The 56487-nt window shown below is 67.8% G+C and carries 54 protein-coding genes (2 of these 54 running past the window's edge); 39 read left to right on the top strand and 15 right to left on the bottom strand.

What is annotated here, in order from left to right; all coding sequences use genetic code 11:
• Window positions 1-769: the 5' portion of an SGNH/GDSL hydrolase family protein gene (locus tag H4W26_RS05720; RefSeq protein WP_225939863.1), read on the bottom strand. 74 nt of this gene lie to the left of the window's left edge; the window shows 769 of its 843 coding nt (coding positions 1-769); its start codon is at window positions 767-769; its stop codon lies off the left edge, out of view.
• 180 nt (window positions 770-949) lie between these two features.
• Between H4W26_RS05720 and H4W26_RS05715 the strand changes: the two genes are divergently transcribed.
• Complete coding sequence (locus H4W26_RS05715) at window positions 950-1609, top strand: alpha/beta hydrolase (protein WP_192591145.1); 660 nt, start codon at window positions 950-952, stop codon at window positions 1607-1609.
• Here the strand turns inward: H4W26_RS05715 and H4W26_RS05710 are convergent.
• From H4W26_RS05710 to H4W26_RS05690, 5 genes are all read right to left on the bottom strand, one after another.
• Entirely contained in the window at window positions 1596-2705 is a 1110-nt protein-coding gene (locus H4W26_RS05710; protein WP_192591144.1) for a glycosyltransferase, read from the bottom strand. The genes H4W26_RS05715 and H4W26_RS05710 overlap by 14 nt on opposite strands.
• 8 nt (window positions 2706-2713) lie before the next feature.
• The gene (locus H4W26_RS05705) at window positions 2714-3646 is read right to left on the bottom strand and encodes a glycosyltransferase family 2 protein (protein ID WP_192591143.1); all 933 of its coding nucleotides are present in this window, start codon (window positions 3644-3646) and stop codon (window positions 2714-2716) included.
• Window positions 3643-4737, bottom strand: coding sequence for a glycosyl transferase (locus H4W26_RS05700; RefSeq protein WP_192591142.1), 1095 nt, complete (start codon window positions 4735-4737; stop codon window positions 3643-3645). The genes H4W26_RS05705 and H4W26_RS05700 overlap by 4 nt, the downstream gene beginning before the upstream one ends.
• Window positions 4734-5819 carry a glycosyltransferase family 4 protein gene (locus tag H4W26_RS05695; RefSeq protein ID WP_192591141.1) on the bottom strand — a complete coding sequence of 362 codons (1086 nt, stop codon included), beginning with the start codon at window positions 5817-5819 and terminating at the stop codon, window positions 4734-4736. Before H4W26_RS05695 ends, H4W26_RS05700 begins: the two co-directional genes overlap by 4 nt.
• 145 nt (window positions 5820-5964) lie before the next feature.
• On the bottom strand, window positions 5965-6216 hold the full coding sequence (locus tag H4W26_RS05690; RefSeq protein ID WP_192591140.1) for an RNA-binding S4 domain-containing protein: 252 nt from the start codon (window positions 6214-6216) through the stop codon (window positions 5965-5967).
• 168 nt (window positions 6217-6384) lie between these two features.
• Here H4W26_RS05690 and H4W26_RS05685 point away from each other — a divergent pair, with 168 nt between their 5' ends.
• Window positions 6385-7371 carry a DMT family transporter gene (locus H4W26_RS05685; RefSeq protein WP_192591139.1) on the top strand — a complete coding sequence of 329 codons (987 nt, stop codon included), beginning with the start codon at window positions 6385-6387 and terminating at the stop codon, window positions 7369-7371.
• Window positions 7372-7451: 80 nt separating this feature from the next.
• On the opposite strand, the gene H4W26_RS05680 is transcribed toward H4W26_RS05685, so the two are convergent.
• Entirely contained in the window at window positions 7452-8420 is a 969-nt protein-coding gene (locus tag H4W26_RS05680; protein WP_192591138.1) for a LacI family DNA-binding transcriptional regulator, read from the bottom strand.
• A gap of 133 nt (window positions 8421-8553) precedes the next feature.
• Between H4W26_RS05680 and H4W26_RS05675 the strand changes: the two genes are divergently transcribed.
• The 9 genes from H4W26_RS05675 to H4W26_RS05635 all read left to right on the top strand — a co-directional run bounded on the left by H4W26_RS05675 (window position 8554) and on the right by H4W26_RS05635 (window position 18769).
• Complete coding sequence (locus H4W26_RS05675) at window positions 8554-9378, top strand: ABC transporter permease (protein ID WP_192591137.1); 825 nt, start codon at window positions 8554-8556, stop codon at window positions 9376-9378.
• Window positions 9375-10172 (top strand): ABC transporter permease, encoded by a 798-nt coding sequence (locus H4W26_RS05670; RefSeq protein ID WP_318779780.1) that lies wholly within the window; start codon window positions 9375-9377, stop codon window positions 10170-10172. Before H4W26_RS05675 ends, H4W26_RS05670 begins: the two co-directional genes overlap by 4 nt.
• A complete protein-coding gene (locus tag H4W26_RS05665) occupies window positions 10169-11224 on the top strand; it encodes an ABC transporter ATP-binding protein (protein ID WP_192591136.1) in 1056 nt (351 codons plus the stop codon). The genes H4W26_RS05670 and H4W26_RS05665 overlap by 4 nt, the downstream gene beginning before the upstream one ends.
• Before the next feature lie 78 nt (window positions 11225-11302).
• Window positions 11303-12400: an extracellular solute-binding protein gene (locus H4W26_RS05660; RefSeq protein ID WP_192591135.1), complete on the top strand. Its 1098-nt coding sequence runs from the start codon at window positions 11303-11305 to the stop codon at window positions 12398-12400.
• A 92-nt stretch (window positions 12401-12492) separates the two neighbouring features.
• Complete coding sequence (locus H4W26_RS05655; RefSeq protein ID WP_318779779.1) at window positions 12493-13542, top strand: adenosine deaminase family protein; 1050 nt, start codon at window positions 12493-12495, stop codon at window positions 13540-13542.
• A gap of 186 nt (window positions 13543-13728) precedes the next feature.
• Entirely contained in the window at window positions 13729-15111 is a 1383-nt protein-coding gene (locus H4W26_RS05650) for a glycine--tRNA ligase (RefSeq protein ID WP_192591134.1), read from the top strand.
• A gap of 142 nt (window positions 15112-15253) precedes the next feature.
• Window positions 15254-16219 (top strand): GNAT family N-acetyltransferase, encoded by a 966-nt coding sequence (locus H4W26_RS05645; RefSeq protein ID WP_192591133.1) that lies wholly within the window; start codon window positions 15254-15256, stop codon window positions 16217-16219.
• 11 nt (window positions 16220-16230) lie between these two features.
• Window positions 16231-17436, top strand: a complete 1206-nt coding sequence (dusB, locus tag H4W26_RS05640) for a tRNA dihydrouridine synthase DusB (protein WP_192591132.1) — start codon at window positions 16231-16233, stop codon at window positions 17434-17436.
• Between the two features lie 10 nt (window positions 17437-17446).
• Window positions 17447-18769, top strand: coding sequence for a deoxyguanosinetriphosphate triphosphohydrolase (locus H4W26_RS05635; RefSeq protein ID WP_192591131.1), 1323 nt, complete (start codon window positions 17447-17449; stop codon window positions 18767-18769).
• A 101-nt stretch (window positions 18770-18870) separates the two neighbouring features.
• On the opposite strand, the gene H4W26_RS05630 is transcribed toward H4W26_RS05635, so the two are convergent.
• A complete protein-coding gene (locus H4W26_RS05630) occupies window positions 18871-19368 on the bottom strand; it encodes an aminoacyl-tRNA deacylase (protein WP_192591130.1) in 498 nt (165 codons plus the stop codon).
• 111 nt (window positions 19369-19479) lie between these two features.
• Between H4W26_RS05630 and dnaG the strand changes: the two genes are divergently transcribed.
• From dnaG to H4W26_RS05605, 5 genes are all read left to right on the top strand, one after another.
• Window positions 19480-21390: a DNA primase gene (dnaG, locus tag H4W26_RS05625; protein WP_192591129.1), complete on the top strand. Its 1911-nt coding sequence runs from the start codon at window positions 19480-19482 to the stop codon at window positions 21388-21390.
• A 195-nt stretch (window positions 21391-21585) separates the two neighbouring features.
• Window positions 21586-24285, top strand: coding sequence for a phosphoenolpyruvate carboxylase (locus H4W26_RS05620; RefSeq protein WP_192591128.1), 2700 nt, complete (start codon window positions 21586-21588; stop codon window positions 24283-24285).
• 113 nt (window positions 24286-24398) lie between these two features.
• Window positions 24399-26579 carry a prolyl oligopeptidase family serine peptidase gene (locus H4W26_RS05615; RefSeq protein WP_192591127.1) on the top strand — a complete coding sequence of 727 codons (2181 nt, stop codon included), beginning with the start codon at window positions 24399-24401 and terminating at the stop codon, window positions 26577-26579.
• 112 nt (window positions 26580-26691) lie between these two features.
• Window positions 26692-27681 (top strand): ATP-binding cassette domain-containing protein, encoded by a 990-nt coding sequence (locus tag H4W26_RS05610; RefSeq protein WP_192591126.1) that lies wholly within the window; start codon window positions 26692-26694, stop codon window positions 27679-27681.
• The gene (locus H4W26_RS05605; protein WP_192591125.1) at window positions 27678-28508 is read left to right on the top strand and encodes an ABC transporter permease; all 831 of its coding nucleotides are present in this window, start codon (window positions 27678-27680) and stop codon (window positions 28506-28508) included. Before H4W26_RS05610 ends, H4W26_RS05605 begins: the two co-directional genes overlap by 4 nt.
• A gap of 72 nt (window positions 28509-28580) precedes the next feature.
• Here H4W26_RS05605 and H4W26_RS05600 read toward each other — a convergent pair whose 3' ends face one another.
• The gene (locus tag H4W26_RS05600) at window positions 28581-28970 is read right to left on the bottom strand and encodes a DUF4870 domain-containing protein (protein ID WP_192591124.1); all 390 of its coding nucleotides are present in this window, start codon (window positions 28968-28970) and stop codon (window positions 28581-28583) included.
• A gap of 112 nt (window positions 28971-29082) precedes the next feature.
• Here H4W26_RS05600 and H4W26_RS05595 point away from each other — a divergent pair, with 112 nt between their 5' ends.
• The 3 genes from H4W26_RS05595 to H4W26_RS05585 all read left to right on the top strand — a co-directional run bounded on the left by H4W26_RS05595 (window position 29083) and on the right by H4W26_RS05585 (window position 30545).
• On the top strand, window positions 29083-29883 hold the full coding sequence (locus tag H4W26_RS05595; RefSeq protein WP_192591123.1) for an SIR2 family NAD-dependent protein deacylase: 801 nt from the start codon (window positions 29083-29085) through the stop codon (window positions 29881-29883).
• A gap of 4 nt (window positions 29884-29887) precedes the next feature.
• Window positions 29888-30274 (top strand): DivIVA domain-containing protein, encoded by a 387-nt coding sequence (locus H4W26_RS05590; RefSeq protein ID WP_192591122.1) that lies wholly within the window; start codon window positions 29888-29890, stop codon window positions 30272-30274.
• A gap of 100 nt (window positions 30275-30374) precedes the next feature.
• Entirely contained in the window at window positions 30375-30545 is a 171-nt protein-coding gene (locus tag H4W26_RS05585) for a DUF3117 domain-containing protein (RefSeq protein ID WP_084479395.1), read from the top strand.
• A 60-nt stretch (window positions 30546-30605) separates the two neighbouring features.
• Here the strand turns inward: H4W26_RS05585 and H4W26_RS05580 are convergent, their stop codons facing one another.
• On the bottom strand, window positions 30606-31256 hold the full coding sequence (locus tag H4W26_RS05580) for an O-methyltransferase (RefSeq protein ID WP_192591121.1): 651 nt from the start codon (window positions 31254-31256) through the stop codon (window positions 30606-30608).
• Between the two features lie 159 nt (window positions 31257-31415).
• On the opposite strand from H4W26_RS05580, the gene H4W26_RS05575 reads away from it, so the two are divergent.
• Together H4W26_RS05575 and H4W26_RS05570 are read left to right on the top strand one after the other, a co-directional pair.
• Window positions 31416-32309, top strand: a complete 894-nt coding sequence (locus tag H4W26_RS05575) for a hypothetical protein (protein ID WP_192591120.1) — start codon at window positions 31416-31418, stop codon at window positions 32307-32309.
• 26 nt (window positions 32310-32335) lie between these two features.
• The gene (locus tag H4W26_RS05570) at window positions 32336-32872 is read left to right on the top strand and encodes a Sec-independent protein translocase family protein (protein ID WP_192591119.1); all 537 of its coding nucleotides are present in this window, start codon (window positions 32336-32338) and stop codon (window positions 32870-32872) included.
• A 123-nt stretch (window positions 32873-32995) separates the two neighbouring features.
• Here H4W26_RS05570 and H4W26_RS05565 read toward each other — a convergent pair whose 3' ends face one another.
• Window positions 32996-34129: an Mrp/NBP35 family ATP-binding protein gene (locus H4W26_RS05565; RefSeq protein WP_192591118.1), complete on the bottom strand. Its 1134-nt coding sequence runs from the start codon at window positions 34127-34129 to the stop codon at window positions 32996-32998.
• 158 nt (window positions 34130-34287) lie between these two features.
• Here H4W26_RS05565 and H4W26_RS05560 point away from each other — a divergent pair, with 158 nt between their 5' ends.
• Window positions 34288-35187, top strand: a complete 900-nt coding sequence (locus H4W26_RS05560) for a general stress protein (RefSeq protein ID WP_192591117.1) — start codon at window positions 34288-34290, stop codon at window positions 35185-35187.
• A 136-nt stretch (window positions 35188-35323) separates the two neighbouring features.
• Here the strand turns inward: H4W26_RS05560 and H4W26_RS05555 are convergent, their stop codons facing one another.
• Together H4W26_RS05555 and H4W26_RS05550 are read right to left on the bottom strand one after the other, a co-directional pair.
• A complete protein-coding gene (locus H4W26_RS05555) occupies window positions 35324-35599 on the bottom strand; it encodes a GlsB/YeaQ/YmgE family stress response membrane protein (protein ID WP_192591116.1) in 276 nt (91 codons plus the stop codon).
• Window positions 35600-35747: 148 nt separating this feature from the next.
• On the bottom strand, window positions 35748-37328 hold the full coding sequence (locus H4W26_RS05550; protein ID WP_192591115.1) for an aminopeptidase P family protein: 1581 nt from the start codon (window positions 37326-37328) through the stop codon (window positions 35748-35750).
• A gap of 63 nt (window positions 37329-37391) precedes the next feature.
• Here H4W26_RS05550 and H4W26_RS05545 point away from each other — a divergent pair, with 63 nt between their 5' ends.
• The 9 genes from H4W26_RS05545 to H4W26_RS05505 all read left to right on the top strand — a co-directional run bounded on the left by H4W26_RS05545 (window position 37392) and on the right by H4W26_RS05505 (window position 45290).
• Complete coding sequence (locus H4W26_RS05545) at window positions 37392-38240, top strand: PHP domain-containing protein (protein WP_192591114.1); 849 nt, start codon at window positions 37392-37394, stop codon at window positions 38238-38240.
• 42 nt (window positions 38241-38282) lie between these two features.
• Window positions 38283-38933: a TetR/AcrR family transcriptional regulator gene (locus H4W26_RS05540; RefSeq protein WP_192591113.1), complete on the top strand. Its 651-nt coding sequence runs from the start codon at window positions 38283-38285 to the stop codon at window positions 38931-38933.
• 107 nt (window positions 38934-39040) lie between these two features.
• Window positions 39041-39274, top strand: coding sequence for a DUF3107 domain-containing protein (locus H4W26_RS05535; protein WP_192591112.1), 234 nt, complete (start codon window positions 39041-39043; stop codon window positions 39272-39274).
• Window positions 39275-39285: 11 nt separating this feature from the next.
• A complete protein-coding gene (locus tag H4W26_RS05530; RefSeq protein ID WP_192591111.1) occupies window positions 39286-41028 on the top strand; it encodes a DEAD/DEAH box helicase in 1743 nt (580 codons plus the stop codon).
• An 11-nt stretch (window positions 41029-41039) separates the two neighbouring features.
• Window positions 41040-41945, top strand: coding sequence for a DNA-methyltransferase (locus tag H4W26_RS05525; RefSeq protein WP_318779778.1), 906 nt, complete (start codon window positions 41040-41042; stop codon window positions 41943-41945).
• Window positions 41942-42781 carry an ABC transporter ATP-binding protein gene (locus H4W26_RS05520; protein ID WP_192591110.1) on the top strand — a complete coding sequence of 280 codons (840 nt, stop codon included), beginning with the start codon at window positions 41942-41944 and terminating at the stop codon, window positions 42779-42781. The genes H4W26_RS05525 and H4W26_RS05520 overlap by 4 nt, the downstream gene beginning before the upstream one ends.
• Window positions 42778-43464 (top strand): ABC transporter permease, encoded by a 687-nt coding sequence (locus H4W26_RS05515; RefSeq protein ID WP_192591109.1) that lies wholly within the window; start codon window positions 42778-42780, stop codon window positions 43462-43464. Before H4W26_RS05520 ends, H4W26_RS05515 begins: the two co-directional genes overlap by 4 nt.
• Entirely contained in the window at window positions 43461-44186 is a 726-nt protein-coding gene (locus tag H4W26_RS05510) for an ABC transporter permease (RefSeq protein WP_192591108.1), read from the top strand. Before H4W26_RS05515 ends, H4W26_RS05510 begins: the two co-directional genes overlap by 4 nt.
• A 195-nt stretch (window positions 44187-44381) precedes the next feature.
• A complete protein-coding gene (locus tag H4W26_RS05505) occupies window positions 44382-45290 on the top strand; it encodes an ABC transporter substrate-binding protein (protein WP_192591107.1) in 909 nt (302 codons plus the stop codon).
• Between the two features lie 183 nt (window positions 45291-45473).
• Here H4W26_RS05505 and H4W26_RS05500 read toward each other — a convergent pair whose 3' ends face one another.
• A complete protein-coding gene (locus H4W26_RS05500) occupies window positions 45474-46937 on the bottom strand; it encodes a glutamyl-tRNA reductase (RefSeq protein WP_192591106.1) in 1464 nt (487 codons plus the stop codon).
• Window positions 46938-46996: 59 nt separating this feature from the next.
• Here H4W26_RS05500 and hemE point away from each other — a divergent pair, with 59 nt between their 5' ends.
• The 5 genes from hemE (at window position 46997) to hemC (ending at window position 52928) form a co-directional block, all read left to right on the top strand.
• On the top strand, window positions 46997-48217 hold the full coding sequence (gene hemE / locus H4W26_RS05495) for a uroporphyrinogen decarboxylase (protein WP_192591105.1): 1221 nt from the start codon (window positions 46997-46999) through the stop codon (window positions 48215-48217).
• Window positions 48218-48228: 11 nt separating this feature from the next.
• Complete coding sequence (gene hemG / locus H4W26_RS05490) at window positions 48229-49734, top strand: protoporphyrinogen oxidase (RefSeq protein ID WP_192591104.1); 1506 nt, start codon at window positions 48229-48231, stop codon at window positions 49732-49734.
• A 150-nt stretch (window positions 49735-49884) separates the two neighbouring features.
• A complete protein-coding gene (gene hemQ / locus H4W26_RS05485; RefSeq protein WP_192591103.1) occupies window positions 49885-50613 on the top strand; it encodes a hydrogen peroxide-dependent heme synthase in 729 nt (242 codons plus the stop codon).
• Complete coding sequence (locus H4W26_RS05480) at window positions 50610-51908, top strand: ferrochelatase (RefSeq protein ID WP_378626026.1); 1299 nt, start codon at window positions 50610-50612, stop codon at window positions 51906-51908. The genes hemQ and H4W26_RS05480 overlap by 4 nt, the downstream gene beginning before the upstream one ends.
• On the top strand, window positions 51909-52928 hold the full coding sequence (gene hemC, locus H4W26_RS05475) for a hydroxymethylbilane synthase (RefSeq protein WP_192591102.1): 1020 nt from the start codon (window positions 51909-51911) through the stop codon (window positions 52926-52928).
• Between the two features lie 22 nt (window positions 52929-52950).
• On the opposite strand, the gene H4W26_RS05470 is transcribed toward hemC, so the two are convergent.
• Window positions 52951-53436 carry a hypothetical protein gene (locus tag H4W26_RS05470; protein WP_192591101.1) on the bottom strand — a complete coding sequence of 162 codons (486 nt, stop codon included), beginning with the start codon at window positions 53434-53436 and terminating at the stop codon, window positions 52951-52953.
• Window positions 53437-53477: 41 nt separating this feature from the next.
• Here H4W26_RS05470 and H4W26_RS05465 point away from each other — a divergent pair, with 41 nt between their 5' ends.
• The 3 genes from H4W26_RS05465 to hemL form a co-directional block, all read left to right on the top strand.
• Complete coding sequence (locus H4W26_RS05465) at window positions 53478-54287, top strand: uroporphyrinogen-III synthase (RefSeq protein ID WP_192591100.1); 810 nt, start codon at window positions 53478-53480, stop codon at window positions 54285-54287.
• 87 nt (window positions 54288-54374) lie between these two features.
• Window positions 54375-55502, top strand: coding sequence for a porphobilinogen synthase (gene hemB / locus H4W26_RS05460; protein WP_192591099.1), 1128 nt, complete (start codon window positions 54375-54377; stop codon window positions 55500-55502).
• 17 nt (window positions 55503-55519) lie between these two features.
• Window positions 55520-56487, top strand: partial view of a glutamate-1-semialdehyde 2,1-aminomutase gene (gene hemL / locus H4W26_RS05455; RefSeq protein ID WP_192591098.1) — the 5' portion only. The gene runs 340 nt beyond the window's last position; the window shows 968 of its 1308 coding nt (coding positions 1-968); its start codon is at window positions 55520-55522; its stop codon lies beyond the right edge, outside the window.

Here is a 56487-nt window from a genome sequence, read left to right as displayed (position 1 = left end):
GGATCCCATCTCCGGAGGACCGTCCGCGCAGCCGCCGGACCACCCAGGGGAAGAGGTGGTGGCGAGCCCAGACCGCATCGTCCACGCGGGCGGCGCGCCAGGTGCGCTGCGGCACCGGACGCGGCTCGGAAGGTTCCAGATCATGCTTGACGTTCATGGTCTCCAAGACCATGCGCGCGATCGTGTGATGACCGAGCGCGGAGAAGTGCAGCCGGTCCTCGTCCCACATCTCCGGCCGGGTCAGCTCGCGCAGCGACCACATGTCAGCGACCAGGGCGTCATGGCGGGCCGCGATCGTGCGGATGTTCTCGTTGAAGATCGCGACCTTCCCACGGATCGAGCCCACCACCGGGGTCTCGCGCACATCGGGGCCGTTGAACAGCACGATGGTGGCGCCGGTGGTGCTCAGGATCTGCACCATGGTGTCGAGCACGCGTGCGATCTCGTCAGGGTCTCCGCCGGGGCGGATCACGTCATTGCCACCGGCGCACAGGGTGATCAGGTCAGGTCGCAGCTCCAGGGCGGGCGCGATCTGCTCGTCCCGGATCTGGGCGATCAGCTTTCCGCGCACCGCGAGATTCGCGTAGGAGAACTTCGGCGACGCCGCGGTGGTCGCGGCCCCCAGGGAGAGCTCCTCGGCCACACGATCGGCCCAGCCGCGGTGGTAGCCCGGGCGGGTCTCGTCGGGGTCACCGATGCCTTCGGTGAAGGAGTCGCCCAGGGCCACAAAGCGGGTCCAGGGGTGTCGCGGGTCAGCAGTGCCGCTCAGGGCCGCAGGGTTCGCATCTGCGGGGAGGGCTGGTGTCTCAAGGATGTCTTCGGGGGCGTTCTGGTCTTCACTCACCACTCCATTCTCGCGCAGAGGACCTGCTCGTGCATCCACCTGTGGGCTGATTAGAGTGGGACACGCACCCTTCCCGCCGCACTGCCCACACGCAAAGGTCGTTCCATGTCAGCACAGCCCCACGTCGTCTGGTCCCGCGAGCCGCAGGAACGCGCGGGCACCCCCCTGGTGGTGCTGCTGCACGGCTACGGATCTCACGAGCAGGACCTCATGGGCCTGGTCCCGGGACTGCCGGAAGAGTTCACCTATGCCTCCGTGCGCGCCCCCGTGAAGATGGAGTTCGGCGGCTACACCTGGTTCGATCTCGACGTGGAACGGCTGGCCTACTCCTCCTCCGCAGCCCGGGAGGCCGTGGAAGACCTCTGGGAGTGGATCGCCTCGATCAAGGACCAGCACAGTTCGGTCACCCTGCTGGGCTTCTCTATGGGCATGGCCATGGCGACCTCGCTGCTGCGCAGCCGCCCGGATCAGTTCGCCGCCGTCGTCGGGCTCTCCGGATTCGCTGTGGACCCGAGCCGCGGCGAGGGGATCGAGGACTACTTCGACGACGACGCCCTGGCCGCCGCGCAGATTCCGTTCTTTTGGGGGCGCGACCAGGAGGACCCGATCATCCCCGCCGAGCACGTGGAGTACACCCACGGCTGGGCCACCGAGACGGTGAAGCTCACGAAGGTGCTCTACGCCGGGGCCGGGCACGGGGTCGTCCCCCAGGAGATCGGGCACGTCGGCGAATTTCTCACCCACACGGTGATCAAGTCCCGCTGAGCACCCGGCGGTAGACCTCGGCGTGAGCTGCGGCGATCTCTGCACGCTGTCGTCTGCGCCAGGCCACCAGGGATTCCCCAGAGGCAGTCTGTCCTGCAGACTCCGCCGCGGCGCGTCGAGGCTGCTCGGCCGCAGCGCGGATGGCCTGCTGCAGGCTCGGCACATCGAGCGCACCGTCCTGCCGCCAGCGGTAGACATGGTCTGCCCCCTGGCTGCGGTAACACCCCACGTCGGGAGCGATCACCGGAGTGCCCAGGTCATGAGCCGCCTCCATCCACCCGGAATGTGTTCCGAACCGGTAGGGCAGCAGAGAGGCATGCAGGCTGGCGAGGTAGTCGAAGAGTTCGGGGTCGCTGAAGTAGTCGTGGACGCGCAGGTCCAGTCTGGAGCCTGCCTGAGCTCGCAGCCAGGCGGCCAGTTCGGCGTCGTGCCGGGTGCCGGTGTCCTCAAAGACGTCTCGGTGCACGTTCACCTGCAGCACGCCCCCGGGGATCTCTGTCACGGCACCGATCGCCGCCTGCAGCAGCGGGATGCCTGCCATATTGGCGCGCAGGCTCTTGAGGTGGACTCCCAGCCGGAACTCCCCGGTCGCACGCTGCCGCGCGTGCGCGTGGGCGTCCATGCGGTCGAGGTCCACCACGTGTGGGTGCGGGATCACCCGAGGCCGGACTCCCCAGCGAGCCTCGATCTCTGCGGCCGCCTGCTGGCTCAAGGTGATGACGGCCTTCGCGCGAGTGACCAGCACCTCCAGCTGGGACTCGTGAAGGCCTGAGTCCTCATGATGGGGGTTCCACAGATCATGCACCGTGTACACCAGCGGCGCCCCCTTCGCATCAAGCGCGTCGGCCACTGAGCTGAGCTGCGCGGGAGTCTGCGCGTCGAAGCCGAAATGCACGTGCATCAGGTCAAAGTCGTGCGTCGTGATCCATTCCGGATCAAGCATCGCCGGGGGCCACCACGGAGCCCCGGTGGGGGCATCTCGGCGCGCCGGCGGGGGATCCGGGAGACGCTGGACCGGGTCCTGGAGCGGAGCCGGGCTGCTCAGATGCCGGATGTAGACGTGGGAGGCGGGCACGGAGGCCACACGCAGAGCCATCGGGGGCGTCACCTTTCCTTCTGAGAGTCCTCGTGGGTTTCCTTCGGAAAGTCCTCGTGGGTCCGGGGTGCCTCGCCCGCCGCCCAGTCCCCATGGACCTGGTGCACCAGACCCATGCGCTCGAACTCCTGCAGCCAGCCCTCCATGGGCCAGTGCCCCCAGGTGTTCGCGAAGAGGCGGCCGTTGCGCAGGATGTCGTCCAGATGCTCCACGGGTGGGCGGGAGACCGGATGGTACTGGTGGTAGGCGCGTGCACCTCCGACCCAGGCCAGCTCGACCCCCGCGGCTCGGGCGCGCCAGGCGAAGTCGGTGTCCTCCGCGCCGTAGCCGGTATACGCCTCGTCGAACCCGCCGATCCGCTCCCAGACGGCCCGCCGGACCGCGAAGGACAGCGACCAGAACAAGGCATGCTCCCCGCCGAGCAGGATCTCCCCGGGGGCCGGGGCAGGACGGGCGGGGTGGGGGGCCGCCCACGCGGCGAACTGGGTGGCATCAGCGGCGTCGAGCTGCTCGGCCGAGAGCTCCGGCAGATACGCCACCGGCCCGCACAGCAGCTTCTCCGGGTACTGTGCCGCCGCCTCCAGGTAGGCGCCGACCAGCTCCGGGGCGGGGATGCAGTCCACATCGAGGAAGATGAGCAGGTCCTCCGGGTGAGGCAGAGAGTCCAGCGCCCGCTGCGCGCCACGGTTTCTCGCCTCGGCCAGCGGCAGCCTGCCCTGAGCGTCGGGGAGTTCGCAGACCTCGGTGGGCAGCGGGTGACCGTCGGGCAGCAGCGCATCCCCGTCGACCAGCACGGAGATCTCCGGGTCCGCCATCGCCACCACCTGATGACGCAGGGGCTGCTGGAGGCTCGCGGCGAGGCCGGAGCGCATGCGGCGCAGATGAGTGTGCCTGCCATGAACAGCGGTGATCACGACGGCGCGCGGCCGGATCTTCTTCATCGGCTGAGGTCCGCTCCGACGTCGGTCAGCTCCTGCAGCAGCGCGGCGAAGCGGTCTGCGGCGCCGCCGTCGCACCAGCTCGACCACTCCTCGCCGTCGAGCTGCAGGATCTGCGACACTGCCAGCTCCCACGCCGCATCGTCCTGGAGTGCGGGCATGCGCATCACCGGCCAGGGGCCGCGCTCAAGGGCTGAGAGCATATGTCGCTGCTCCTGGTGCGGCCGGTCCAGTGCCGTCACCAGGGCGGGCGTGCGGCTGGCCGCCACCTCGGCGATCGAGTTCTGCCCCGCCGCGGTGAGCACCAGATCGGCCCGCTGCAGATGGGTCCAGGGGTCGGCCTCCCAGGAGCCCGCGCCGCCGAGCACCGTCACCTGGGCGCTCGGGAGCAGACGCCGAACCTGTTCGATGCTGCCGGTCTCGACCGCGCCACCGCCACCGCCGCTGAGCACCACGACGCGCAGAGGTCGGGCCGGGGAGTCGGTGGAGGCTGTTGCTGAGCCGGTGTCGGCTTCTGCGGACCCCATGACCCCGTCCTCCGGGGTGAAGCGGGAGAGCCCGCCGAGTGCCTGGACGTCCTCGGCGCCGCGGAAGATGTCTGCGGCCGCCTGGGGCCACATGCCGACGACGCGCTCTGAGATCGCGTAGCCGAGCCGATGCGCCGGATCGGTGCGGTCCCCGGGAAGCGCCACGGTGACCACCGGAATCCCGTGCAACCGGGCCAGCAGGGCGATCTCGACCGAGACGTCCACCACGATCAGCTCCGGGCGTCTGGATTCCAGCCAGCTGGAGAGCTGTGCGCTGCGCCGGAGCAGGCCCGGATGGTGTCGGGGCACCCAATGCAGGGTTCCAGCGGCTGTGGGGTCGAGGCTCTGCTCGGCGGCTTCCCCAGCGGGCCCTTCCCCAGCGGGGTCGCTGGGCAGTGAGGTGTCGTCGCGGTCGAGCTGCACCCACGCGGCGTCAGGCCAGTCGGGTGGCTGCGGCAGCGAGGACAGTCCGGTGATGGGCAGGCCGTGGGCCGCCGCCGCCCGCGCGACCGCGGTGGCGCGGTGCAGGTGCCCGTGGCCCTGGTGGTGGATGTACCAGCCGATCATTGCGCCGGGGCAGTCTGCCGCCGGGAATTCTCCTCCGCCATTTCGGCGTAGACATTCTCGTACTCGGTCACCATGCGCTCGAGCGAGAGATGGTCCACCGCCCGCTGTCGCACGGCGGCGCGGTCGCGTTGGGAGGCGCGCGCGATCGCCTCGGCGAGTCCGGCGACCGAATCCTCCGAGGCCAGCGCACCTGAGGTCTCGGTGACGATCTCGACCAGTCCGCCGCGGCGGAACGCGGCCACCGGCGTTCCGCAGGACATCGCCTCGGCGGCCACCAGGCCGTAGGGCTCATCCCACTGGGAGCTCACGACCGCCACCGCGGCGGAGCCGACCAGCGTCACCAGCTCGGCGTGGCGCAGATGGCCCGCGTAGACGGCGTCGTCGCCTAGCCGGGGCTGCAGCTGCTCCTCGAAGTAGCTACGGTCCATGATCGGGCCCGCCAGGGTGATGCGGTGACCGGCGGCGCGTGCGGCGTCGATGGCCAGATGAGGGGCTTTCTCGGGGACGATGCGTCCGGTCCAGACGCAGTCGCTTCCACCGGGGCCGGCACTCCAGACATCGGTATCGACGCCGTTGGGGATCACCCCAGCGCTGACGGTGCTCGCCCAGGCCTCCGCGGTGGCCGAGCTGACGGCCATGAAGACTGCCGAGGGTGAGGTGTAGCGCATCGCTGATTCCAGCCAGGGTGTGGGCGGGGTGTGCAGGGTGGTCAGCACCGGTGCGGGCACCATCGAGGACAGCGCCAGCGGAAGGTGGTGCAGCGAGTTGTTGTGGATGACGTCGAAATCATCGGACTGTGCGAGTTTCAACATCAGGCCGAGGTAGGCGTGGTGCTGCTGCATCCAGTCGACGGGCATGGCGCCGACGTCGGAGCGCGCCGCCGCGGTGAGCTCCAGACGCTCCGGGATGAGCATCTCCGCCCCGAGGTCAGGGTCGCTGCCGCCTGCGGCGAAGAGGGTGACCGAATGTCCTCGGCTGATGAGCTTGCGTGCCACTGTGTAGGTGAAAGCCTCGAGTCCTCCGGCGAAGGGTTCCCGGATCGGGAACTGACTCGACGCAATGATGCAAATGCGCAACCGCACCCCTTGTTCACTGGGCGAGGCACCGGCCCCTGACGCTGGTTGAACCACCGGCACGAGCCTCGCGAGAAATGTCGTGTGAGGCCCGGCACACCGCGTGCATCGGGCCTATAGACGCACTTTACACAAGGATTGGCGGTGGTCCAGTTCAGTCCCCTCGGTCCTCGACGGGCATGAGCTTCGCCGGGGGAAGGCCGAAGGCCTCGCCGTCAAACGCCACCAGCTGTCCGCGGCGGACCTGACGGCCGCGGCGGGTCTCCACCTCACCGTCCACGCGGACCCCCGCGGCGTCGATCACCTCCCGGGCAATCGCTCCGTTCTCCACGGTCCCCGCCAGCTTCAACAGCTGGCCCAGGCGGATGGATTCATCTCTGATCGGCACTTCAGTGACATCGCTCATGCGCCAAGTCTGCCACCCGCCCCCCCCTGCTGCGTTTTACCCGGGCTTCCGCGTTCTACCGGGCACACCGTCGGCGGGGTAGAGCACGCGAGGGGTGGTAAAACGCGGGGGACGGGTGGGCAGGGGAGGGTGAAACGCTGGGGGAGGGGGCTGGATAGAGTGATGCCCATGAGTTCTGCCGTTCCCGCCGCGGCCCCGCGCTCCCCGCTGGTCTGGGCCTTTCTGCTTCTGCTGATGCTCGGCTCAGGCATGGCGATCCCCGCCCAGGGCCGGGTCAACGCCGCGCTGACCACCGAGATCGGCGATCCGGTGCTCGCCGCCACCATCAGCTTCTCTGTGGGCACGCTGATCATGGTGCTGGTGACCTTCGGCACAGCACGCGGTCGCCGAGGTCTGAAGCGCGTCGCGCCGGCAGTGCGGGACGGACGCATCCGCTGGTGGTACTTCCTGGCCGGATGCGCGGGCGGCTACTTCGTGCTCACTCAGACGCTGACCATCGGGCTGATCGGCGTCGCGGTCTTCACCGTCGCCGTGGTCACCGGCCAGACGCTGGGCGGGCTGCTCTGGGACCGCATCGGGCTCGGCCCGGCCGGTGCCATGCGATTGAACGCCTTCCGCGTGGGAGGCGCCGTGCTCACTGTGCTGGCTGTGCTCTGGGCCGTCTCGCCGCAGCTCACCGCGGAGGGTCACGGCGCGGCCTGGCTGGCGCTGGTGCTGCTGCCGCTCTCGGCCGGGTTCGTGCAGTCCGGCCAGCAGGCGATCAACGGGCGGCACTCGGCCGCCTACGGCGGACCGGCTCCGGGGACGTTGTTCAACTTCCTCGCCGGGACCCTGTTCCTGCTGCTGATCTGGGCGGCCAAGGCAGTCATCACCGGGGTGGACCCAGCGCTGTCGCCCACCTGGTGGCACTACCTCGGCGGCCCGCTCGGCATCATCTTCATCGCCCTGGGAGCGCTGCTGGTGACCCAGGTCGGGGTGCTCATCGCCGCGATGGGCATGATCGCGGGCCAGCTGCTGGGCTCGCTGCTGCTCGATGTGCTGCTGCCGACCCCCGGCTCCCTGGTCACCACGGCCACCGTGCTCGGCACCGTGTTGACGCTGGTCGCCGTGATTCTGGCGTCGCTGCCGGACATTCTGCGAGGGCGCCCGGGGTGACCATGCCTCAGGCATGCGCCCTCGTGCCATCGCGCTGCCAGAAATGCGGCGCCCCCTGAGGCGGCATCTCCCATGAGGGTTCAGACAGAGGGCTGGTCTGCGGGATCGAGCCGGACAGGCACGCGGAGCCGAATCCTGCGAGCAGTCGCCTGAGGAGACTCCAGGCTCTCGGCGAGCTGGTTGACTGCCACCCGGCCGAGTTCTTCACCGTCGACATCGATGACCGGGGTATGAGCTCGCCCAAGTGCCTCGGCGACGGGGGACTCTGAGGTGACGACCGGCAGCTCGCGAACTCCTGCGTGGAGCAGCGCGAATTGAACTCCCAGGCCGATCGCCGTCGCATAGGGGATGACTGCTGTAGCACCTGATTCTCGAACCTGCGCGGAGATGGCGAGACCAGCCTCGAAGGTTGCCGGACAGGGCCCCAAAGCGGTGATCTTGGTTCCAAGGTGCTCGGCTGCGCTCGTGACCGCCGCCAGACGCAACGGGTCTTGCCAGGACCTTTCAGGGCCTCCGATGTAACAGAGGTGCCGGTGGCCCTGTGCGATGAGGTGAGACGCCAGGCTTCGGAATGCTGAGGCAGTGTCAGCGATGACGGAGGTCATGCCCTCCGTCTCGCGGTCCAGCAGAACGACCGGCTTGTACATCCCGGCGGTCCGAAGGACATCGTCGGTGCCCCAGGGTGCGGCGACGATGAATCCGTCAACCTGACGCGAGAGTCGCTCGAACGAGGCAAGCTCCTCTGCCGCGGCGAGTGAATGCACTGCAACGGTCAGCTGCAGGTCGAGCTCCTGGGCACGCGCCTGGGCACCGGAGATGATCGGCGTGAAAAAGCTGTTGCTCAGGGTCGGCACGACCAGAGCAATGATCCCGGTCCGGCCGCGAGCCAGTTGTCGAGCCGCTGAATTTGGCACGAAGCCGAGCTTCGTCGAGGCGTTGAGGACTCGCTGGGCTGTCTCCGGTGACACCGTGTGGGGCCGGGTGAACGTGCGCGAAACAGTGGCCTTGGAGACCCCGGCCAGAGCAGCGACGTCCGAGATGGTGGTCATGCTCACATGATACGGGTTGGTGTGAAACCGGATCCATCCAATCGTTTACACGGATTTAACCGCCAGGGCTGGAGCTTCCGTGGTCCATCCCCGTACGCTGAATGAAACCGGTTACATTCACGAAGGGAACAGGATGACACGACGCGGAACATTCGCTCTCCTGCTGCTTCCGGGGCTGGCCTTCCTGACCTTTGGATTCTTGGCACCAGCCATGGGCATCCTGTTCGCGGCACCAGGGACAGACGCTTCCGAGATATTCATCCGACTCGGGGAGATGCTCACCGACCCCTACGACTTGCGCATCATTGGACGCACGGTGGGACTCGGTCTCATCGTGACCGCTGTATGTCTCGCCCTGGGGTTTCCCATCGCATACATCCTCGCAAGATCCACCTCTCGCTGGGGTGGAGTGCTCCTGGCACTTGCCATCTTTCCGTTGCTGCTGAGCAACGTGGTGCGGACCTTCGGATGGTTGGTGATCCTTGGCTCCAATGGAGCACTTGGACAGCTCCTTGTGCACTTCGGAATCACCGAGACACCGCCGCAGATGCTCTACACCCCATTCGCAATCGTGATGGGTCTGACCCAGCTGTTCCTGCCTCTGGCGATCATTGCCTGCTATTCGGCCGTCTCTCAGGTCGATGCTGGACTCGACGATGCCGCCCGCGGACTTGGCGCCAGCCGAGGTCGGACCTTCTGGGACGTCGTGGTGCCCCTGTCGATGCCAGGCGTCGTGGTGGCCGCGACGCTCGTGTTCGCGGGATCCGTCACGGCCTACACAACGCCCTACCTGCTCGGTGGTTCGCGCCAACGGCTGCTCTCCACGGAGCTCTACTCCTACTCCAGCGTGACCGTTGACTGGGCGAGCGCGTCAGCCACGGCCATCGTCATGACCATTCTGGTGGTCCTGGTCTCCACCGTTGCTGCTCGTATCGGGCGGAAGGGAGCCACCGCGTGAACACCCGCAAACCGGTCGCGGCCGCACTGGCGATCGTTGGCTACATCGTCATGCTGGTCCCGATCCTGTTCGTCGTCGCGACCGCTTTTACATCCGGTTCGACTCTGCGATTCCCGCCTGAAGGACTGTCGTTCCAATGGTTCGATGCGGCATTGAGCTACGCGCCGTTCACGGGCGCTCTGCTGACCAGCCTCCAATTAGCGGTGGCCTCGACATTTCTGGCTCTTGCAGTCGGCGTTCCAGCGACATTGGCGATCTATCGAGGCGCACTGCCCGGCAAGGGGTTGGTCGAGGGCCTCTTTCTCTCGCCGTTGATCATTCCCGAGCTCGTCGTTGGCCTGGCGCTCTACCAACAACTCATCATCACCTTCCGTGTCGACAATTGGCCGGTGCTGCTGCTCGGCCACACGGCATTGCTGCTGCCCTACGCCGTGCGCGTCACAGGCGCCGCATTGGCCGGATCGGATGTCTCTCTGGAGGAGGCCGCTCGCGGTCTGGGGGCCTCGCCGTTGCGGACCTTCTTCACGATCACGCTCCCGATTCTGCGGCCAGGGATCTTCTCAGCCGCGCTGCTCGGCTTCATCACGTCCTTCAACAATGTCCCGCTGTCTCTGCTTCTGCAGAGCAGGGAGTCGCGCACCCTGCCCATCACGATGCTGGATTACGTCCAGCAGAGCTATGACCCGATGATTGCCGCCACCTCGACGCTCATCCTCGCCGCAACCGTGGTCATTGCAGTCATCGCCGAGCGCACAGTCGGATTCGCCAAGATCTTCGGAGGTATCAATCGATGAACACCACCACTCCGCTCCGTCGGAACCCAGAGGATCACTCTGATCCGCAGTCCGCGCCCGCTGCGAGCTTCAAGAACGTCAGCCAGGTGTTCGGTGACTTCACTGCCGTGGACGACATCTCCCTGGAGATCCCCGCGGGTCGACTGACCACACTGCTAGGCCCGTCCGGCTGCGGCAAGACGACCTCGTTGCGAATGTTGGCTGGGTACAGCCAGCCCAGCAGCGGAACCATCTACATCCAAGGTGAGGATGCGACCCGGCTGCCACCGGAGCGTCGAGGGCTCGGGATGGTGTTCCAGTCGTACGCGCTCTTCCCCCACATGACAGTTGCCGAAAACGTCGCGTATGGGTTGAAGCTGCGCAAGCTCCCCCGCGCCGAACAGGACCGCCGTGCCCAAGAGAGCCTGGACATGGTGGGGCTGGGACACCTGGCCAAAAGCAGGCCACGTCAGCTCTCCGGGGGTCAGCAGCAGCGCGTCGCTCTGGCCCGGGCGATCGCCGTCCGTCCCAAGCTCCTGCTCCTGGACGAGCCGCTTTCCAATCTGGACGCGCGACTGAGAGTCCAGATGCGAAGCGAGATCCGGCGCATACAGGGCGAGACCGGACTCTCGGTGGTCCTGGTGACCCACGACCAGGACGAGGCGTTGGAGATGAGCGACGAGATGGTGGTCATGCGCGAGGGCAAGATCATGCAGCAGGGCGCACCCCAGGAGGTCTTCGGCGCACCCGCCGACCGGTTCGTCGCCGAGTTCATGGGCTACGAGAACTTCCTCTCCTCCTCCGACGGCGCGACTCTCACCGTTCGGCCCGAGCACCTCGGAGTCGTGCCCGCAGGAACATCCCAGGGGTCTCTCGGTGGACTCCGGCTGCAAGGACAGATCCTTGATCTCGCCTACCGGGGCGTCGACGTGCTCGTCACCGTCTCGGCGCGGGAGGCCAACGGTCGAGAAGTTCGCCTGATGTGTGACATCCGTGCCGATGCCGCCAGGGAACTGCAGCGGGGGGACCAGGTCGACGTCGTCGCTCCCGCCGCGAGCCTGATTGAGCTCTGAACCAAGCGCCCTCGAACCCAGCTGCCCCATGAAGTCTGACCCACGATCAAGCTTGACCCCCGATTGAAAGGAACGCCCGTGCCAGTTTCCACCTTTTCCAAGAAGCACTCTCCAGCGTCGCGTCCCGGCGTCGCCACCGCAGCACTGATCACCAGTGGCCTCTTGCTCAGTGCCTGCGGCTCCTCGGCGACCGCGGAGGACGGTGACGAGACCCTCGTGGTGAGCACATTCCCGTTCGGCGTCGAAGAGTTCCAGGAAGCAGTGGTGGATCCCTTCACCGAAGAGACCGGAATCGAGGTCGAGCTCGACACTGGATCCAATGCAGACCGACTCTCACAATTGCAGCTTTCAGCAGGGGAGGATCCCGGAGTAGACGTCGTCCTGATCAGCGACTACTACGCCGCACTTGGCCAGCAAGATGAGCTCTTCGCGGAGCTTGATCAGGACCAGGTCCCTTCAATGGAAGAGATCGCGGATTTCGCGACAGAGGACACCTACCTGGGACCGGCCTACAGCTATCAGCTTTACGGGACCCTCTACTCCACCGATGAGCTCGACGCCGAGGAGGCTGCGAGCTGGGACATGTGGGGGGATGAAGCGCTATCAGGGCGGGTGGCGCTTCCCGACATCTCCGTGACTGCAGGTCAGCTCATGGTCAGCGGTGTTGCGGGGCACTACGGCGGCGGGCCCTACGACGTGGACGCCGCCTACGAGCAGCTAGCCGAGTGGGCACCAGGCGTGCTTCAGTTCTACAGTTCATCGACCGAAGTGACGAATCTGCTCACGCAGGGTGAGATCGCCGCGGCGGGCAGCCTGAACGGCTTCGCCACCAATCTGGTGTCCTCCGGAGAACCCGTGGGGTGGGTCGCACCAGAGGACAATCGCTTCATGGCCACCAACCGCGCGATGATCGCCGAGGGAGCTGCCAACACTGAAGCGGCCCACCAGTTCATCGACTACCTCCTCAGTCAGGAGGGCCAGACGAGTTCGGCTGAGATCGTGGGAGACCTTCCCGTGAATCTCGAAGCAGAGATCCCGGCTGAACTCACCGAGGTCGTCGGCGACATCGCGGAGGACCCGGTGGATGCCGGATACTCCACCTTGGATCCGACCGAGCTGGTCGAGACTCGAGACGACTGGGTCAATCGCTTCGCGCGAGAGGTCTCCGGCCAGTGAGCGATGACGCGACTACTTCGAGCGGTTCAGTTCCGGAGGGTTGGATCAAGGAGCTGCCCAAGGTCGACCTCCACTGCCATCTGATCGGGACCGTGCGAGCCACGACTTTCGCCGAGATGGCCCGACGGACTGGTCTCGAGCTGCCCGACGACCCGGAGGTCATCTACCGCGATATCAACTCCCGCCCACCGGATCCGTCGCTGTACCGGAATACCCGGATCCCTGTCCCTCAGGGCCCCTCGTCGGGAGAACCTACGACGTCATACTCTCTCTTCCAGGCCTGCGCATGGGTGACACAGTCGTTGCAGAGCAGCGGGGATCTGACGCGGATCGTCTATGAGGCGTTCGAGGACGCGCGGCTGCGATCCAACGTTCGCCACCTCGAACTGTTCTTCGACGAGCTCCCGGGGCATCTGGCTTGGCTGGGCTACACGGGGTACGTCGAGGCCCTCGCGCGAGGGGTCGAGCTTGCCGAGCGTGAGTTCGGCATGACGGGTCGCCTCATCGCGGGGATCGACCGGTCGAAGACCGCGCAGGAGGCGCTTGCATGGGTGCGGACAGTAGTCGAGCATCCGCATCCCTATGTGGCAGGCGTCGGACTCGACAATCTGGAGACGGTGGGGCCGCCGGAACGTTTCGTAGAGGCATACCAGCTGGCGGGACGAGCGGGACTGGGGAGAACGGCCCATTCCTCTGAGCACCAGCCGAGCGCCCGGAACACCATCACCTGCCTCGACGACCTTGGCTGCGATCGCATTGACCACGGCTATTACGTGCTCGAAGACGATGACGTCGTCGCGCGTCTGCGCGAGGACAAAGTGGTCTTCACCGTCGGATGTGTGACATCACGTCGGTCCTGGCGACCGTGGCGGAGAGCTTCCATCAGAGCCATGCTTGATGCAGGTCTCCACGTGGTCCCCTGCTCCGATGATCCGGGCATGTTCCCGAACTCACTGACGAATGAGTACAACATCCTCTCCTCCGAGGTCGGAGCCACGCACGAGCAGCTGAGCCAGATGGCTCTGCGGGCCGTCGATGCATGTTGGCTTCCAGCCGCAGAGAAGGATGCGCTGCGCCGCGAAGTGGGGGCAGCCATCGCTGAGCTCGACCTCAAATACGGGTTGGTGCTCGGGGCACCATGACACGACGGCCCGCAAGACGGCAGCGAAGTCCCTGCCAGGGAAACGAGGGTCGTGTGGGGTCGGCACTGGGCGGTGGCTCCGCGTCCTCCCACGGACAGGTCCGTGCTGACTCCGCACTCCCGCGGTCCTCGCGATAAGCTGACGCAGTCTGTCTTCATCCCGTACTATCTGAGGTGTATCTGCCACATGGCCAAAGAGACCGCACTCGACAAAGTCATCTCCCTGGCGAAGCGTCGCGGCTTCGTGTTCCAGTCCGGAGAGATCTATGGAGGCACACGGTCTGCCTGGGACTACGGGCCGCTGGGCACCGAGCTCAAGGAGAACATCAAGGCCGAATGGTGGCAGACCTTCGTCCGTGGACGCGGCGACATGGTCGGCCTGGATTCGGCGATCATCCTGCCCCAGGCGGTCTGGCACGCCTCGGGCCACGTCAAGACCTTCTCGGATCCGCTGGTGGAGTCCCTGCACACCCACCGCCGGTACCGCGCCGATCATCTGATCGAGGCCTATGAGGCCAAGCACGGCCACCCTCCGGAGAACGGGCTCGCCGATATCCGCGACCCCGAGACCGGCCAGCCCGGCAAGTGGACCGAGCCCCAGCAGTTCTCCGGTCTGATGAAGACCTTCCTGGGCCCCGTGGACGACCAGGAGGGGCTGCACTACATGCGCCCCGAGACCGCCCAGGGCATCTTCGTGAACTTCAACAACGTGGTCACCTCCGCTCGGAAGAAGCCCCCCTTCGGCATCGGCCAGATCGGCAAGGCCTTCCGCAACGAGATCACCCCCGGCAACTTCATCTTCCGCACCCGTGAGTTCGAGCAGATGGAGATCGAGTACTTCACCCACCCGGACGAGGCCGACGAGTGGTTCAAGCACTGGGTGGACGCCTGCTACAACTGGTTCGTCAACCTGGGTCTGAACCCGGAGAACCTGCGAAAGTTCGACGTCCCCGAAGATGACCGTGCCCACTACTCCGCGGGCACCATCGACCTGGAGTACCGCTTCGATTTCCAGGGCTCGGCCTGGGGCGAGCTCATGGGTGTGGCGAACCGCACCGACTATGACCTGAACTCGCACACCGACGCCTCCGGCGCGAAGCTGCAGTACTTCGACCAGGCCAGCGGCACCCGCTACACCCCTTACGTCATCGAGCCCTCCTTCGGGCTGACCCGCGCGATGATGGCCTTCCTGGTGGACTCCTACACCGAGGATGAGGCGCCGAACACCAAGGGCGGCGTGGACACCCGCACGGTGCTGAAGCTCCACCCGAAGCTCGCCCCCGTCAAGGCCGCCGTGCTGCCGCTCTCGAAGAAGCCGGAGCTCGCCGGGGTCTCGCAGGACCTCGCCGACCAGCTGCGCCAGCACTGGAACATCGACTTCGACGACTCCGGCGCCATCGGACGGCGCTACCGCCGCCAGGACGAGATCGGCACCCCGTTCTGCATCACCGTGGACTTCGACACCCTCGAGGACCAGGCCGTCACCATCCGCGACCGCGATGAGATGACCCAGGAGCGCGTCTCCCTGGACAAGGTGCAGTCCTACCTGGCGGTCAAGCTGCTGGGCTGAGCTGGGCTGAGCTGGGCTGAGCCGAGTCGCTGAACAGCGGGTATCGCGCATCCGTGCTCGCCGCTTTGGCAGTGCCGAGAAACGGTACTACCATAGATTGGTTGACCTGAACGACACTGTCTGCACTCTTGAAGGACACGCGATGAGCACTGAGCACGACGCCGCAGCTCGCCCTGCCGACCCAGCTCGCCTCACCCTGGACTCCGGTCTCACGGTGCGGCCCTGGGCCGAAGGTGACGATCTGAAGCTGCTCCAGGTCTGGGGAGACCCGGAGAACTCGATGCACCACCAGGACCGCAGCCTGCTGCGGCCCTCCTCCAACGACCCCTGGTCTCGGTGCATCGTGGCCGAGGCCGAGGGTCTGCCCGTCGCCGCGGCCACGATCTTCCGCTCCTCCCTGCACCCGGACCGGCTGTCCTTCTACGCGGAGGTCGCCCCCGAGCACCGCCGCCGCGGTGTGGCCGCGCAGATGCTGCAGATCCTCGAGGCCGAGGTTCCCAACTGCGCCGTGCAGTCGCTGAAGTCCCGGGTGGCCAAGCGTTCCGCCGCCCAGTGCTTCCTCAAGGACAACGGCTTCACCAAGATCCAGGCCTCCCGTCAGGTCGTGGTCCAGCCCGGCGCGATCAAGCTGCCCGACCTGGACAGCGCGGGCCTCGATCTCGAGGACCTCGCCACCGGTTCTGTGGAGCTCACCCAGCTGGTCGCCGACTTCTACAACGCGGTGCACACCTGGGACCGCTCCGAGATGACCGTGGGCCGGGCCCAGCAGATGCTTCTGGCCCCAGAGACCGGAGCCTCGGGTGCCGTGGTGCTGCGCGACACCGCCAATGGCGGCGACAACAGCATCCTGTCCTTCGCAATCAGCTACACCCCCGAGCGCACCGAGGATCCTGCCGACGTCCTGCTGGGCTGGAACCCGGAGCTGCCCGAGGCCGACGCCGAGACCTCCTGCCGCGCGATGCTCTCCATGCTGGCCGCGCACTTCCCGGTCAAGGTGGAGGTCGATGACGCCATGGTGCCGCTGAAGACCGTCACGGATGAGCTCATCGAGGCCGGCCTGGCCGAGTTCGACTTCGAGGCGCTCATCTACGCCCGCGACGCGGCCTGAGGACTCCCTCTATGACCGTTGAGACCGCTGCCCCGCCGCAGTCAGACACAGCCCCGCCGAGAACAGGTGCGCTGCTGCCACCGCTGAAGCTGGGCCCCATCACCGTGGACACCCCGGTGGTGCTCGCCCCGATGGCCGGGATCACGAACACCGCCTTCCGTCGGCTCTGCCGCGACTACGGCGGTGGGCTCTTCGTCAACGAGATGGTCACCGCCCGCGCCCTGGTGGAGCGCCGTCCAGAGTCGCTGCGGATCATCAAGCACGAACCCGATGAGGTGCCCCGCTCGGTGCAGCTGTACTCGGTGGACCCGGTCACCACCGGTCATGCCGTGCGCATGCTGGTCGAAGAAGGCCGCGCCGATCACATCGACATGAACTTCGGCTGCCCGGTCCCCAAGGTCACTCGCAAGGGCGGCGGCTCGGCCCTGCCCTGGAAGACCAGGCTGTTCGAGTCGATCGTCGCCACGGCCGTGCGGGAGGCCTCGAAGGCGAACATCCCGGTGACGGTCAAGATGCGCAAGGGCATCGACGAGGATCACCTCACCTTCATCGAAGCCGGCAAGATCGCCCGGGACTCCGGCGTCGCCGCGGTGGCGCTGCATGGCCGGACCGCCCGCCAGCACTATTCGGGCCAGGCTGACTGGTCCGCGATCGCGGAGCTGCGAGAATCCCTCACCGACATCCCGGTGCTGGGCAACGGCGACATCTGGTCAGCAGAGGATGCTGTGGCGATGGTGGAGCAGACCGGGGTGGACGGCGTCGTCGTCGGCCGCGGCTGTCAGGGCCGGCCCTGGCTCTTCGGTGATCTGCAGGCAGCCTTCGAGGGCCGTCCCGAGCGGCATCGTCCCGATCTGCCGATGGTCTCTGCCACGCTGCTGCGCCACGCGCAGATGCTCATTCCGTACTTCGACGGGGACGAGCGCAAGGCGATGCAGGACATCCGCAAGCACGTGGCCTGGTATTTCAAGGGCTACGCCGTGGGCTCGCAGCTGCGCACCCAGCTCGTCTCAGTGGAGACCATGGCCCAGCTCGAGGACCTGCTCGGGCAGCTGGACCAGAGCCTGGAGTACCCCGGAGCCGACGCCGAGGGGCCGCGCGGCCGAGCCGGTTCGCCGAAGAAGGTCCACCTCCCGCAGGACTGGTTGGAGTCCCAGGAACTCAACGAGGCGCAGCGGGAGATGATCCAGGCCGCAGAGGTCGATACCTCCGGCGGCTAAGGTTGAACGCATGAGTGCGCAGAATGTGGAGCGAGTGGAGGGCGGATACGCAGCCCTGCGGCCGGGCTACACCCAGGCCGACGAGGCCCGCTGGGTGCCCGAGCATGGGAAGTCGGTCTACCGGTCAAGCTTCGAACGCGACCGCGCCAGGCTTCTTCACTCCTCCGCGCTGCGCCGGCTCGGGGCCAAGACCCAGGTGGTCTCCCCGGACATCGATGACTTCTCCCGCACCCGGCTGACCCATTCACTGGAGGTCGCCCAGGTGGGCCGGGACTTCGGCCGGCTGCTGGGCTGCGATCCCGACGTCGTCGACGCCGCCTGCCTCTCCCACGACCTCGGGCACCCGCCCTTCGGCCACCACGGGGAGACCGTGCTGAACGCACTGGCCGCGGAGCATGGCGGATTCGAGGGCAACGCGCAGACGCTGCGGCTGCTGACCCGGCTGGAGACCAAGCGGTTCCACCCCGACGGGCGTTCGGCCGGGCTGAACTTGACCCGCGCGTCGCTCGACGCTGCGGTCAAGTACCCCTGGCAGACCCACGAGGCCCCGGTGCTGCCCGATGGCAGCCGCAGCCCGAAGTTCGGGGCCTACGCCGACGACCTCGAGGTGTTCGACTGGATCCGCGAGGGCGTGCAGGGTCGGCGCAAATCCATGGAGGCCCAGGTGATGGACGCCGCCGATGACATCGCCTATTCGGTGCATGACATCGAGGACGGCGTGGTCAACGGTCGCTTCCAGCTGAAGTTCCTCACCGACCCGCTGCAGCGACGCCGCGTGGTGCAGACCACCCACGACTGGTACCTGCCCGAGACCGACCCGGAGCGGATCGAGGCCGCGCTGGCGCGCCTGGCCTCCGCGGAGTCCTGGGTGGGGGAGTCCGACGGCTCGCGCAAGGCGCTGGCGGCGCTGAAGAACATGACCAGCGAGCTGATCGGCCGGTTCTCCCACGCGATCTTCACCGCCACCCGAGAGGCCTACGGCGACCGACCGCTGGTGCGTCACGAGGCGGACCTCGTGGTGCCGCGCGAGACGCTCGAGGAGATCTCGCTGATGAAGGGCATCGCGGCGAACTACATCATGGCCTCACGCGAGCAGAAGCCCGTCTACGCCCGGCAGAGCGAGGTCATCGAGGGCCTGCACGCGCTGCTCACCGAGACCGGGGACCAGTTCCTGGAGCCGCCGTTCCAGGCGGACTTCCATGACGCCGCCGATGAGTCCGGACGCCAGCGCGCGATCATCGACCAGATCGCCTCGCTCACCGACGGCGCGGCGCTGGAGTGGTACGCCACCCTGGTCAACGGCCGCCCAGTCTTCAACCGCCTCTTCGCGTAGCTCCTCCCTCTCACGTTGAGGGGCGGAATCTCCGTGTATCTCATGCGGAAGCAGGGCCCTGATGGTCGGAGAATCCGCCGCTCAGCGCAGGGTAGGAGGGGCTACTTGCTGATGTCCCCGACGACGACGTCGAAGGCCGCGAACAGCTCAGCAGCGTCCACGAACAGGTTCAGATCCGGTTCACCGGCGCCCATCGCGATCCTGCCCGAGATGGAGTCATCCGCGTAGATCGGCCACTGTTCACCGGAGGCGGTGCGGGCACCGAACGGGGTGATCGTGCCCGGGTGGTACCCGGTGGCCTCCACCGCCTCCTCGGGCGCGGTCATCGACATCTTCTTCATCCCCGCGAGCCGACGCAGCTTGGCCCAGTCCACCTGCTTGTCCCCGGGGATCAGCGCCACCGCATAGCTGTGCTCGTTGGCGGACTGGGTGAGCTTCGCCTTGGCAACCAGGGTCTTGACGATCTCCCGCGGCTCGACGCCGAGGTTCTGCGCCGCCTCCTCCAGCGAGGACGCCGGTCCGCGCTGGACGAACTCGAGGGTCACCGCCCGGGCATCGGCATCTGCCTGCACGCGCTCACGTCCGGAAAGTTCACTCATGCTCCCCAGCCTAGCGAGACTTCGACATCCCCACGGGCGCACTCCACGGGCGGACTCCACAGGCCCGACACCGACCGGTCATGATTTGGCCGCGCCGAGTAGATTAGGACTATGGCCGGACTGATCAAACGCGAGGATATCGACGCTGTGCGCGAGCGTGCGGACCTCCGCGAGGTCGTCGAACAGTACGTCACGCTCAAGGGCGCCGGAATCGGCTCGTGGAAGGGCCTGTGCCCGTTCCACGACGAGCGCTCACCGAGCTTCCACATCCGCCCCCAGGTCGGCACCTTCCACTGCTTCGGCTGTGGAGAGTCCGGCGACGTGATCGCGTTTCTCATGGGCATGGAGCACACCAGCTTCCAGGAGACCGTGGAGAAGCTCGCCGGCAGGCTCGGGATCGAGCTGCGCTACGAGGACGGCGGCAAGGGTCCTGACAAGGCCGAGATCGGACGCCGCCAGCGGCTCCTCGACGCCCATAAGATCGCCGATGAGTTCTTCCAGCAGGCCCTGCAGAGCCCGGAGGCGCAGATCGCGCGCCAGATGCTCACCGGTCGGGGATTCACCCGCGAGCACGCCGCCCAGTTCTCCGTGGGGTACGCCCCCAAGGGCTGGGACAACCTGCTCAAGCACCTGCGCTCCAAGGGCTTCTCCGAGGAGGAGCTCACCGAGACCGGAATGTTCTCGTCTGGCAGCCGCGGGATCTATGACCGTTTCCGAGGTCGGCTCATGTGGCCGATCCGCGACATGACCGGCAACACCGTCGGCTTCGGCGGCCGGCACCTCTACGAGGAGGACAAGGGCCCCAAGTACCTGAACTCCCCGGAGACCGCCATCTACAAGAAGTCCCAGGTGCTCTACGGAATCGAGCACGCCAAGCGCCACGTCGCCAAGCAGCGCCAGCTCGTCGTGGTGGAGGGCTATACCGATGTCATGGCCTGTCACGTGGCCGGGGTCGAGACCGCGGTGGCCACCTGCGGCACGGCCTTCGGCGAGGGCCATATCCGGATCGCCCGCCGACTGATCTCCGACGAGGGCGGCGCGGGAGAGGTCATCTTCACCTTCGACGGCGATCAGGCCGGTCAGCAGGCCGCGCTGAAGGCCTTCAAGGAGGACCACATGTTCCTCGCCAAGACCTTCATCGCCGTGGGCCCTGAAGGAATGGACCCCTGTGACATCCGCCAGCACCGCGGGGACGAGGCAGTCAAGGAACTGGTCAACTCCAAGACCCCGCTCTTCGAGTTCGCCATCCGCGCGAAGCTGCGCGAGTTCGACCTGAACACCATCGAAGGAAGGGTGGGCGCCCTGCGCGCCACCGCCCCGATCGTGGGCGGGATCAAGGACCCTGCACTGCGTCCCGCCTACACCCGCGAGCTTGCCGGCTGGCTGGGAGCTGAGATGGACGACGTCGCCCGCGCCGTCACCTATGCGCAGAAGCACCAGCCCTCACCCCAGCAGGAGGCGGAGAAGACCTCCGCGGCCAACCAGCCCAGCGGCCAGCGGCGCGAGTCTCCTGCCGCAGATCCGCGCGGTGGACGCGGGTTCACCCGACCGGACACGCGCGACCCCGCGGTGCTCATGGAACGCCAGGCGCTGGAGGTCATCCTCCAGCATCCGACGCACCTGACGGCCGAGCAGTGGGAAGAGATCTTCACGGTCCGCTTCACCGCCCCGGCGCATCAGGCCATCCACGACGGCGTGCGCATCGCCGCTGCCTCAGCCTCGGATCCGCGCAACTGGGTCAACGCGGTGCGCGATGAAGTGCCCGAGCCGATCAAATCCTTCGTCTCCGAACTCGCGGTCACGGCGCTTCCCACCAACTCCGACGAGCACCTCGAGAAGTACTGCCAGTCCATCCTCAACCGGCTGGTGGAGCTGAAGATCACCCACCAGAAGGCCAATCTGCTGGGCAGGCTCCAACGGATGGATCCGGCACGCAGCCCGGAGGAGCATCAGGCGCTCAACCGTGAGCTGATGGAGCTTGAGCAGCGGCGTCGTGCGCTGCGCGAAGCCGAGTGGGCCTGATCTCGACCAGCCGCGCGGGAGCCGCAGGCGTTTCCCAGGTGGACAATATTGCACCCAGCTTCGGGCCTGACCCGGAGCTTGATAACGTGTTGCCTCGAACACAGTGAGCGCGCCACCTGAGTGCGCTCCTGGTGCCCGACAGGTCCACCAGACGTGACGATGGGGTCACGTGAAGCATCCGAGAAGGAGATTCACATGACCCAGGAACACCCGATTCCGGCGAGCTCACCGGCCACCGGCAGCATCACTCGCGTCCAGGCCACCCATGAGGTGCCCGAGGCCATGCGCCGTGATGTGAGCCTGCTCGGCGGACTGCTGGGCCAGGTGCTCGAGGAGTACGGCTCCGTAGGACTGCTCGCCGACGTCGAGGCGCTGCGCGAACTCACCATCGCGGCCCTGGAGGACCCCAGCGGAGAGACCCTCGAACGAGCCGAAGAGCTGGTCGCCTCCTTCTCAGCAGAGCGCGCCAAAGAGGTCGCCCGCGCCTTCACCTCCTACTTCCTGCTGGCCAACCTCGCCGAGGAGCAGCACCGCGTGCGCACCCTGCGCATCCGCGACGGCGAGCTTCCCCTCGCCGAGCAGGCCCCCACCGATTCGGTGGCCGCGGCCTTCACTCACCTCGCTGACGAGGTCGGCGAGCGCGAGGCCGAGCGTCGGCTCAAGGAGCTGCGCTTCCACCCGGTGCTCACCGCGCACCCCACCGAGGCCCGCCGGAATGCGATCACCGCGTCGGTGCGTCGCATCGGCGCCCTGCTCGACGCGCGCGACGACGCCCGGGTGGGCCCCACCGCGCTGGCGAAGAACCGCCGCGAGATCCTCGAAGAGATCGACAACATGTGGCGCACCGCCCAGCTGCGCGTCTCCAGCCCCTCCCCGCTGGATGAGGTGCGCACCGCCCTGGGAGTCTTCGACTCCTCCTTCTCCTCCGTCTTCACCCAGGCCTACCGCCGCATGGATGACTGGCTGCAGGGCGAGGCCTCCGGCGCCGAGGCCCCCAAGGCTCCGGCCTTCATCCGGCTGGGCTCCTGGATCGCCGGTGACCGGGACGGGAACCCCAACGTCACCGCCACCATCACGCGCAAGGCTGTGGCGCAGGCCGCCGACCGCGTGCTCGCGGATCACGAGAACCGGGCCCGCCGCACCGGCATGTCGCTGACCCTGGATGATCGCTACACCCCGGCGAGCCGGGGGCTCGAGACGCTCTGGAACCGGCAGCGCCAGCTCTCCGAGGAGCTCGCCGAGCAGGCTTCCCAGCACTCACCCGGAGAGCCGCACCGGCAGGTCCTGCTCGCCATCACCGGACGCATCCAGGCCACCCGCGAGCGCAACGCCGATCTGGCCTATGCGGTGCCCGAAGAGCTCATCGCTGACCTGCGGGTCGTGCAGGACTCCCTCGTCGAGGCTGGCGCCAAGCGCGCGGCCTACGGTGACCTGCAGGAGCTCATCTGGCAGGTGCAGACCTTCGGCTTCCACCTGGCCGAGCTGGAGGTCCGCCAGCACTCCAAGGTGCATGCGCAGACCCTCGCCTGGCTCGAGGACCCCGCCTCAGTGGAGAAGATGGCCGTCCCGGGAGAAGAGGTGCTGGAGACCTTCCGCGCCATCGCCTCGGTCCAGCAGCGCTACGGCGTGGATGCCGCGCGACGCTACATCGTCTCCTTCACCCAGTCCGCGCAGAACCTCGCCGATGTTTACACCCTGGCGGAGAAGGCCATGGGCGGCGCCGAGAACGCCCCCGTGCTCGACGTGATCCCGCTGTTCGAGACCTACGAGGACCTGCGCAATGCGCCGGAGATCCTCGAAGAGATGCTGCACAACCCGGCAGTGCAGGCCCGGCTGGAAGAGACCGGCCGCCGCATGGAGATCATGCTGGGCTATTCCGATTCGGCCAAGGACGTCGGCCCGGTCTCGGCCACACTGGCGCTGTACGAGGCACAGGAGAAGATCGCCGATTGGGCGAACAAGCACGAGATCACGCTGACCCAGTTCCACGGTCGCGGCGGCGCACTGGGCCGCGGCGGCGGACCGGCGAACCGGGCCATCCTCGCGCAGCCGCCGCATTCGGTGGACCTGCGCTTCAAGGTCACCGAGCAGGGCGAGGTCATCTCCGCTCGCTACGGCAACCCGGAGATCGCCCTGCGCCACATCGAGCAGGTCGCGGCCGCCACCCTGATGGCCTCGGCGCCCTCGACCGAGCGGCGCAACGCCGAGGCCGCGCAGCGCTACGCCGGTCTGGCCGAGAAGATGGACGCCGTCTCCCGGGAACGCTTCCACGGCCTGGTCAACGCCGAGGGCTTCGCGCCCTGGTTCGCCGAGGTCACCCCGCAGGATGAAGTCGGCCTTCTCGCCATCGGCTCCCGCCCCGCCAAGCGCGGCCTCTCGGTGGAGTCCCTGGAAGACCTGCGGGCCATCCCGTGGAACTTCGCCTGGGGCCAGGCACGGATCAACCTCACCGGCTGGTACGGACTGGGCAGCGCCCTGGAATCGATCAACGATCCCGAGCTGCTGCGCCAGGCCTATGCCGAATGGCCGCTGTTCCGCGCGCTGATCGACAACATCGAGATGTCGCTGGCCAAGACGGACCGCCGCATCGCCCAGCGCTACCTCGACCTCGGGGGCCGCGAGGACCTCACGGAGGTGGTCCTGGAGGAGTTCGACCTGACCTCCAAGTGGGTGCTGACCATCACCGAGCAGCAGCGGCTGCTCGAGAAGCACCAGGTGCTCGGCCGCGCCGTGCAGCTGCGCAACCCCTACGTCGATGCGCTTTCGCTGATCCAGCTGCGTGCCCTGCGCGTGCTGCGCTCCGGCACGCTCACCGACGAGCAGATCGATGATCCGCGGAACCTCCTGCTGATCACGCTCAAGGGCGTGGCAGCAGGCCTGCAGAACACCGGCTGATCCGCCCTCCCTTCCCACGTTTTACCCCCCCCGTTGCGTGGTCTACCGGGCAGACCGTTGCCCCGGTAGACCACGCAAGCCCAGGTAAAACGCGGGTGGCTAGGATTGGGGATATGACTCTCCCTTCGGCGAAGCCCCTGATCGACCCGCACCGCGACCCGGCCGAGGCCGATCCGCACCTGTGGCTCGAGGACGTCAGCGGAGATCGCGCCCTGGAGTGGGTGCGTGAGCGCAACGCCCGTGCCGAGGAGCGCATCCAGGACGCTGAGTTCGCTCCGCTGCGCACCCAGCTGCGCGACATCCTCGACGCCTCCGACCGCATCCCCGGGGTGAACAAGCGCGGCGACCATCTCTATAACTTCTGGACCGACGCAGAACACCCGCAGGGGCTGTGGCGACGCACCACCGAGGCTTCCTACCGCACCGAGACCCCGGAGTGGGAGATCCTGCTCGATCTCGATGCGCTCAGCGCCGAGGAGGGTGTCACCTGGGTCTGGCACGGCGCCGAGGTGCTGCGCCCGCACAGCAGCGCCCAAGACAGCAACGACGACGCCCCGTGGCGCCACACGCTGATCTCGCTGTCCCCGGGCGGCTCCGATGCTGATGTCACCCGGGAGTTCGACCTGGTCACCAAGAGCTTCGTCCCCGAGGCCGACGGCGGCTTCCACCTTCCCCAGGGCAAGGGCGGGTTGAGCTGGATCGACCGAGACACCGTGTACATGACCCATGACGCCGGACCCGACGCCGTCACCACGTCCGGCTATCCCCGCGTGGCGCGACGCTGGCATCGCGGCACGCCGCTGACCGAAGCGCGCGCGGTCCTCAGCGTGGAGCCCGACGAGATGACCGCCGTCGTCGGCTATGACAGCACTCCCGGCTTTGAACGCCACTTCGGTCTCAGGCTGCTGGGCTTCTACGACCGCGAGACCTACCTGTTGGATCCTGCGGCAGAGGATGCGCTGACCCGGATCGAGGTGCCCACCGACGTCTCCGTGGGCTTCCACCGGGACCTGATCGTGCTGCGCCCGCGCACCGACTTCAGCCACCACGGCGTGGACTACCGCGGGGGAAGCCTGATCGTCGGCGACGCCGAGGCGTTCATCGCCGGAGAGCCGAAGCTGACCGTGCTCTTCGAACCCACCGAGTCCGCTGCGCTGCTCAACGTCGCGGTGACCCGAGACATGTTCGTGCTGACCATCCTGCAGGACGTGATCCACCGAGTGCAGGCCCATTGGCGCGAGGGTGGCCAGTGGCAGGAGTCCGTGGCGTTCGAGGATCTCGGAGGATCGCTCAGTGTGGGGGCTGTGGATGCGGAGGACTCCGACGAGGTGTGGGTGACCAGCAACGACTGGGTCACTCCCACCAGCCTCTACCGCGGAGACCTGGGCGCGCTGCGCGCGGGTGAGCAGCCAAGTCTTGAACTGCTGAAGCAGGCGCCCGAGCGATTCGAGGCCGACGGGCTCGCCTCGGTGCAGGCCTTCGCCACCAGCGCAGACGGCACGCGGATCCCGTACTTTCTGATCGGCCGCGCCGAGGCGGTGCAGGCTGCCGAGACCGCTGAGCAGGACCAGGTGCCCGGCGCCACCCAGATCGCCGGCCCCGAGCCGCACCCGACCATCCTCTATGGCTATGGCGGATTCCAGATCTCGCAGACCCCGAGCTACCTGGGCCTGGCCGGCAAGGCCTGGTTGGAGGCCGGGGGAGTCTTCGCCGTGGCGAACATCCGCGGAGGCGGCGAGTACGGGCCCGGCTGGCATCAGGCTGCCCTGAAGGAGAACCGCAACCGAGCGAACGAGGACTTCGCCGCCGTGGCAAGGGACCTGGTCGCCACCGGCGTCACCACCGTGGAGAAGCTCGCCTGCCGGGGCGGCTCCAACGGTGGTCTGCTCACCGGAAACATGCTCACCCAGTACCCGGAGCTGTTCGGCGCCGTCGTCATCCAGGTGCCGCTGCTGGATATGCGCCGGTTCGCCCAGCTGCTCGCGGGAGCGTCCTGGCGCGCCGAGTACGGGGACCCGGAGACCGCGGACTGGGAGTACATGGCGGACTTCTCGCCCTACCACCTGCTCGCCGAGGGTGTGGAGTACCCGCCGGTGCTGCTGACCACCTCCACCCGGGATGACCGAGTCCACCCGGGGCACGCCCGGAAGATGACGGCAGCCCTGGAGACCCTCGGCGCCGACGTCACCTACTGGGAGAACATCGAAGGCGGGCACGGCGGGGCGGCGAACCCGGAGCAGCAGGCCACCATGAATGCGCTGATCTACCGCTGGCTCTGGCAGCAGCTCGGCTGAGCACGGCGCCGTCGGCGCGGAGCTGCACGGGGCCCAGAGGGCTTCCCCCACGGGGTCCGCGGACTAGACTGGACCCCAATCATGAAACGAATCTCAGGGGGGATTGCTGCACATGAGCGTGCCGGCCATTGAAACGCGCGGACTGGTCAAACGGTTCGGCAACACCGCCGCCGTCGACGAGATCGACCTGCACATTCCACAGGGCGGCATCTATGGGGTGCTGGGTCCCAACGGAGCCGGCAAGACCACCGCGATCAGAATGCTCGCCACCTTGCTGCGCCCAGATGCAGGCGAGGCGAGGGTGCTCGGACATGACGTGTTCACCGAGCCCAAGGCCATCCGCGAGAAGATCGCGCTGACCGGACAGTTCGCCTCACTGGATGAGGATCTCACCGGCATCGAGAACCTGATGCTGCTGGGACGCCTGCTGGGCTACAGCTCCCGGGACGCGAAGGTCCGCGGCATGACGCTGCTGGACGCCTTCGGCCTCACCGAGGCCGCCACCCGCCAGGTCAAGAAGTACTCCGGGGGCATGCGGCGACGCCTGGACATCGCCGGATCGCTGATCGTCACCCCGCAGCTCATGTTCCTGGATGAGCCCACCACTGGAATCGATCCGCGAAGCCGCAACCAGGTCTGGGACATCATCCGCACCCTGGTGGCCGGCGGCACCACGATCCTGCTCACCACCCAGCACCTGGAGGAAGCCGACCAGCTCGCGGACCGGATCGCGGTGATCGACACCGGCAAGGTCATCGCCGAAGGCACCCCCGGTCAGCTCAAGGCCCAGGTGGGCACCGGGGCGCTCAAGGTACGAGTCGCGGATCCAGCCCGCCGCGAAGAGGCGGCCGAGATCCTGGGCCGCACCCTGATGACCGAGGTCATCCGCGAATCAGACTCCGCCGCGCTGACCGTGCGGCTCGAGGACGAATCCCGTGCGGCCTCCGCGCTCATCGCCCTGCAGGACTCCGGCCTGGCCGTGGAGACCTTCGCGCTGGGTCAGCCCAGCTTGGACGAGGTGTTCCTCGCCCTGACCGGCCATAAGACAGTTCACGAGGCGACCGAGGGCGAGGCCCCGGCGGCACAGGAGGAGGCGGCGTGACCACCACGGCGCAGGACCAGAGCCAGAAGATCAGAAACGTGCTCGTCCCGGCAGAGGAACGGCCCGCCCCATCAGGCGCGGTCAGCGCCTCGCTGACCTACGGCTGGCGAGCACTGCTGAAGATCAAACACATCCCCGAACAGCTCTTCGACGTCACGGTCTTCCCGATCATGATGACCGTGATGTTCACCTACATCTTCGGCGGCGCGATCGCCGGTTCCGTGGACGGCTACGTGCAGTGGCTGATACCCGGAATCTTCGTGCAGACGATGATCATGATCACCATGTACACCGGCATCACGCTCAACCGCGACATCTCCAAGGGCGTCTTCGACCGCTTCCGCTCGCTGCCCACCTGGCGTCCGGCTCAGCTGGTCGGCGCGCTGCTCGGGGATCAGGTCCGCTATATCCTCGCGGGCACCATCATCCTGCTCGTGGGCTTCGTGATGGGGTTCCGCCCCGAGGGCGGTCTCACCGGGGTGCTGATGGCCTTCGTGCTGCTGCTGCTCTTCAGCTTCAGCCTGTCCTGGATCTGGACCGTGATCTCGCTGCTGGTGCGCACCGAGCAGGCAGCCATGGGCATCTCGATGTTCATCATGATGCCGCTGACCTTCGCGTCCAACATCTTCGTGGACCCGGAGACCATGCCCAGCTGGCTGCAGGGCGCCGTCGAGGTCAACCCTGTCTCCGTGGTCGTGACCGCCATTCGCGAGCTCATGGCAGGAATGGGTGACTTCGGCAGCGTGACCCTGGTGCTCGTCTACTGCGCGGTGCTGGTGGGCGTCTTCGGCCCGGTGTCGATGTACTTCTACAACCGCAAGAGCTAGCGGGTGGCTGCCCGCGGCTGATCACTGCGCGCCGCGAGCCACCCGCGGCCCACCGTCAGCGGGGCGGTTCGCTCAGGAGATGAAGCGGATGGTCAGCGGGTAGCGGTACGGGCGGCGCTGGTAGGCGGCGACGGCGGCAAGGATGCTGAACACCACGGAGAGCAGCCAGATGATCGGCAGAATCACGAAACCGATCAGGATCACCGTGGTGACCGTGCCGATCACATAGCCGATGAACAGCGTGATCTGGAAGTTCAGCGCCTCCTTCCCGTGATCATCGAGCATCCGGCTGCGTTCGCGGAAGACCAGCCACAGCACCAGCGGCACGAGCCAGGAGAGGAAGACGCCGCCGAGGTGCATCCCCACACCCCAGCCCTGCTCCTCACCGGCGCTCAGCGGCACAGCCCGCGGCGCCTCGGGCTGCTGCCACTGGCCTTGGGACTCGGGTGGGATCTGGCTCATGGTGTCCTCCAAGACGTCAGCACAGCCTGGTTGCTGTCCTCGAGCCGACCCAGAGGGGTGGACTCACCCTCAAGCGTAGTCTCGGTGACCCAGGATAGATAACGTAGGGGACATGTCTGATGAACCTGCGGTCCCGCACATTCCCGACGAGGTGCTGAACCTTGCTCGAGCAGCCCGCCACGTCGCCGTCTTCAGCGGCGCCGGCATCTCCGCGGAATCCGGGGTTCCCACCTTTCGGGAGGTCCAGACGGGCCTCTGGGAGCAGTACTCCGCGCAGGATCTCGCCACCCCCGAGGCGTTCGAGAACGATCCGGACGTGGTGCACACCTGGTACCGCTGGCGGGCATCGCTGATCCAGGGCGTCCAGCCCAACCCCGGGCACCTGGCGCTCGCCCACTGGCAGCAGCGGCTCCGCTCGAGCGGAGGAACACTGAGCATCGCGACTCAGAACGTGGATGACCTGCACGAACGTGCCGGAGCCGAGGTCCTCGCCCACCTCCACGGCAGCATCATGGCCCACCACTGCCACGAGTGCGGAGCCCCGGCCGAGCTCACCACACCCCAGTACGACGGCGCCCAGCCACCGTCCGAGCCGGAGGAGCCACCGCTCTGCCAGGTCTGTGAGCAGGGGATGGTCCGACCCTCGGTGGTCTGGTTCGGCGAACCCCTGCCGATGGAGGATTTCGAGCGCACGGCCGAAGCCATGCGCGCCGCAGACCTGATTCTGGTGGTCGGCACCTCGGGGCTGGTCCAGCCGGCGGCCTCGCTGCCGCTGCTGGGCATGGAACGCGGGACGCCCCTGATCGAGATCAACCCCGAGTCCACCGAGCTCAGTGACGCCATGCACCACCGGCTGCGAGGCCCCGCGGGGGAGATGCTTCCGGCTCTGATGCAGGCGCTGGGGGTGGACTGAACTCATGCTCTGGCTCTCACTGCTCGCACTGGTCCTGCTCGTCGGCGTGGCCGCTGCCATCCTGGGCCGCTGGGAAGGTGCTGCGGTCCCCGAACCCGATGGTTCTGCCGCAGCGACCTCCGACGTGGAGGATCTGCTGCGCCGTCGTGCGCAGACGGAGATCACCTCCGCGGACCTCGAAGAGCTGCGCCTGGACTCCGCGGTCCGCGGATACCGCATGGACCAGGTGGACGGGCTGCTCGATGCGCTCGAAGCGCAGCTGCGTGAGGCAGAGGCGCAGCGGGACAGGGCCGATCGGGACTCCCCGGAGCTCCCCACCCGGACCTCTGACAAGGGCGAATCTGCATCCCGCGGAGGGGAGCCCGATTCCGGATTTCATCGAGCGGAGTGACATTCCTCGCAGATGCGAGATAATAGAGTGAGTTCAGGCGCTGGATCTCTGCATCAGGCATGGACACGCACGCTATAGAACTTCAGAAGGGATGCACTCGATGGCTGCAATGAAACCGCGTACTGGCGACGGTCCGATGGAGGTCACTCAGGAGGGACGCAGCCTGATCATGCGGGTGCCGATCGACGGAGGGGGCCGGCTGGTCCTCGAGATCAACAACGAAGAGGCTCAGGCACTCAAGCAGTGCCTGATCAAAGCCGTCGGAGAATGACCTGCTGTTCGGGCCGGACGCGTTCAGCGTGCCCGGCCTGAACTGTTCCGGCTCCCGGGCTCAGCGGCGGGCCGCCACCAGAAGTCCCGTCCCGGCACCGAGCATCGAGGTCTGGACGCGCCCGTCCTCCTGGAGACTCTTCTCCAGAGACCTCATGACCTGCGTGGAGTCCTCTCTGACTGCAGGCCGAGGGACCCGATCGTGGTCCAGCGCATCATTGATGATCAACAGCCCCGCGGGTCGCAGCAGCCGGATGCCCTGCTCCGCGTAGTCCCCGACACGCGCGGCGTCCGCATCTATGAGGACCACGTCGTAAGCGCCAGTGGTCAGCCGCGCCAACACCTGTTGGGCTCGCCCGGTGATCAATCGGGCTCGAGACGCGGGAAGACCGGCATCCTTGAAGGTCTCACGCGCCGCCTGGATATGGTCGGCCTCATAATCGATGCTGGTCAGGACCGCGTCGGCGCGTGCTCCGCGCAACAAAGCCAGCCCGGAGACCCCCACGCCGGTGCCCACCTCGACCAGCGCATGCGCCTGCGTCGCCGCGGCGAGCACGGTCAGCAGGGCGGCGACGCCGGGGCTCGCGGGACGCACCCCGATCTCCTCGGCCCGGACGCGAGCCTGGGCCAGTGCCGGCTCCTCCTCAGCGTGCTGCTCGGCGTAGGCCCAGCTCGAATGTTTGACCGGATGCTGGGGCTGCTGAGCTTTCATGGGTCCTTCTCTGAACACGAATGTGATGACGCAGGGACGGTGCGCGCTCTTCTGTGGGTCGAGTGCAAGGGGAGTCACCGAGGAACGGATTCTCGGATACTGATAGATTTCCAGAAAAATTTCAGGTTCTGCTCAGTTCTACCCCTCATGATAATCAGGATGACAAGGCACGATTCAAGTACTCCGCTCGTTCGCGGGGCCAGCACCGGTGAATCGCACCGCAGCTGGCCAGGTGCTGCGACCGCTCATGAAGCCACCCGTCCGCGCGCCGGGTGGCTTGTTGTGCTCTCCCTGATCGTCCTGGTGCTGCTGGGCGTGCTCGTGTTCGTGGCGGCCTGGGTGGTCGGCGGACGAGCCCTGCCCCAGATCAGCTCCGTCCAGTCGCTTCTGCCCCAGGGCTCGCAGAGCAGCGAGACCCAGCAGGAGGGTGACGGCGAGCTGACGAACCCCGGCGTGCCGCTCACCAGCACCGATCTGAATCTGATCCCTGTAGATGACCCCGATTCGGTGCTGCCCGGATCGCCGGACACCACGGAGATCCAGCAGATCCCATTGGACAGCCTCAACGCGCTCAAGAGCCTGGGCTGGTCCGTGCCGCATCTCTCAGGGTTCGGGCTCGCGACCGAGTACGCCGAGACCGGCGTCGTCGCGGGGATCCGCACGGTGCAGATCCGACTCACCGACGGCGAACACCATCTCGACGTCTCCGAGACGAGACCCGAGGAGGCCGGAGTGGAGATGGCGCCGCTGGAGTCGAAGCTGGCGAGCGCGGTCGATGTCTCGGACGCCCGCAAGGAGAACATCACGCTGCGCACCGGCGACGAGTGCCAGCTCTACATCTCCGAAGACGAGGAGCAATGGACCGCCGCCATGGAGAGCGGCAGGGTCCAGTACGTGGTGAGCTCCGATCTGCCGGAGACCGCGGCGGAGCAGATCTCCAACTGGGTCATGGCCACCGACCGCTCACGGGTCCAGGTCCTGCCCATCGTGCCCTCGGGCTCCGAGCGGCTGGAGCGCGGCTTCGAGGAGCTGCTCGACTGGCTCACAGACTGATCGGTCGCTGAGGGTAGGCTTGGTCTGTGACCGGTATCAACGCTTATGAGTTCGTCATTCTGGTGGTGCTCGCACTGGTCATCCTTGGACCGGAGCGACTGCCCCAATATGCGCGCAACCTGGCGCGCTGGGTCCGGCAGGCCCGTGACATGGCCGAAGACGCCAAGGGTCGATTCAAGGACGAGACCGGCACCGACTTCGACGACGTGGACTGGAAGCGGTACGACCCTCGGCAGTACGACCCGCGGCGCATCATCCGAGAGGCGCTGAGCGACGAATACTCCGAAGACTTCCGCGACGCCCGCTCCGCGGTCACCGGGACTCTGGATTCCGCTCGGAAGGCGACCGACCCGCGAGAACTCTTCCGCAGCAGCAAGCCGAATGGCCGAACCACTGCCAGTGGCGTCCCAGCGAGCTCCGCGTCCCGCGCCGCGGGTACGGCCGGTGCCGCTGGTTCAGCTCTCGCTGCCGGAATGGCCGGGGCGGGCTCCCGCGACGGCGCTGTGCCGCAAGAACCAGAGGACTCCGCGCAGGCCGCTCCCTTCGACAGCGAAGCCACCTGAGTCCCCACCCCCTGCGTTTTACCCCGCGTCGTGTGGAATACCCGCCGGACGGTCACCCCGGTAAAACACGTGCGGCCCGGTAAAACGCTGGGACCGGGACCGGGACAGGGGAGGGGTATGGGCTCAGGAGGCCGGGCTGAAGGGGAGCTTGCGGCCGCTGATCCCGCGTGGCTGGACTGCGAGGCGGGCAGCGATGCCGCGCAGCGCGGTTCCGGCCGGTGACTCGGGAGCCGCGAGGACGACGGGCTCGCCGTCGTCGCCGGCTTCACGCAGGTGCATATCCAGCGGGACCGACCCCAGCAGCGGGACCTCGCTGCCCAGGGACTCGCTCAGCCGGTCCGCGACCAGCTGACCCCCGCCGCTGCCGAAGAGTTCGAAGCTTGTCCCGTCGGGCAGGGTCATCGGACCCATGTTCTCGATCACCCCTGCCACCCGCTGCTTGGTCTGTGAACTCAGCGCACCAGCACGCTCGGCGACGTTCGACGCCGCGAACTGCGGTGTGGTGACGACCAGCAGCTCCGAGCCTGGCAGCAGCTGAGCCACCGAGATCGCGATGTCACCGGTGCCGGGCGGGAGGTCCAGCAGCAGCACATCGAGATCGCCGAAGTGCACATCGGTGAGGAACTGCTCCACCGCGCGGTGCAGCATCGGCCCGCGCCAGGCCACAGCTTGGTTGCCGTCGACGAACATGCCGATGGAGATGGTCTTCACGCCATAGGCCACCGGCGGCAGGATCATCTCGTCCAGCCGGGTGGGCTTATCGGTGATGCCCATCAGGTCCGGGACCGAAAAGCCATGGATATCGGCGTCGATGATGCCGACCTTCAGCCCCTGCGCGGCCAGCGAGCAGGCGAGGTTCACCGTCACCGAGGACTTGCCCACACCGCCCTTGCCCGAAGCCACCGCATAGACCCTGGTCAGGCTCTCGGGCTGGGCGAACCTGTTGATCTTGCCGGTCTCCCCGCCGCGGAGGTGGTCCTTGAGCTCGGCACGCTCCTCCGGGGTCATCACGCCCAGCTCCACCGAGGCCGTGGAGACGCCCTCGGCGCGGACAGCCGCAGCGGTGACGTCTTCGACGATGCGGCTGCGCATCGGACAGGCCGCGATGGTGAGCTTCACGCCCACCTGCGCGGCACCTGCGTCATCGACGCTGATGTCCCCGACCATGCCCAGCTGGGTGATCGGGAGACGCAGCTCCGGATCGATCACCTCGGCGAGGCGCTGGCGGATACGTTCGGCGACGGTTGGATCAGACACCGCTCCAGTCTACGAGCCGGCACCCAACCCGCACTGCACTGGTCGAGGCTGCACCGGTTGCGATCGACTGCGACTGCGTGTGTGCCTGCATCTGCATCTGCGCCTACGAGTGTGACGGGCGAGCGGGAGCGGCTCCGCCGACCTGAGACAATAGGCACATGTCGATGAATGCTGGGACCAATTCAGGCGGGCTCAACACTGGCGGGCTTCCCCGCGGTGAGCTGCTGGGACGCTACCGCTCCTATGAGGACGCGCAGAAGGTGGTGGACCACCTGACCGCGGCGGAGGATTTCGACGTCAAGGCGCTGACGATCGTCGGCAATGACCTCCGATCCGTGGAGCACATCCGCACGCGGCTGACCTACCCCCGGGTGGCCCTCGGTGGCGCGGCGCAGGGTGCGATGTTCGGTGCCTTCATCGGACTGCTGATCTATCTGTTCAGCCCCGAGGCGAGCATCTACAACCTCGCCTTCTCCGTGGTGCTGGGCATGGCCATCTGGATGATCATCGGCGTGCTGGGCTTCGCCATGCGCAAGGGCCGCCGTGAGTACGCGTCCTCCTCGCAGCTGGTGGCCACCAGCTTCGACGTGGTCTGCGAGTTCGGCTCGGCACAGCGCGCACGCCAGCTGGTCGCCGGCGCAGGAGTGATGAGCTTGAACGCTTTCAACGACCCCACCTCCACCAGCATGAGCGGCGCCCCGCAGCAGCCGGCCGGCGCGCCACGGCCCTCGCCTCAGCCCGGACCCGGCCAGGGTGCAGCGGGCACCGAGCAGCAGGGCAGCACGACGACGACGGCGGCCCCGGACGCTCAGGCGTCCGAGTCACAGGCCCCGTCCGCCGGATATAACGATCTTCCCGACGGTCGGCCTCGCTACGGTGTGCGCGCCCCGCAGGAGCAGGCGGCCCAGGAGCCTGAGCCGCAGGTCACTGGTGAGCAGGCTGAGCGGGCAGAGTCGCCGGCTGAACAGACTGAGCCTGCCCAGGCTGAGCGGCCCGGACAGCGCGAGCAGCCCGAGTCCCACGAGGACACGCAGGCTGAACAGAACCCTCGCCCCTGAACTGACTGTGTCTGCGGGTTTCGACCCCTGAACGTGAAAACGCCCCGTCCGTCTGGAGCTCCAATGGAGTCCAGGGGACGGGGCGTTTCACTGTGAGTGCCAGCTCCGTGAGGAGCCGGTGCTCAGCGCTTGCGAATCAGACCTTGCGGCTGCCGCGGCGACCGGTGATGGCCTGCCAGATGAAGGCCACGATCACGCCGCCGCCGATGGCGAAGAGCCATGTGGGCAGATCGAAGAACGAGTCATTGACGTTGATGCCGAAGGCGGCGGAGGCGATGAAGCCGCCGAGCAGGGCGCCGAGCACACCGGTGACCAGTGCGGCGATCCATCCGCCGGCCTGCTTGCCGGGAAGGATGAGGCGTGCAATTGCACCTGCGATGAGGCCCAGTACGAGCCAAGCGATGATTCCCATGGAGTTCCTCCTGTGATTGTTTGAACCTGTCAGGTTCGACTGATTCCAGCGTATCCCTTGAAACCCAGGACCTCCGAACGCTTAGAGGCTGACAAGCGTCGAATTCATCACATTTAGATCGCCGCCATATCACGGTTATCCGCCGTGATTAACCGCTCTTCTTCTGCGCCCAGATCCCCTGCATCCAGGCCTCCACCTCCGGTGCGGTGCGGGGCAGCGACGCAGAGAGATTCTCCGCACCGTCCTCGGTGACCAGCACGTCATCCTCGATCCGCACGCCGATGCCGCGGAACTCCGCCGGCACCGCTAGATCCTCATTCTTGAAGTAGAGCCCCGGCTCGATCGTGAAGACCATGCCGGGTTCCAGCACGCCGTCCAGATACAGCTCGCGCTTGGCCTGCGCGCAGTCATGGACGTCCAGCCCGAGGTGATGGCTCGTGCCGTGAGGCATCCACCTGCGGTGATGCTGGCCACTCTCATCCAGGGCCTCCTCGAGGCTCACCGGCAGAAGCCCCCAGTCGTCGAGGTGCTCGGCGAGCACCTTCACCGCCACGGCGTGGATCTCCCGGAACTTGATGCCCGGGCGGACCACGGCGAACGCCGCGTCTGCCGCGGCGAGCACAGCCTCGTAGATCCGGCGCTGTACGGGGGTGAACTCTCCGGTGACCGGCAGGGTGCGGGTGATGTCTGCGGTGTAGAGAGACTCGGCCTCCACGCCGGCGTCGAGGAGCAGCAGCTCTCCCGGGTTCACCGCCCCGTGATTGCGGATCCAGTGCAGCACCGTGGCGTTGTTGCCCGAGGCCGCGATCGTGTCGTAGCCGAGGTCGTTGCCGTCCAGCCTGGCGCGGGCGAAGAACGCCCCCTCCACGATCCGCTCGCCGCGGGCATGACCCACTGCAGCGGGCAGGGCCGCGACCACATCGTGGAACCCGGCGATGGTGGCGTCCACCGAGGTGCGCAGCTGTTCGACCTCCCAGCTGTCCTTGACCAGGCGCAGCTCGGAGAGGGATTCCAGCAGCTCGCCGTCGTAGGCATCGGAGGTCTCCAGGTCCACCGCGGTGTTGATGCGTGAGGTGTCCACCAGGGCGTCGACGTTCAGGTCCACCTCGCGCAGCAGCCGCAGACGGGTTCCGCCGAACTCCACGGGACCCGCGTTCTTGGTCACGGCCACCTCCAGCGCGCCGGTGTCTCCGGTGCGGATGCCGAGCCGCTGGGAGAACTCCTCCAGGCCGGGGCGGGGCCCGATCCAGAACTCACCGTGGCGGGCATCGGCGTAGAAGGCCTCCGAGTCTCGCCCCGCCATCGGCGTGAAGTACAGCGTGACCTCGTGGCCGGAGCCGTCGTCGCCGGTGCCCTCCTCGACCGGCTCGAAGACCAGCACGGCACCTGCCTCATGGTCCAGGCCGAGGCCGGACAGGTGGGCGAAGGCCGAGTGCGGGCGGAAGCGGTAGTCGGTGTCATTCGAGCGGACCTTCAACGGCCCGGCGGGGATCACCAGCCGCTCGCCCGGGAACTGCGCGGACACGGCGGCGCGGCGTCGGGCGGCGTAGGAGGCGACCTCATCGCGCTCATGCGTCACGCGCTCGGCCGGAGCCCAGCTCGAGGCCATGAACTCCTTGAACGCCTCCGAGGTGGGGCGCTGCGAGCGGTTGTTCACGCGATCCCCGAGCTCCTGCGCGGAGGCTGCGGCGACGAGGTCGAATTCTTCAGGATTCTCGGAACTGGTCATGGTCCCAGTCTAGGTGCGCCTCCGGGGCCTGGCCGGAGGCGGCAGCCCGGTAGGCTGAGGCGCATGAGCGTGGACCTGCACACCCATTCCAACGTCTCCGACGGCACCGAAGCTCCCGCTGAGGTGATCGCCGCCGCGGCGGCCGCGGGACTGGAAGGTCTGGCGCTGACCGATCACGACACCACCGCCGGCTGGGACGAGGCCATCGCCGCCGCGAGGCAGCACGGGGTCATGCTGCTGCCCGGCATGGAGATCACCACACTCACCGAGAACGGGATCAGCGTCCATCTGCTGAGCTACCTCCACGATCCGCTCCACGCCGGACTCTCCTCGGCGGTCGCCGAAGCCCGCGACGGTCGCATGCACCGAGCCCGACGCATCGCCGAACGCCTCTCCGTGGACTTCCCGCTGACCTGGGAGACGGTCGAGCAGCACGTGAGCACCGGAGCCACCGTGGGCCGCCCGCACCTCGCCGACGCCCTGGTGGGCATCGGAGCCGTGGCCGATCGCCAGGAGGCCTTCGACCACCTGCTCCACGCCGGATCTCCGTATTACGTGAGCCAGCACAACATGCACCCGACGACGGCGATCGAGCTGGTCCGCGCTGCCGGGGGAGTCCCGGTGCTGGCCCACGGGATGGCCTCGGCCCGCGGTCGCACCGTCAGCGCCGCGCAGCTCGAGGAGATGGTCGATGCGGGCCTCGCCGGGGTGGAGGTCCACCACCGCGACAACCCCGAATCCGGCCGCACCGTGCTGCGCGCCCTCGCCGCCCGCCACGACCTGCTCGTCACCGGGTCCTCCGACTATCACGGCACCGGCAAGGCGAACCTGATCGGGGAGAACACCACCGATTGGGACACGGTGGAGACGCTGTGCGGGCTCGCCACCGGTATCGAGCCGATCCGTCCGTGACAGGTCCGGGCGTCCGCGCCGTCCCAGCCCTAGACTGGGCCCATGAACGAAAGCATGAGGGACCCTGCCGGCGTCGTCCGCGCCAAACGGCTGCCTCGTGAGCAGCGTCGCAGGCAGCTGCTGGACTGTTCGCTGCAGGTCTTCGTCGCCAAGGGATACCACGGCGCCTCGATGGACGACATCGCCGAGATCGCCCAGGTCTCCAAGCCGGTGCTCTACCAGCACTTTCCGGGCAAGCACGAGCTCTTCCTCGGACTGCTCGACACCCACCTGGCCCAGCTCGAGTACGAGCTGACCCAGGCGCTGGCCACCAGCGCGGACAACAAGGAACGCGTCCAGGCCACCATGGCCACCTTCTATGAGTTCATCGCCCGCAAGGACGAGGCCTACCGGCTGGTCTTCACCTCGGGGATGGACAACGACGAGGAGGTCGAAGACCGCCTCGAGCGCTTCCATGACGCGATGGCCGGAGCCATCGCCGAGGTGATCGCCGACGACACCGGTCAGCCGATGGCCGAGGCCACCATGCTGGGTCACGGGCTGATCGGCATGGCGCTCTCGGCGGCACGGCACTGGAGCCGGCTCTCCGAGCGCCCGGACCAGGAGGTCTCCTCCCAGCTGACCGCGCGTTTGGCTTGGCGCGGAATCTCGGGCTTCCCCAAGGAGTCTGAGAGCACCGAGGGCGCACAATAGGTAGTATCGAGACAGGTAAACTCGCCCACGCCTGACGCAGGCGTCCGTCTCCGGACCGCTGCGGCTCTGATCAAGTGGGCGTTGACCCACGGATTCAAGGAGTTGGCATGGAAGTACGTATCGGCATTCAGCACGTCTCACGCGAGATCGTCATCGAGACCGAGGCCAAGCCCGAAGAGATCGAACAGGCCGTTGCCGCCGCCATCGAAGGCAAGCAGACGCTGCTGAGCCTTCAGGACCGCCGCGGCAAGAAGATCGTGGTCCCCGTGGCCTCCATCGGCTATGTGGAGATCGGCTCCGACACAAAACAGACTGTCGGCTTCGCAGCCGCAGTCGCCTAATGAAAGTACCTATGACTGAACAGACCACCGAGTCATCAGCCGCCGAGACTGACGCCCCCATCTCCGCCGCTCATCCTGAACTCGTCGAGGCTGTCGAAGCCTCCAGCCTCACCTTCGCAGATTTCAACGTGCGCCCCGAGATCGTCGAGGCCCTCGCCGCGAAGGGCATCACCACCCCCTTCCCGATCCAGGCCGAGACCCTGCCGATCGCGCTGGGCGGCTATGACATCATCGGCCAGGCCAAGACCGGCACCGGCAAGACGCTGGGCTTCGGCATTCCTGCCATCCAGCGCGTCACCAGCCCCGACGACGCCGGCTATGACGACCTTCCGGCCCCCGGAGCGCCCCAGGCGCTCATCGTCGCTCCCACCCGTGAGCTCGCCGTGCAGGTGGCCGCGGACATCAAGGTCGCGGCCGCCCGCCGCGGCATCCGCGTGGCCACGATCTACGGCGGCCGTGCCTACGAGCCGCAGATCGAAGAGCTCGACCGCGGTGTGGAGATCGTCGTCGGCACCCCCGGCCGACTGATCGACCTGCACCGCCAGCGTCATCTGAAGCTCAAGAACGTCAACATCGTGGTCCTCGACGAGGCCGACGAGATGCTCGACCTCGGCTTCCTCCCCGATGTGGAGACCCTGCTCTCCGCCGTCCCGGAGATCGGTCGCCAGACCATGCTCTTCTCCGCGACCATGCCCGGCCCCGTGGTCGCCATGGCCCGCCGCTACATGTCCAAGCCGACCCACATCTCCGCGGCAGACCCGCTGGACGAGGGCATCACCAAGAAGGACATCCGGCAGCTGGTCTACCGCGCGCACCACCTGGACAAGGACGAGGTCATCGCCCGTCTGCTCCAGGCTGAGGGTCGCGGTCGCACGATCGTGTTCACCCGCACCAAGCGCCAGGCAGACCGGCTCTCCGCCGAGCTGATCTCCCGCGGGTTCGCCGCCGGCGCGATCCACGGCGACCTCGGCCAGGGTGCTCGTGAGCAGGCCCTGCGTGCCTTCCGCAACGAGAAGATCGACGTCCTGGTCGCCACCGACGTCGCCGCTCGCGGCATCGACGTCACAGACATCACCCACGTCATCAACCTCACTGCTCCGGACGACGAGAAGGCCTACCTTCACCGCGTCGGACGCACCGGCCGCGCGGGGAAGACCGGCATCGCCGTGACCTTCGTGGACTGGGAGGACATGCCGAAGTGGAAGCTCATCGACAAGGCGCTCGGCCTGGGCATCCCGGAACCGATCGAGACCTACTCCTCCTCGCCGCACCTCTACGAGGACCTCGACATCCCCAAGGGCACCAAGGGACGCCTGCCCCGGCATAAGCGTTCCAAGGCCGGTCTGGACGCCGAGGAGCTCGAGGATCTGGGCGGACCCGAGAAGCGCCAGTCCCGCGGCGGACGCTCCGGCGACCGCGAGGGTGGCCGTGGTGGCCGGTCCAGTGATGGCGGACGTGGCGGACGCGACTCAGACAAGGCCGGCAGCGGTCGCGGTGGACGCGACGGCGGGCGTGGACGAGGCCGCGGAGAGGACTCCGCCAAGGAGTCTCAGCCCGCCGCGGAAGGTTCCGCACCGCGCAGCCGCAATCGCCGTCGCACCCGCACCGAAGACTCAGGCTCCACCGCTGAAGCAGCACCTGCGGAGTCAGCTGCGCCGTCCGAGGGCGGCGAATCTGCCACGCAGCCCAGGCGGCGCCGTCGTCGTCGCGGTGGCTCCGGCTCAGGCGGCGGGAACGCCTCCAGCGAGAGCTGAACGGCCCAGGGGTGACTTCCGGGGACACCGCTGCGGCGAGCAGCCGCGGCTTCGATCCAGCCGGGCCCTCTCAGGTGATCGAGGGCGAGAACCTCGATCACCTTCCGGGCCTGCCGGACAGCTCCTTCACCATGGTCTACCTGGACCCGCCCTTCAACACCGGGCGGGCCCAGCGGGCCACTGAGACCACCAACACCCGTCGCCCGCACGGCGAGGGCAACCGGGTCGGCTTCGCCGGGCGCAGCTATGACACCGTGCGCCGCGCGCTGGCCGAGTATGACGACTCCTTCACCGACTATTGGGAGTTCCTCGAGCCCCGGCTGCTGCATGCCTGGCGGCTGCTGACCGAGGACGGCACCCTCTACCTGCACCTGGACTACCGCGAGGTCCACTACGCCAAGGTGCTCTGCGACGCGATCTTCGGGCGGGAATCCTTCCTCAACGAGATCATCTGGGCCTATGACTATGGCGGGCGCACCAAGAAGCGCTGGCCGACCAAGCACGACACCATCCTGGTCTACGTGAAGAACCCCACGCGCTACTTCTTCAACGCCGAGGCGGTCGACCGGGAGCCCTATATGGCCCCGGGGCTCGTCACCGCGGAGAAGGCCGCCCTGGGCAAGCTGCCTACCGACGTCTGGTGGCACACCATCGTCTCGCCCACGGGCCGCGAGAAGACCGGGTACCCCACGCAGAAGCCGGTCGGACTGGTGCGGCGCATGGTGCAGGCCTCCTCGCGCCCCGGCGACTGGGTGCTTGACTGCTTCGCCGGCTCGGGCACCCTGGGCGCCGTCGCCGTCGAGACCGACCGCAGATTCATCCTGATGGATTCCTCTCCGCAGGCCCTCGATGTGATGGAGTCACGTCTGGGAGACCATGCGCAGATCCACCGGCACCACCTGATGGAGGCTTCATGATCGAATTTCGCCAGGTCGGCAAGACCTACCCGGACGGCACCACGGCGGTGGAGGAGTTCAGCCTCACTGTGCCCTCACACAGCACCGCCGTGCTGCTGGGATCCTCCGGCTGCGGAAAGACCACGCTGCTGCGCATGGTCAACCGCATGGTGGAGCCCAGCACGGGCAGCGTGCTGATCGACGACGAGGACATCTCCGGCGTGGAGCCGGTCGCGCTGCGGCGGCGCATCGGCTACGTCATGCAGCACTCCGGTCTGCTGCCCCACCGCCGGGTCATCGACAACATCGCCACCGTGCCCCGACTCAACGGCGCCTCCCGCGCCGACGCTCGCAAGCGCGGCTATGAGCTGATGGAGATCGTCGGCCTGGACGCCAAGCTGGGCCTGCGCTATCCCGGCCAGCTCTCCGGCGGCCAGCAGCAGCGGGTGGGCGTGGCACGCGGACTGGCGGCGGACCCGAACATCCTGCTCATGGACGAGCCCTTCGGCGCGGTGGATCCCCTGGTCAGGGTCGAGCTGCAGCGTGAGCTTGCGCGCGTGCAGGAGGAGCTGAAGAAGACCATCATCTTCGTCACCCACGACATCGACGAGGCTCTCACGCTCGGGGACCAGATCGTCGTGCTCAAGACCGGCGGGGCGGTGGCCGCCTCCGGCACCCCGGCCGAGCTGCTGTCGAACCGGCAGGACGAGTTCGTCTCCCGGTTCCTCGGGCTGGACTCCGGAGCCCGGTCTCTCTCGGCAGAGCAGACCGACGACGGCGAGCTGCTCATCTCCGACGCCCAGGGCCGCCCGCTGGGCGTGGTCCCGACGCAGACCGATCGCGCAGACCGTCCATGAGCTGGGTCCTGGAGAACCTAGACACCATCGGTGAGCTCACCCTGGTCCACCTGGCGCTCAGCCTGCCCGCCGTGGTCATCGCCTTCCTGGTCTCCATCCCGCTGGCCTGGGTCGCCAACCGCATCCGGGTCCTGCGTGAACCGCTGCTGACCGGCACCGGGCTGCTCTACGCCGTGCCCTCGCTGCCGCTGTTCATCCTGCTGCCCGCCGTGGTGGGGACCTCGGTGCGAGACCCGCTCAACGTGGTCATCGCGCTCTCGATCTTCGGGCTCGCGCTGATGGTCCGCTCCGCGGCCGAGGCGCTGGACGCCGTCACCGACGACGTGCGGACCTCCGCCACCGCGATCGGGTTCTCCGGGGTGGGTCGCTTCTTCACCGTGGAGCTGCCGCTGGCCGGGCCCGCACTGCTCGCCGGTGTGCGCGTGGTCTGCGTCAGCTCGATCAGCCTGGTCTCGGTCAGCGCCGTGCTCGGCGTCAACTCGCTCGGCTCACTGTTCACCGACGGATTCGCCCGCGACATCATCGGCTCCATCCTTGCCGGCATCGTGATGACCGTGGTGCTCGCGCTGATCTGCGATCTGCTGCTGGTGCTCGCAGGTCGGCTGCTGATGCCCTGGAACAAGAACGCGGCTGCCGTTCGTCCGCGACTCAGGAAGCGACGCACTCAGGAGGCGGCGGCATGAACAACATCGTCGAGGCGGTGCGCTGGCTGCTCACCGCGGATGCCTGGTCCGGAGCCGGAGGGCTCTGGGAACGGTCCATGGAGCACCTGGGCTACACGCTGATCGCGCTCGGGATCTCTGCCGCGCTGGCGCTGCCGCTGGGCCTGCTCATCGGACACACCGGCAAGGGCAGGGGAGTGTCCGTCGTCGCCACCGGCGCCGCCCGTGCCCTGCCCACCTTGGGACTGCTGACCCTGGTGGCACTGTTCACCGGGATCGGCCTGACCGCGCCCATGGTGGCTCTCGTGATCCTGGCGGCACCCTCCGTGCTCGCCGGCGCCTACGCAGGGGTGGAATCGGTGAACCCGGCGACGGTGGACGCCGCCCGTGCGCAGGGGATGAGCGGCTGGCAGGTGCTCACCCGGGTCGAGATCCCCCTCGGACTGCCGCTGATCCTCAGCGGACTGCGCCTCGCCGCGCTGCAGATCATCGCCACCGCCACACTCGCGGCCTATGTCGGAGCAGGTGGACTGGGACGTCCGCTGTTCCTGGGGCTGCGCACCTACGACTACCCGCTCATGCTCGGCACCTCGATCGTCGTGATCCTGCTCGCGATCCTCGTCGACGCGGTCTTCGGGACTGGTCAGCGCCTGATCCGCAGAATCCCCGGGCTCGCCGGACCGCAGCGCGCCCCGCGTGGAGAGCGGCGCGGCCGTCGTCGTGCGGTCGCTGCCGGGGGCTGACGCCTCGGACCTCCGGGGCATCGACGCTCTGGGGCATTGGAGGCTGACGCTTCACGCCTGCGAACGCTGACGCTTCGCCGTCACAACCCGACACTGGGGCCGAGTCCACCACCGGGTGCGCCCATAGTTTCCTATGATGGACTTCAGGACCAGTTGCCCCTGACGTGGGAGCTGCACAACGAAAGAGGATCAGACATGCGGACCACAAGACTCTGGGTCACAGGAACCATCGCCGCGCTGGCGCTGACCAGCTGCGGAGGAGACAGCGATCCCCTCGCCGAGGACTCCGAGGGTGACGCGGCCCAGGGCGACGCCCTGGTCATCGGCTCTCAGCAGTATTACTCCAACACGATCATCGCCGAGCTCTACGCGCAGGTGCTGGAATCCGAGGACATCGAGGTGGACCGCCAGTTCGACATCGGTCAGCGCGAGGTCTACGTCTCGGAGCTCGAGTCGGGCGCCATCGACATCTTCCCCGAGTACGCCGGAAACTTCCTGCAGTACTACGAGGAGTCCTCCGAGGCCGCCAGCCTGGAAGAGATCACCGCTCAGCTCGAGGAGGTCCTCCCCGACGGGCTGCGCGTGCTGGAGGCCGCCGAGGCCACCGACCAGGACAGCTTCGTGGTCACCGCGGAGTTCGCCGAGGAGAACGACCTCAGCGAAGTGGGCGACCTCGCCGGCCTGGAGGATCTGCAGATTGCCGCGAACGCCGAGTTCGAGGCCCGCCCCTACGGACCCGAGGGTCTGCAGGACGTCTACGGCGTGGAGATCACGCTGGTGCCGGTCGAGGCCGGCGGTGGCGCACTGACCGTGGACGCGCTGCGCGACGGCGACGTCGAGGTGGCAGACATCTACAGCGCCGATCCGGAGCTCGCCTCCGATGATCTGGTGGTGCTGGAGGATCCTGAGGAGCTGGTGCTCCCGCAGAACGTCATCCCTGTGGTCTCAGACCGCGTGGACGAGGAGGCTGCCGCGCTGATCAATGAGGTCAACGCCGCACTGACCCCCGATGAGCTCATCGCGCTGAACGGTCAGAGCGTGGACGAGCAGGCCGATCCGGCCGACGTCGCGTCGGAATGGCTCGCCGAGCAGGGTCTCGACTGAGCTGATCCCGCATGAAAGGCGGCCCGCCCGGAGGATTCTCCGGGCGGGCCGCTTTTCTGTGTCAGCCCGCCCGCGTGCCCCCGCCCCAAGCGCGAAAATCGTAGACCTCTAGCGAATCATAGAGCTATAGCACTACGACAACGACAGAGCTCTACGATTTTTTCGGGGGAGCAGGGGAGGGGCTCAGCCGGCGCGGCGGATGTTCAGATCGCGCACGGCGTCGATCCGTTCGATCTCGAACTCGCCGGGCCGGTGGTGCTGGCAGAAGCCGCCGGCGGGAACGTTCGTCAGGTAGCTGGCCATCTGGGTGAGCTCGGCCGCAGAGAAGTCCTCGGCGCGGCGGCGCTTAGCGGGGGTGGCCCGAGCAGTCTCCTCGCGCACGGGCACCTCGATGCCGTGCAGGTCCTGCAGCGCCCGCACGTAATCCTCGGTGCGTCCCTCGGCCGCCATCTCCCGGGCGCGCACGGTGGGAGTGTGCAGCATCTTGCGCACGATCCGTCGGACGGCGAACTCCACCTCTTCGGCGGCACCGGTGCAGCCATGCTGCTTGCGAACCTTGTCCATCTCTTCGTCCAGGAGCGACTGGGTGTGTCGGCGCAGCGCGACGATGGCGTCATCGGCGGTGCGTTCACGACGCTCGGTGAGGTAAGTCTCCACTGCCGAGCGCACGACGTCGCGTGCCTCCTCCACAGAGTCCTCGGTCTCCCCGGGGGCGGCCATCTTCACCGACTCCAGGGTGATCAGCTCCACGCCCTCCAGATCCGCCACATCGGGGTCGAAGTCATGGGAGAGCGCCAGGTCGATGATGGTCAGCGGCTTGTCCCGCGGGGCGTCCGCGGCGAGACCGGCGAGGTTGCGCACCTCTTTGGCGGTGATGCGCCGGTTCCCGCCCGAGCAGCCGATGATCACATCGGCCTCGCGGAAAGCACCGGGCAGCTCCTGCATCTGCAGCGCACGGGCATCGCCGGATCGTTCTGCGACGAACTCCTCGGCACGGCCGGAACCGGAGAAGACGCCGATGTCGGTGACCCCGCGCTCCACGAGCTGGGCCAGCGAGGTTCCGGAGTAGGCCCCGGTGCCGATCAGGACCACGGAGGCGCCGGGGTAGAAGGCGGTGCCGTCTCCGCGCATGTCCCCGGCGATGTCCAGGGCGACCGAGACGATGGACCGGCCCCGTGAACCCAGTGCGGTGCGGGTCCCGACATCCTTGGCGGTGCGGGAGGCGGTCTCGAAGAGCTTGGTGAGGTTTCCGGAGATCGTGCCGGCGTGCTGCGCGTCCGCCAGGGACTTGCGCACCTGCCCGGCGATCTCACGTTCCCCGATGACGGCGGAGTCCAGACCTGCGCCGACCTCGAAGAGATGCGAGACGGCGTCGTCCTCCACCAGGGTCCGGAAGGAGCGGCCGACCACGTCACGGTCCAGACCGGAGGACTGGGCGACGGCGTCGAGCAGCTCCTCGCGGGTGGACTGGACGACGTCGTGGGAGCTGCCGGTGGACTCGGCGTAGATCTCCATGCGATTGCAGGTCGCCAGGGTCACGGCAGGCATATGAACAGAACCGGCCAGATTGGCCGCTCCTGAGCTGAGTGTTCCCACGGTCTCGAGATCGAGCTCGGCGTGGGTGGCGACTAGAGAAATGAGTACCACGACGTCATTGATTCTACAGCGGGTCGAAGTGTGTCGCGGAAAAGTGGAGAATATGGCGTATGACTTCTGGATCCTTCGCCGGCATGGCCACGTCCTCCCCGGCCACCGGCACCGTCTCCGCCATTCCGCTGGCGGCCGCGCATTCTCGGGCCTCCGCCTCGCAGCTGCCCGCAGAGCACCCGCTCGTGAGCGGGCTGACCGCCGATTCGGCGCTGATCACGCAGTATCGCGGAGGGCGTAACACTGCGGGAGAGATCACACGCCCGCACCGCCGTCCCGTGTGGTTCATGCGTCAGGCCGGGCGTTCGCTGCCCGAATACCGGGCGCTGCGCGAGGGCACCACGATGCTCGACAGCTGCCTGGATCCCAAGCTCGCCTCCGAGATCACCCTGCAGCCGGTGCGACGCCACGACGTGGACGCCGCCATCTTCTTCTCCGACATCGTCATCCCGCTGCGCCTGGCCGGGATCGATGTGGAGATCGAGCCGGGTGTGGGCCCGGTGCTGGGCAAACCTGTGCGGACCCGCGCCGATGTGGACGCGCTGCCTACCCTCGACGACGCCGCCTTCGCCCCGATCACCGAAGCGATCGGGCGCATCGTGGCGGAGCTCGGCTCCACCCCGCTGATCGGCTTCGCCGGAGCCCCATTCACCCTGGCGGCCTACATGGTCGAGGGCAAGCCCTCCCGGGACCACCTCGGCCCGCGCACGATGATGCACGCGGACCCCGAGACCTGGAACGCGCTGGCAGCCTGGGCCGCCGAGGTGTCCGGACGCTTCATGCGCGCCCAGCTGATGGCCGGAGCCTCCGCCGCCCAGCTCTTCGACTCCTGGGCCGGCTCACTGAGCCGCGAGGACTACGCCCGTCACGTCCAGGCCCATTCGGCGGTGGCGCTGGCCCACGTGAAGGGCCTCGGCGGAACCACTCCGCAGGGCCACCGCGTCACCGCGCCGCTGGTCCACTTCGGCACCGGCACCGGGGAGATCCTGGACCTGATGAAGGAGGCCGGGGCCGACGTCGTCGGTGTCGACTACCGGCTGAACCTTGCTGAGGCGAGCCGCCGGGTCGGCGCAGAGACCCCTCTGCAGGGCAACATCGACCCTGCGCTGCTGCGCGCCGACTGGCCGGTGTTGGAGGCCCACGTCCGCGAGGTCATCGCGGCCGGCTCCGGTGCCGCCGGACATGTGCTCAACCTGGGTCACGGGGTCCCTCCGGAGACTGACCCGGATGTGCTCACCCGGGTGGTCAGCCTGATCCACGAGATCGGCTACGAGGACTGAGCTCTGCCTGCATGGACACCCGCGTGAACGCGCGCCAGAGCATGCCGCGCATCGCCGTGGTCGGCGGCGGCGTCGCCGGTCTCATCGCTGCCTGGGATCTGGCTCGCGCAGGCTGCTCGGTGGAGATCTTCGAGGCCGGAGACCGGCTGGGCGGAGCCATCGGCGCGCACACGATGTCCGGTGTCGCCTACGACGCCGGTGCTGAAGCCTTCGCCACGCGTTCACCTGTGGTGCCCCGGCTGCTCCACGAGCTGGGACTGCAGGATCTGGTCGTGGCGCCGCAGCATGCCATCGCCTGGCTGCAGCTGCCCGACGTGGCTGCCCCGCTCCCGGCCACCGGGATCCTCGGGATTCCTGCTGACCCGCTGGCGCCGGACGTGGTGGCGATCCTCGGGGAAGAGGCCGCGGCGCGAGCCGCCGAGGACCTGAACGCCCCGGTGGACGGCTGGGCGCAGGAGCACGCCTCCCGCGGCGGACGGATCACGCTGGGCGAGGTGGTCCGCGACCGCATGGGGCAGGACGTGCTGGACCGGCTGGTCACCCCCATCGTCTCCGGGGTCCATTCGGCCGAGCCGGATGACCTGGACATGAGCAACACCGCTCCAGGCGTCTTCGAGGCGATGCTGCGCGAGGGATCATTGGCCCGAGCCGTGGCGCAGGTCAGGTCCAAGGCGCCGGCCGGTTCCGCGGTGAACTCCCTGCATGGAGGGCTCAACCGACTGGTCGCCGCGCTTCAGGAGGAGCTTCTCCGCCTGGGGGCGGTCATTCGGCTGAACTCCCCGGTGAACGATCTCGGCGCACTTGATGTGGCCGAGACTGGGCATCCGGACCACATCATCCTGGCCCTCGACGCTCCGGCGGCCGTGCAGCTCGCCGCAGGAATGGTCGACCTCAGCGGCCTGGACCTGACCGGGCTGGGTGCGGTGCATTCCCAGCAGGAAACCCAGCATGAACCCGAGGCCCTAGCCCCCGGCGTCGCCCTGGTCTCCATGGTCCTGAATGCGCCGGAGCTCGATTCCCATCCGCGCGGCACCGGCGTGCTCGTGTCTCCGCATGTCACGGAGATCGGTGCCAAGGCGATGACCCACATCAGCTCCAAATGGGAGTGGGCGGACGCCGCGGTGACCCGGGCGCATGGACCCGGCCACCACGTGGTGCGGCTCTCCTACGGGAGGGTCGGGCAGAGCAGCCAGCGCAGCCTCGGCGCCGATTCCAGCGACGAGGAGCTGCAGCAGGCAGCCGCCCAGGACGTCGGCGCACTCTTCGGGGTGCCGATCGCCCCCGCACAGATCCTCGAGGCCAGCGTCATCCGCTGGCGCAAGGCGCTGCCGCAGACCTCGGCGGGTCATGCGGAACGGATCGCCGCCCTGCGCGCCCGGCTGACGGAGCAGCCTGCCGCGGGTGCCAGCGCCCCGGTGCTCCACATGACCGGCGCCTGGTTCGCCGGCACCGGCCTCGCCCGGGTGGTGCCGGACGCCCGCGCCACGGCCGCCGCGATCCTCAACAGCTCCTCGTGATCCCCGAGCCAGAACCTCGAGCCAGAACACGATCCTGAGCCCACATCGCTGAGCCGTCCATCACCTTTCGACGTCATGTAGAAAACCGTCGGGGACCGGGCGATAAGCTGGATGTGGGCCCTCGTCACCCAGGCCCTGGACTGAAGATCAATGCTGATGGAGGCATCTGTGAGCTACGGCAGCAACGCCCAACGAACGCCGGAAGAGGTCAACTCCTCGGGCAAGGACTGGTTCACGCTCTACACCGTCTTTGCGCGCACCGGACCCGCGCCGCAGGGCGCTGACACGGAGGTCGAGTTCGACGAGCTCGAGGCCGTGTTCGCCGAGCAGGAGGTCACGTTCCGGGGGACCTACGACGTCTCCGCGATGCGCGCCGGCGCCGATGTGCTGACCTGGGTCACCGGACCCAATCCTGAGGATCTCCAGGCCGCGGTCCGTCGCATCCGCCGCACGGCGATGTTCTCCCGGACCCACATCGCGTTCTCCGCCATGGGCGTGCACCGCACCGCCGAGTTCTCCCGCAGCCACGTCCCGGCCTACGCCCTGGGGGTGCCGCCCGAGGACTGGCTGGTGATCTACCCGTTCAACCGCTCCTACGACTGGTACCTGCTGGATCCCGCCAAGCGCGGTGCGATGCTGCGCGAACACGGGATGCTGGGACAGGAGTTCCCCTCCGTGCTGGCCAACACCACCTCCGCCTTCGCGCTGAACGACTGGGAGTGGCTGCTGGCCCTTGAAGCGCCCAAGCTGACAGACCTGGTGGACATGATGCGCAAGCTCCGTGAGTCCGAGACCCGCTATCACGTCCGCGATGAGATTCCCTTCTACACCGGACGCCGTCTGAAGACCGCCTCCGAGATCGCTGAGGTTCTGCTGTGACGACCACCCCGAACTCCGAATCCGCCCACCACCCCACCGAGACTGAGGATCACCCGACGGAGACCGAGGCGGAGTCCGCAGTGGCGGAATCCTCCCGCTCGACTCCCACCCCGGGCACCGAGCAGAAGACCGAGGCCGCCGAGGCCCCGGCCCCGCTGCCGGTGGACTATGCCGAGGGCTCCACCACCGATGAGCCCGGCAACTATGACGCCATCCTGCTCGCCTCCTTCGGCGGACCAGAGGGTCAGGATGATGTCCTGCCGTTCCTGCGCAACGTCACGCGCGGCCGCGGAATCCCGGACGAGCGGCTCGAAGAGGTCGCCACCCACTATCGGGCCAATGGCGGCGTGAGCCCGATCAACCAGCAGAACCGTGACCTCAAGGGCGCGCTCGAGGCTGAGGTCGCCCGGCGCCAGCTCAACGTCCCGATCTACTGGGGCAACCGCAACTGGACTCCCTTCTTCACCGAGACGTTCAAGGAGATGCATGAGGCCGGGCATCGCCGGATCCTCGCCCTGGTCACCTCGGCCTACAACGGCTACTCCTCCTGTGGGCAGTACCGCGAGGATTTCTCGCTGACCCTGGATGAGACCGGTCTGCGCGAGGAGATGAGCGTGGTCAAGGTGCGCCAGTTCTTCATGGACAAGGCTTTCATCGATCCGTTCAAGGACGCCCTGGCCGCCGGCATCGCCGATGTCCGCGCCCAGCTGGACGAAGCTGGCAAGACCGAGGCGAAGCCGAAGATCGTCTTCGTCACGCACTCCATCCCCAGCCGCAACGCCGAGGCCATGGGTCCGGACCGGATCGTGGAGGAGTACGGGACCGACGTCTACTCCGCCGAGCACCTCGCCGTGGCCCGGCACCTGATGGACGTGGTGCCCGAGGCCGAGGGTCTCGAGCACTCGCTGACCTTCCAGTCGCGCTCCGGCAGCCCCAAGACTCCGTGGCTGGAACCTGACATCAACGACGCCCTCGAGGAGTACGCCGAGGCCGGGGTTGAAGGTGTCGTGGTGATGCCCATCGGTTTCGTCTCCGATCACATGGAGGTGCTCTGGGACCTCGACACGGAGGCCAAGGACACCGCCGCCGAGCTCGGTCTGGCGTATCACCGCGCCGCGACGCCCGGCATCCAGGAGAAGTTCGTGGCCGGTCTCGTGGACGTGCTCAGCGAGTACCTGCAGGGCCTCAACGGCGACCCGGTCGGATTCGGCGAGCAGGTCGTTCCCGGCAACTGGTCCGGCGTCTGCGGACCCTGCCACTGCACGCGCTTCCGCAAAGACGTCGCAAGGAGCTAGATGGGGACCTTCACAGTCGGCACCCGCGGCAGCAAGCTGGCACTGACCCAGACGACGACGGCGGCCGAGGCGCTCGCCGGTCACGCGGAGCAGGGTTACGAGCTCATCACCGTCAAGACCGAGGGGGACATCCTCACCGGCCCGCTGGCGCAGATGGGCGGCACGGGGGTCTTCGCCTCGGCGCTGCGGCAGGCGCTGTTCGATAAGACCTGTGATGTCGCGGTGCACTCGCTCAAGGACCTTCCGGCCAAGGACCTCGAGGGCCTCACCATCGCCTCGGTCCCGGTGCGCGCCGATGTGCGCGATGCGCTGTGCTCCGCGGATGACCTCACGCTGGATCAGCTCCCGCAGGGCGCGAAGGTGGGCACCGGGTCACCGCGGCGAGCGGCTCAGCTGCGCGCGGCGCGACCCGATCTGCAGGTCGAGGACATCCGCGGCAACGTCGGCACCCGGCTCGCCAGGGTCCGCGGCCACGAGGCCGCGGCGGAAGCCTCGCCCCAGGCGCCCAATGCGGCACGGGGCGACCTGGACGCCGTCGTGCTCGCTGGAGCCGGGCTCAAGCGGCTGGGCATGGAGCACCATATCGCCGAGCTGCTGCCGCCGGAGGTCATGTTGCCCGCACCCGGCCAGGGTGCGCTCGCAGTGGAGGTCCGCGCTGAGGATGCGGTGCCCGTGGCGCCGCTGGGCTTCGCGCTGGCGCTCTATGACGACATCCCGGCCCGGCTGGAGACCTCCGCCGAGCGTGGAATGCTGGCCCGGCTCAACGCCGGATGCTCGGCACCGATCGGAGGGCTGGCGCGCTACGCCGACAACCCCGACGGCGGTGCGACGCTGCGCCTGGACTCGGTCATCTGCGCCCCGGACGGGACTCAGGTCCAGCGTGCGGGCGGGGAGATCGCGATCGAGGCGGGCGCCGAGAGGTCCGTGTCTGTGGAGCGCGCGATCCAGCTGGGCACATCAGTCGCGGAGCAGCTGCTCGCGGAGGACTTCGGCCTGCTCAAGCACGTAGTGGATTCCTAGGCTGGCACGCCAGAACCGACTCCTAGGCCGGCTCGGGCCTCGCCCGAGGAGTGAGCAGCGCGTACACCAGCAGCGCGACGGCGAAGCTCGCCACCCAGGCCAGCAGCGAGTACTCCACTGCAGCAGCTCCGGGCACTTCGCCGGAGTGCGCGTCCGCGCTGAGAATGATCCCCAGCACACCAGCGATGAACGCGAAGCCGGCGGATTGGGCGATCACCACGACCGACTTCTCATAGAGGTGCCACTCACCTCTGCGCAGCGTGTTCCTCGCCGTCACCGCGCCGATCACGAAGGCCAGCAGAGCGAGCCCGAAGCAGACCGCGACCATGATGGTCCCGCTGCCGAAGCCGGTCCCGTCCGGCCCCATGTGTACTGCCACCTGATCCGGCATGGATCCGACCCGCAGCGCATAGGCGAGGGCGGCGAACAGGACTGCAAGCAGGGGAGCGACCACCAGGGCGGACCGGTAGCGGCGGGCGCTCATCCGCGGAGCTGTCTCGGTATCCATTGCACCCATTGTGCCCCGGTTGAACTCGGTAGGCTGGGACCATGCGCATCGCCCTGACTCGTGATCCCGCACAGGCAGGCCCGCTGGAAGCAGGCCTGCGCGCGGCAGGGCTGCAGGTGCAGTTCCTTCCGCTGACCGAGCAGCGGCTCCCCGCCGACACTGCCGAGCTGACGACGACGCTGGAGCGGCTCGCTCGCGGCGACTTCAGCTGGCTGTTGCTCACCAGCGGCAACACTGTCCGTGCCCTGCACCGCATGGGCTGGGACGGCACCGTTCCGGAGGGCGTGCGCATCGGCGTCGTCGGCCCGGGCACGGCGCGGGTGCTGGAGGAGCTGACTCAGCTCAGCGAGCCGTGGATGCCCACGGCCGAGCAGAGCGCGGCGGGCATCATCGAAGAGATGCCGGTCCCCGCGCCGGGTGAGACCCCCACGGTTTTCCTGCCGCAGTCAGCCCAGGCGCGCGCGGAGCTGCGCGAAGGCCTCACCGCCCTGGGCTGGGAGGTGACCGCTGTCAGCGCCTATGAGACGGGCTTTCTGGTGACGGAGGGACGGCTGGAACCGGGAGAATCCCCGCACCGGCTGCTGCCGACCCCCGACCCCGCCGACATCTTGTACCTGGACCAGCTCGCCGCCGATCTGCGCCGCGACCGGCTCGCCGGTGTGGACGCCGTCGTGCTGCTGGTCACCAGCTCCTCGGCCGCAGACGCGCTCGCCGACCTCGGCGTCCCGGAACGCGTGCGGCTGCTGGCCATCGGCAGACCCACAGCCAAGACGCTGACCCGGCGGGGGATCCCGGCGCGTGTTCTCCGAGAGCCGAGTGCGGACGCTGTCCTCGCCGCCCTGGGGCGCTGAGAACTAGACTGATCACCGGCGAGACCGCTCGGGCAGATCCGCCCAGAGAGCACCGTCCGCCATCCGCTAGACGAGCAGGAGACCCAAGTGAGCTTTCCCGAACAGCGCCCCCGCCGGATGCGTCGCAGCCGCGCCATGCGCCGACTGGTGGCCGAGACCCGACTGCACCCGGCGGACCTGATCCTGCCGGTCTTCGTCCGGGAGGGGCTCAGCGAACCGTCCCCGATCAGCTCCATGCCCGGCGTCGTCCAGCACAGCGAATCCTCCCTGCTCACGGCCGCCGAGGAGGCCCGCGATCTGGGACTCGGCGGCCTCATGCTCTTCGGCATCCCCGCCACCCGAGACCCCCAGGGCAGCGCAGGTCTGGACCCCGAGGGCATCCTGAACCGCTCCATCCGCGCGGTGAAGGACCGGGTCGGCGAGGACCTGGTGGTCATGAGCGACCTGTGCCTGGATGAGTTCACCGACCACGGGCACTGCGGGGTCATCGACGAGGACGGCGAGGTGGACAATGACGCCACCCTTGAGCTCTATGCCGAGATGGGCGTGGTCCAGGCAGCCTCTGGCGCCGACGTCGTCGCGCCCTCCGGCATGATGGACGGCCAGGTGGCGGTGATCCGTCAGGCGCTGGACGAGGCCGGGCACCAGCACGTGCCGATCCTGGCCTATGCCGCGAAGTACGCCTCCGGGTTCTACGGGCCCTTCCGAGAGGCCGTGGACTCCCAGCTCAGCGGCGACCGCAAGCAGTACCAGTTGGACGCTCCCAACCGGACGGAGGCGCTGCGTGAGGTCGAGCTGGACCTCGCCGAGGGCGCCGACATGGTGATGGTCAAGCCCGCCAGCGCCTATCTGGACATCCTCTCCGACGCCGTGAGCATCAGCGACGTCCCCGTCTCGGCCTACCAGGTCTCCGGGGAGTACGCGATGATCGAGGCCGCCGCGGCCAACGGCTGGATCAACCGCCGCACCGTGGTCACCGAATCGCTGATCGCGATCCGCCGCGCCGGCGCCACCAACGTGCTGACCTACTACGCGGCCGAAGTCGCCGGCTGGCTGCGCGAGGAGATGGCAGGGAGCCGCGTGACGCGCGCGACCGCCAGCCACGCACCCCCGGCGCAGGACCCGATCCGCCCGCGCACCACCGCAGCCCCGGAGACTTTCCGCGAGCCTCATGACCCCTCCCGCACCGACGCCGGCTTCCCGCCGGTCAGCTGAAAGGACCCCGCGTCCCGATGACCTCCAACCAGGAACTCTTCGACACCGCCCGCGAACTCATGCCCGGGGGAGTCAACTCCCCGGTCCGCGCCTTCGGCTCGGTCGGAGGCACCCCGAGCTTCATGGTCTCCGCCGAGGGCCCGTACCTCACCGACGCCGAGGGCACCCAGTACGTGGACCTCGTCGGCTCCTGGGGTCCGGCGCTGCTGGGACATAAGCACCCGGCGGTGATCGCCGCAGTCCACGCCGCCGTGGACCAGGGTCTGGGCTTCGGCACCTCACACCCCTCCGAGGCGCGGCTGGCAGAGCTGGTCCGGGGCCGGGTCCCCGGCGCGGAGATGATCCGCATGGTCTCCACCGGCACCGAGGCGACGATGACCGCGATCCGGCTGGCCCGCGGGGTCACCGGACGCAACATCGTGGTGAAGTTCGCCGGCTGTTATCACGGGCACTCCGACGGTCTGCTGGCCGCCGCCGGCTCCGGCGTCGCCACGCTCGGGCTGCCTGGCTCCGCCGGGGTCACCGAGGCGCAGGCCTCCGAGACCATCGTGGTGGAGTACAACGACCGCCCCGCCCTGGAAGCCGTCTTCGCCGAACACGGAGAGCGCATCGCTGCGGTCATCACCGAGGCCACCCCCGCCAACATGGGCGTCGTGGCACCCGAAGAGGGATTCAACGCCTTCATCCGGGAGATCACCCAGCGCCACGGCGCACTGATGATCTTCGACGAAGTGATGACCGGGTTCCGCATCACCGAGGCCGGCTACTGGGGCGCCTCCGGACGGGTCGAAGGCTGGGAGCCGGACCTGTTCACCTTCGGCAAGGTCATCGGCGGCGGCCTTCCCGCCGCCGCGCTGGCCGGACGCCGCGAGATCATGGAGCACCTGGCCCCCACCGGGCCGGTCTATCACGCCGGCACGCTCTCTGGGAATCCCGTGGCCATGGCCGCCGGGGTGGCCACGCTGGAGAACGCCACCGCAGAGGT

This window comes from Nesterenkonia halotolerans (assembly GCF_014874065.1).
Classification (GTDB): Bacteria; Actinomycetota; Actinomycetes; order Actinomycetales; family Micrococcaceae; genus Nesterenkonia; species Nesterenkonia halotolerans.
This window is presented reverse-complemented; position numbering and strand designations above follow the sequence as displayed.

Bases quoted from the DNA above. Each gene is read 5' to 3' on its own strand.
- H4W26_RS05715 (WP_192591145.1), top strand. From the start codon at position 950: ATGTCAGCACAGCCCCACGTCGTCTGGTCCCGCGAGCCGCAGGAACGC.
- H4W26_RS05710 (WP_192591144.1), bottom strand. From the start codon at position 2,705: ATGGCTCTGCGTGTGGCCTCCGTGCCCGCCTCCCACGTCTACATCCGG.
- H4W26_RS05705 (WP_192591143.1), bottom strand. From the start codon at position 3,646: ATGAAGAAGATCCGGCCGCGCGCCGTCGTGATCACCGCTGTTCATGGC.
- H4W26_RS05700 (WP_192591142.1), bottom strand. From the start codon at position 4,737: ATGATCGGCTGGTACATCCACCACCAGGGCCACGGGCACCTGCACCGC.
- H4W26_RS05690 (WP_192591140.1), bottom strand. From the start codon at position 6,216: ATGAGCGATGTCACTGAAGTGCCGATCAGAGATGAATCCATCCGCCTG.
- H4W26_RS05685 (WP_192591139.1), top strand. From the start codon at position 6,385: ATGAGTTCTGCCGTTCCCGCCGCGGCCCCGCGCTCCCCGCTGGTCTGG.
- H4W26_RS05680 (WP_192591138.1), bottom strand. From the start codon at position 8,420: ATGACCACCATCTCGGACGTCGCTGCTCTGGCCGGGGTCTCCAAGGCC.
- H4W26_RS05675 (WP_192591137.1), top strand. From the start codon at position 8,554: ATGACACGACGCGGAACATTCGCTCTCCTGCTGCTTCCGGGGCTGGCC.
- H4W26_RS05665 (WP_192591136.1), top strand. From the start codon at position 10,169: ATGAACACCACCACTCCGCTCCGTCGGAACCCAGAGGATCACTCTGAT.
- H4W26_RS05650 (WP_192591134.1), top strand. From the start codon at position 13,729: ATGGCCAAAGAGACCGCACTCGACAAAGTCATCTCCCTGGCGAAGCGT.
- H4W26_RS05645 (WP_192591133.1), top strand. From the start codon at position 15,254: ATGAGCACTGAGCACGACGCCGCAGCTCGCCCTGCCGACCCAGCTCGC.
- dusB (WP_192591132.1), top strand. From the start codon at position 16,231: ATGACCGTTGAGACCGCTGCCCCGCCGCAGTCAGACACAGCCCCGCCG.
- H4W26_RS05635 (WP_192591131.1), top strand. From the start codon at position 17,447: ATGAGTGCGCAGAATGTGGAGCGAGTGGAGGGCGGATACGCAGCCCTG.
- H4W26_RS05630 (WP_192591130.1), bottom strand. From the start codon at position 19,368: ATGAGTGAACTTTCCGGACGTGAGCGCGTGCAGGCAGATGCCGATGCC.
- dnaG (WP_192591129.1), top strand. From the start codon at position 19,480: ATGGCCGGACTGATCAAACGCGAGGATATCGACGCTGTGCGCGAGCGT.
- H4W26_RS05620 (WP_192591128.1), top strand. From the start codon at position 21,586: ATGACCCAGGAACACCCGATTCCGGCGAGCTCACCGGCCACCGGCAGC.
- H4W26_RS05615 (WP_192591127.1), top strand. From the start codon at position 24,399: ATGACTCTCCCTTCGGCGAAGCCCCTGATCGACCCGCACCGCGACCCG.
- H4W26_RS05610 (WP_192591126.1), top strand. From the start codon at position 26,692: ATGAGCGTGCCGGCCATTGAAACGCGCGGACTGGTCAAACGGTTCGGC.
- H4W26_RS05600 (WP_192591124.1), bottom strand. From the start codon at position 28,970: ATGAGCCAGATCCCACCCGAGTCCCAAGGCCAGTGGCAGCAGCCCGAG.
- H4W26_RS05595 (WP_192591123.1), top strand. From the start codon at position 29,083: ATGTCTGATGAACCTGCGGTCCCGCACATTCCCGACGAGGTGCTGAAC.
- H4W26_RS05590 (WP_192591122.1), top strand. From the start codon at position 29,888: ATGCTCTGGCTCTCACTGCTCGCACTGGTCCTGCTCGTCGGCGTGGCC.
- H4W26_RS05585 (WP_084479395.1), top strand. From the start codon at position 30,375: ATGGCTGCAATGAAACCGCGTACTGGCGACGGTCCGATGGAGGTCACT.
- H4W26_RS05580 (WP_192591121.1), bottom strand. From the start codon at position 31,256: ATGAAAGCTCAGCAGCCCCAGCATCCGGTCAAACATTCGAGCTGGGCC.
- H4W26_RS05575 (WP_192591120.1), top strand. From the start codon at position 31,416: ATGACAAGGCACGATTCAAGTACTCCGCTCGTTCGCGGGGCCAGCACC.
- H4W26_RS05560 (WP_192591117.1), top strand. From the start codon at position 34,288: ATGTCGATGAATGCTGGGACCAATTCAGGCGGGCTCAACACTGGCGGG.
- H4W26_RS05555 (WP_192591116.1), bottom strand. From the start codon at position 35,599: ATGGGAATCATCGCTTGGCTCGTACTGGGCCTCATCGCAGGTGCAATT.
- H4W26_RS05550 (WP_192591115.1), bottom strand. From the start codon at position 37,328: ATGACCAGTTCCGAGAATCCTGAAGAATTCGACCTCGTCGCCGCAGCC.
- H4W26_RS05545 (WP_192591114.1), top strand. From the start codon at position 37,392: ATGAGCGTGGACCTGCACACCCATTCCAACGTCTCCGACGGCACCGAA.
- H4W26_RS05540 (WP_192591113.1), top strand. From the start codon at position 38,283: ATGAACGAAAGCATGAGGGACCCTGCCGGCGTCGTCCGCGCCAAACGG.
- H4W26_RS05535 (WP_192591112.1), top strand. From the start codon at position 39,041: ATGGAAGTACGTATCGGCATTCAGCACGTCTCACGCGAGATCGTCATC.
- H4W26_RS05530 (WP_192591111.1), top strand. From the start codon at position 39,286: ATGACTGAACAGACCACCGAGTCATCAGCCGCCGAGACTGACGCCCCC.
- H4W26_RS05520 (WP_192591110.1), top strand. From the start codon at position 41,942: ATGATCGAATTTCGCCAGGTCGGCAAGACCTACCCGGACGGCACCACG.
- H4W26_RS05515 (WP_192591109.1), top strand. From the start codon at position 42,778: ATGAGCTGGGTCCTGGAGAACCTAGACACCATCGGTGAGCTCACCCTG.
- H4W26_RS05510 (WP_192591108.1), top strand. From the start codon at position 43,461: ATGAACAACATCGTCGAGGCGGTGCGCTGGCTGCTCACCGCGGATGCC.
- H4W26_RS05505 (WP_192591107.1), top strand. From the start codon at position 44,382: ATGCGGACCACAAGACTCTGGGTCACAGGAACCATCGCCGCGCTGGCG.
- hemE (WP_192591105.1), top strand. From the start codon at position 46,997: ATGACTTCTGGATCCTTCGCCGGCATGGCCACGTCCTCCCCGGCCACC.
- hemG (WP_192591104.1), top strand. From the start codon at position 48,229: ATGGACACCCGCGTGAACGCGCGCCAGAGCATGCCGCGCATCGCCGTG.
- hemQ (WP_192591103.1), top strand. From the start codon at position 49,885: ATGCTGATGGAGGCATCTGTGAGCTACGGCAGCAACGCCCAACGAACG.
- hemC (WP_192591102.1), top strand. From the start codon at position 51,909: ATGGGGACCTTCACAGTCGGCACCCGCGGCAGCAAGCTGGCACTGACC.
- H4W26_RS05470 (WP_192591101.1), bottom strand. From the start codon at position 53,436: ATGGATACCGAGACAGCTCCGCGGATGAGCGCCCGCCGCTACCGGTCC.
- H4W26_RS05465 (WP_192591100.1), top strand. From the start codon at position 53,478: ATGCGCATCGCCCTGACTCGTGATCCCGCACAGGCAGGCCCGCTGGAA.